Here is a 55,150-nt window from a genome sequence, read left to right as displayed (position 1 = left end):
ATATCCAGCGCCGACCGAGTGGTCGACCACCCAAGCTGGCCCCTGCTCAAGAACGCCGTCGAGGAGATCCGTCCCTGGCAGTCCAAGGACGGCTCGATCGACTTCGAGGCGGAGGGCGCGCCCGACCGCTCCGCGGCCGAGGCCGCGGTGGACCGGGTGATCGGCGCGGTCAACGACCTCTCTCCGCTGCTGCCGCACGACGCGGCCTACCACCGGGCCCTGACGGCCGACCTGCGCAAGTGGGCGGACGCAGGCTTCGAGGTGCCCGACTTCCTGGACTCGCTGCTCGCCTTCCAGCCGGCCGCCGGCCGCGCCGACGGACTGCAGCACCTGGCCGTCTTCCCGATGTACACGCAGAACGGGAACCCGGACCGCAATCTGGAGGCGGTCGTCCTCAAGATGGTGTGGCCCGAGTGGCTCTCCGAGCTCGAGCGCACCCGGTACGACAACCCGCTGTTCTGCGGCATCACCTTCGAGGACTTCACCGCCGGGTACGACACCCACTCCGCGGTGCTCTTCCCCGAGACCATCGCCGTGCGCGAGGCACCCGAGCGCTTCACCTGGGGCGGCATCTTCTGCGACCGCGAGGCGGCCCGCTTCCGCGCCGTCACCGAGGAGGCCGTGAGCGTCCTCGGCCTGGAGCTGCCCGACGACATCCGCGAGATGGTCGCCGACCAGAAGCGCTGCGAGCAGGCGTTCGTCCTGTGGGACATGGTCCACGACCGCACCCACAGCCACGGCGACCTGCCCTTCGACCCGTTCATGATCAAGCAGCGCCAGCCGTTCTGGATGTACGGCCTGGAGGAGCTGCGCTGCGACCTCACCGCCTTCAAGGAGGCCGTGAAGCTGGAGGCCGAGGGCAACCCGCACGGCCGTGACGTGCAGTACGCGGTGCTCTTCGACCGGATGTTCCGCTTCCCCGTCTCGGGCGACCGGGTCCGCAACTACGACGGCCTCGGCGGCCAGCTGCTCTTCGCGTACCTGCACAAGCACGACGTGGTCCGCTGGACCGACAACACCCTGAAGATCGACTGGGACCGTGCCCCGCAGGTCACCAACCAGCTCTGCGGCGAGATCGAGCAGCTCTACCGCGACGGCATCGACCGCCCCAAGCTGGTCCACTGGTTCGCCGCGTACGAACTGGTCTCCACCTACCTCGCCCCGCACCCGGGGTCGCGCTGGGCCAAGGGCCCCGACGCCCTCGACCTGACCCAGCCGCCGCGCAAACTCGTGGACGATGTGCTTCCGGACGAATTTCCGCTGAGCATGTTCTATGAGGCGCTCTCCAAGAAGCTGAAGAACGTGATCGCCTCGACCAAGGGGATCACCGCCGCTTCCGCTCCCGGAGCTGCCGCGTGAGCTCTCGCATCCAGGAGGCTACGACCATGAAGAGCAACGGCAGCGGCGCCCTGGAGGGCGCAGTGATCGCGGTCGCCGGCGCGGCCGGCCCGGCCGGCCGCGCCACCCTGCTCAGGCTGGCGGAGGCGGGTGCCGTCGTGGTCGCCTCCGACGCGGACCCGCAGCGGCTCGCAGAGGCCGTGGACGCCGCCCGGTACGCGCACGGCGGGGCCACGGTCACCGGCGACACCGTCGACCTGCTCGACCTGGGCGCGGCCCGCGAGTGGGCCGACAAGACGGAGAAGGAGTTCGGCCGGATCGACGGGCTGGTCCACCTGGTGGGCGGCTGGCGCGGCAGCGCCTCGTTCGCCGAGACCGACCCCGCCGACTGGACCCTGCTGGAGAAGCTGCTGATCCGTACCGTCCAGCACACCTCGCTGGCCTTCTACGAGGGGCTGCAGCGCAGCGACAAGGGCCGGTACCTGCTGATCAGCGCCGCCGGCGCCAGCAAGCCGACCGCGGGCAACGCCGCGTACTCCGCCTCGAAGGCCGCCGCGGAGGCATGGACCCTCGCGATGGCCGACGCCTTCCGCAAGGCGGGGAGCGAGCAGGGCCCGACGAGCGCGGCTGCCATCCTGGTCGTCAAGGCACTGGTGCACGACGCCATGCGCGCCGAGCGCCCCAATGCGAAGTTCGCGGGTTTCACCGACGTGACGGAACTGGCCGAGGCCATCGCCGGAGTCTGGGACCGGCCCGCCCCGGAAGTGAATGGACAGCGTCTGTGGCTGACCCCCAAACCGTGAAGACCGACGCCCGGCGCCACCACGACCCGTCCGTGCGCGGGTTCGCCAGCGACAACTACGCGGGAGCCCACCCGGAGGTCCTCGCGGCGCTCGCCCTCGCCAACGGCGGCCACCAGGTCGCCTACGGCGAGGACGAGTACACCGACCACCTCCAGCGCCTCATGCACAGCCACTTCGGCCCCACGGCGGAGGCGTTCCCGGTCTTCAACGGCACCGGCGCCAACGTGACCGCGCTCCAGGCGCTCACCGACCGCTGGGGCGCCGTGATCTGCGCGGAGTCGGCGCACATCAACGTCGACGAGGGCGGCGCCCCGGAGCGGATGGGCGGGCTCAAGCTGCTCACCGTGCCGACGCCGGACGGAAAGCTCACCCCCGAGCTCATCGACCGGCAGGCGTTCGGCTGGGACGACGAGCACCGGGCCATGCCGCAGGTCGTGTCGATCACCCAGAACACCGAACTCGGCACCGTGTACACCGTGGACGAGGTCCGTGCCATCACCGAGCACGCACACTCCCACGGGATGAAGGTTCACCTCGACGGCGCCCGGATAGCCAACGCCGCGGCCTCGCTGAACGTCCCGATGCGGGCCTTCACCAACGCCGTCGGCGTCGATCTGATCACCTTCGGCGGCACGAAGAACGGCATGCTCTTCGGCGAGGCGGTCGTCGTCCTGAACCCGGACGCCGTCAGCCACATGAAGCATCTGCGCAAGCTCTCGATGCAGCTCGCGTCCAAGATGCGTTTCGTCTCCGTGCAGTTGGAGGCGCTGCTCGCCAAGGACCTGTGGCTGCGCAACGCCCGTCACTCCAACGCGATGGCCCAGCGCCTCGCGGACGGTGTGCGCACGGTCGACGGCGTCGAGATCCTGTATCCCGTACAGGCCAACGCCATCTTCGCCCGGTTGCCGCACGACGTGACCGAGCGGCTGCAGAAGCGGTTCCGGTTCTACTTCTGGGACGAGGCGGCCGGCGACGTGCGCTGGATGTGCGCGTTCGACACCACGGAGGAGGACGTGGACTCCTTCGTCCAGGCGCTCAAGGAGGAGATGGCGCGCTAGCCGTTCCTGTATAGGTATGCGATCGACCGTAAAGTCATTGACCGGCGGCCGGTCGCATTCCTATGCTCGCGACTCATGGAGCTCATCCAGCAGAACCCTGACCTGTCCGCCTACCTGGCGGCCGACGAAGCCGTGGACCACCGGCATCCACTGGTGCGCGAGGTGGCGCGCGAGCTGGCCCGGCGGTCCTCGGATTCATATGTATACGCCCGGACCGCCTACGAGTTCGTCCGCGACGCAGTCCCGCACTCGCACGACACGGGCGAGTCGCGGGTGACCTGGCGCGCCTCCGACGTGCTCGAACACCGCACCGGGATCTGCTACGCCAAGTCCCACGCCCTCGCCGCCCTGCTGCGCGCCGAGGACATCCCGACCGCTCTCTGCTACCAGCGGCTGGGTGGAGTGGTGCACGGCCTGGTCGCCGTACGCCTCCGCGGCGCCTGGCACCGGCAGGACCCGAGGGGCGGCGAACCCGGCGTCGACGCGCGGTTCTCCCTCGACGGCGAACGCCTGGCATGGGTGCCCGATCCGGAGTCCAGTGAGATGGACTATCCGGTACTCTATGATGCACCTCACCCCGTGGTTCTACGGGCCCTTCGACAGGCCCCCGACCGCGCGCGCCTGTGGGAGACGCTTCCGACCGCACTCTGAACAGTTCGAGGCAAGAAGACGATGACTCTTCAGCTCACCGTGTCCGACGAGGTGCGAGCCCTCGCGCCCGGCTTCAGCCATGTCGCCGTGGAGGCGCACGGGCTCGTCAACGGCCCCAGCACCGAGGACAGTTCCGTGCTGCTCGACGACGCCGCCCGCCGGCTCGCGGCCCGCCTCGGCGGACGCGCGCCGCACGAGGACCCCCACATGGTCGCCTGGCGCGAGGCGTACACCGCCTTCGGCGCCAAGCCGTCCCGTACCCGCAACTCGGCGGAGGCGCTCGCCCGCCGCGCGCTCGCCGACGGCGGACTGCCCCGGATCAACCTCCTGGTCGACCTCTACAACGCCGTGAGCGTGGCGCAACTGATCCCCGTCGGCGGCGAGGACACCGACCGCATCAAGGGCGGTATGCGGCTGGTACGGGCCACGGGCGACGAGCCGTTCGCCACCATGGCGGGCGGCGAGGAGGCCGTCGAGCATCCGGAGGCCGGTGAGGTCGTCTGGCGCGACGACGAAGGCGTCACCTGCCGGCGCTGGAACTGGCGCCAGGGCGTACGCACCCGGCTCACCGAGGCGTCCGTGAACGCCCTGTTCCTGCTGGAGGGCATGGGCCCGACAGCGGACGGCGAGCTCGGGGCCGCAGCCGCCGAACTCGCCGAAACGCTGGAGAAGCTGAGCCCCGGGGCGCGGATCACCGTCCACGACCCGCGGTAGACGTCAGTGTGCTTTGCGCACCTCGGCCGGCGTGGGCGCCGTGCCGCCGAGGTGGGCGGGCACCCACCAGGTGTCGGCCGCGTCCTTGGGGCGCACCGGATAGGCGCGCTGCGCCGCTTCCAGCAGCTCCTGCACCCGCTCGCGCAGCCGCCGGGTGATCGCGCCGGCGAACTGGTCGGCGGGCGCCTCGACGGGCTCGCCGACGCGGATCGTCACCGGGATGTGCGAGCGCTTGAAGTTGCGCGGCCGGCCCTTGGTCCACAGCCGCTGCGTCCCCCACAGCGCCATCGGGATCAGGGGCACGCCGGCCTCCTGGGCGAGCCGCGCCGCACCCGACTTGAACGACTTCAGGGTGAAGGACTCGGAGATCGTCGCCTCCGGGAAGACCCCGATGATCTCACCCGAGCGCAGCGACTCCAGCGCGTGCGCATACGCCGCCTCGCCCTGCTTGCGGTCCACCGGAATGTGCTTCATGCCCCGCATCAGCGGGCCCGAGATCTTGTGGCGGAAGACCGAGTCCTTGGCCATGAACCTGACCAGGCGCTTCTGCGGCAGCGCGCCGAGGCCGGTGAAGATGAAGTCCAGGTAGCTGATGTGGTTGCTGACCAGCACCGCTCCACCGGTACGCGGAATGTTCTCCGACCCCTGCGTGTCGATCTTCAGGTCGAGCGCCTTGAACATCGTGAGAGCGGCGCCGATGACCGGCCGATAGACGAGTTCTGCCATGGGGGGAGGGCCCTTTCCTCATGCCCGGGGAGGGGTTCTCCCGGTGGAAGTTACGCAGCCGTAGGTTTTTGGCTTTGGGCCGATCGTGCCCCATGTGCGCCGTGCTGACCAGCCCTGGCGGGTCGCGGGCGCGAGATTCTCGTCACGTCGCCGGCGGGAACCCGGCGGCGGGCCGGCCCTGCGGGAATCCTTGCCGGGCCATGAACGCTGCACGTCAGGGAAGTGGACCCGCGGCGGGGCGCGAGCCCCGGACGCGACGAGGAGAGGACAGCAGGGTGCGCGCTGACAACGCCCACGGCCCGCGGCCGCGGCTCGGCGAGCCGGATCTGGGCACTGCGCTCGGCGAGCGGGCCACTCTGGTCCAGTTCTCCACCGCCTTCTGCCAGCCCTGCCGGGCCACCCGGCGGACCCTCGCCGACGTGGCCGCCATGGTCGACGGCGTCGTCCATGTCGAGATCGACGCGGAGGACCGCCTCGCCCTCGTGCGCCGGCTCGGCATCGTGAAGACCCCCACCGTGCTGGTGCTCGACGCCGGCGGGCGGATCGTCACCAGGGCCGCCGGGGCGCCCCGCAAGGCCGACGTGATCGGCGCGCTGGGCCGGGCGCTGTGAAGCCCGTGACCCTGGTCGCACCTCGCCGGGCGCACTTGACTGTGTACGCCAGGTATCGAGAGGCTGATCTCTGTGCCTCCAGTCCTCCTTCTCCACGGGCGGGTCCATGTCGACCTCGCCCGTCACGCGAGCGCGCGCTGTCCGGCTGCCCGTGCAGCCGCAGCCGCCTAGTTCGCAGACCCAGAAGGACATCCCGATGACGGCCTCGCCCGACCTCGCCACCACCCGCCTCGCCTCGCCCGAGCTGCTGCGCTCCGTCTTCCGGCAGCACGCCGCGGGCGTCGCGGTGATCACCGCGCGGGGTTCCCGCCCGGTCGGTTTCACCGCCACCTCGCTCACCTCCGTCGCCGCGGAGCCGCCGCTGATCTCCTTCGGGGTGGGCACCGGCTCCTCCAGCTGGCCCGTCGTCGCGGAGGCAGAATACGTCGGCGTCCACATACTCGGCGAGCACCAGCAGGAGCTCGCGGCCACGTTCGCGCGCAGCGGCGCCGACCGGTTCGCGGCGCCCACCAGTTGGCGACAGGGCCCGGAGGGCGTCCCGGTGCTCGACGGGGTGGTGGCCTGGATGGTGTGCCGTGTCGTGGCCAGGGTGCCCGCGGGCGATCACCGGCTGGTGATCGCAGAGGTCGTGGCCGGAGACCCCGAGGGCGGCGGCCGGCCGCTCGTGTACCACCAGGGGCGCTTCACGGCGCTGCGTGACTGACCTGTGCGGGGGCGGCCGCCGTGCCGTTGTCAAGGTCACAGTTCAAAGCGCTTGCTTAGCGGGAACGCAATGGGTGTACTGACGAGTAATATTTCGTTCGGAGCGCGGCCCGCCCCGACCGGGATCCGCCCCATCGGACGCCTATGCTGCGTTCAACAAGGCAGTCCAGTAGAGACGATGCAGTAGGAGAGCCGGCGTGAGCCTGAGGATCGTTGTCTGTGTGAAGTACGTGCCCGACGCCACCGGCGACCGGCACTTCGCCGATGACCTGACCGTCGACCGCGACGACGTCGACGGCCTGCTGTCGGAGCTGGATGAGTACGCGGTCGAGCAGGCACTGCAGATCGCGGACGAGGCCGACGACGCGGAGGTCACCGTGCTGACCGTCGGCCCCGAGGACGCCAAGGACGCGCTGCGCAAGGCGCTGTCGATGGGCGCCGACAAGGCCGTCCACGTCGAGGACGACGACCTGCACGGCACCGACGTCATGGGCACCTCGCTGGTGCTGGCCAAGGCGATCGAGAAGACCGGCTACGACCTGGTCATCGCCGGTATGGCCTCCACCGACGGCACCATGGGCGTGCTGCCGGCGATCCTGGCCGAGCGCCTGGGCGTCCCGCAGGTCACGCTGCTGTCCGAGGTCTCCGTCGAGGACGGCACCGTCAAGGGCCGCCGTGACGGCGACACCGCGAGCGAGCAGCTCGAGGCGTCGCTGCCGGCCGTCGTGTCGGTGACGGACCAGTCGGGCGAGGCCCGCTACCCGTCGTTCAAGGGCATCATGGCCGCCAAGAAGAAGCCGGTGGAGTCCCTGGACCTCGAGGACCTGGAGATCGAGGCGGACGAGGTCGGCCTCGAGGGTTCCTGGACCAAGGTCGACTCGGCCGCGCAGCGTCCGGCCCGTACCGCCGGCACGATCGTCAAGGACGAGGGCGAGGGCGGCAAGCAGCTCGCGGAGTTCCTCGCGAGCCAGAAGTTCATCTAAGGCTTCGGCCACCCACCGCCCCCTTCGTACTTCGCAAGCAGGAGAGAAGAAGTCCCATGGCTGAAGTTCTCGTCTACGTCGACCACGTGGACGGCGCCGTCCGCAAGCCCACCCTGGAGCTGCTGACGCTGGCCCGCCGCATCGGCGAGCCCGTCGCGGTCGCCCTCGGCTCGGGTGCCGAGAACACCGCTGCCGCGCTCGCCGAGCACGGCGCGGTGAAGGTGCTCACCGCCGACGCCCCCGAGTTCGCCGAGTACCTCGTCGTCCCGAAGGTCGACGCGCTGCAGGCCGCGTACGAGGCCGTCTCCCCGGCCGCCGTGCTCGTCCCGTCCTCCGCGGAGGGCAAGGAGATCGCCGCGCGCCTGGCGGTCCGGATCGGCTCGGGCATCATCACCGACGCCGTCGACCTCGAGGCCGGCGACGAGGGCCCGGTCGCGACGCAGTCCGCGTTCGCCGCCTCCTTCACCACCAAGTCCCGTGTCTCCAAGGGCACCCCCGTCATCACGGTCAAGCCGAACTCGGCCGCCGTGGAGGCCGCCCCGGCCGCGGGCACCGTCGAGGCGCTGTCCGTGTCGTTCTCCGAGAAGGCGACCGGCACCAAGGTCGTCTCCCGCACCCCGCGCGAGTCGACCGGCCGCCCCGAGCTGACCGAGGCCGCGATCGTCGTCTCCGGCGGCCGTGGCGTCAACGGCGCGGAGAACTTCGCGATCATCGAGGCGCTCGCCGACTCCCTCGGCGGCGCCGTGGGCGCCTCGCGTGCCGCGGTCGACGCCGGCTGGTACCCGCACACCAACCAGGTCGGCCAGACCGGCAAGTCGGTCTCCCCGCAGCTCTACATCGCCTCCGGCATCTCCGGCGCGATCCAGCACCGCGCGGGCATGCAGACCTCGAAGACCATCGTGGCCATCAACAAGGACGCCGAGGCCCCGATCTTCGACCTCGTCGACTACGGCGTCGTCGGCGACCTCTTCGAGGTCGTCCCGCAGCTGACCGAAGAGGTCAAGACCCGCAAGGGCTGATCTGCGGTTCTTCACGGCCCGGGGCCGCGCGGTGATCTTCACCGCGCGGCCCCGGCGTGTTTCGGGCGACCATTGACGTGACTCGGCACGGGCCGTTAATTTCATTCAACAGAATGTTGATTCCGCTGGTCGGAAAACAGCAGACGACGCGAAGTTGACGGAGGGTGTGGGACATGGGTCAGCAGGAGAAGGTGGCGACGAGCCTCGCCGGTGCGGTCAGCGAGGGCATCAGCGCCTCCCTCGCACCGGTGGACGCCGAGCTCGCCCGCCGGTACCCGGGAGACCCCGGCACCCGCCAGCCCGTCCACACCGTCTACGTGCCGGGCGACGCCTTCGCCGCCGACACCGTCCGCTCCTGGGGCGACCGGGCGCTCGCCGCGCTCGACGAGCACGCCCCGGACGCCGCCTCCCTGGCCCGCGTCCTCGGCCTCGCCGACGACCTCGCGGAGCCGGTGTACGCACGGGTACGGGCCAAGCTGGAGCGTGAGCCGGTCGAGGACCTGCGGATCGACTTCGAGGACGGCTACGGCGGGACCGACGAGGACGCGGACGCCGCCCGCGCCGCCCGCCTCGTCTCGGAGGCGTACGAACAGGGCACCGCCGCCCCGTACATGGGCATCCGGATGAAGTGCATGGAGGCCGCCGTACGCGACCGGGGCATCCGCACGCTCGACATCTTCCTCACCGGTCTGATGGAGCACGGTGGCCTGCCCGACGGGCTCGTCCTGACCCTGCCCAAGGTGACCTATCCCGAGCAGGTCACCGCGATGGTGCGGCTGGTGGAGGAGTTCGAGAAGGCCCGCGGACTCGAGCCCGGCCGCATCGGCTTCGAGATCCAGATCGAGACCAGCCAGTCCATCCTCGCCCCCGACGGCACCGCCACCGTCGCCCGCATGATCGACGCGGCCGAGGGACGGGCCACCGGACTCCACTACGGCACCTTCGACTACAGCGCCTGCCTCGGCGTCAGCGCCGCCTACCAGGCCAGCGACCACCCGGCCGCCGACCACGCCAAGGCCGTCATGCAGGTCGCCGCCGCCGGCACCGGCGTACGCGTGTCCGACGGCTCCACCAACGTGCTGCCCGTCGGCACCACCGAGAACGTCCACGACGCCTGGCGGCTCCACTACGGCCTCACCCGCCGCGCCCTGGCCCGCGCCTACTACCAGGGCTGGGACATGCACCCGGGCCACCTGCCCACCCGTTACGCCGCCGTCTTCGCCTTCTACCGCGAGGGGTTCGAGCAGGCCGCCGCCCGGCTCGCCGCCTACGCCAACCACGCCGGCGGCGACGTCATGGACGAGCCCGCCACCGCCAAGGCGCTCAGCTCGTACCTGCTGCGCGGCATCGACTGCGGCGCCCTGGACACGGCCGAGGTCGCCCGTCTCACCGGCCTCGCCCGCGCCGACCTCGACGGTTTCGCCCGGCCCCGGCGCGGCGACCTGACGACCTCGGCGACCTGACGACCTCCGCGACCTGAGCGCCCCGGCCGGGTGCGGGCCCGGAGGCGGGCCCGCACCCGGCCGGTCACGCCGCCGGTGCTGTCGCCGCTGAGGGCGATGGCCGACACACAGCCGTTCTGCCTCGGCCAGGTCCGGTCGATCAGGACCCACTTGCTGCAAGATGTTCGGTGCGGCGCGGACGTTCACCCGCAGCCACGCGTGCACCTGGGTTTGCACCACCCGGGGCGCTTCCGGTGTGGCGCCACCTCTGGAGGCCGGCGGGGTCGGGCTGCCCGGGTTCAGCCCGACGGCGGGATCTCGCCCGAGCCGCGCGGGATCAGCACCGTCTTCAGCGTCACCTGGGCCGGGTCGTCGTTCGCGCCGTCGAGCCTGCGGAACAGCCGCTCGGCCGCCGTGCGGCCCAGCGCCGCCGCGTCCTGGGCAATGACCGTGATGCCGAGCAGGTCCGCGAGCTCGATGTCGTCGAAGCCGACGAGCGCGACGCGCCGGTCGTGGCCGGCGAGGGCCCGTACCGCCGTCACCGCCACGCGGTTGTTGCCGGCGAATATCGCGGTGACCGGTTCGGGCCCCGACAGTACGCTCCGCACGGCCTCCTGCACCCGCTCGGGGGCCGTCGGGCCGAGGGCCACCCACGCGTCGTCGACCTCCAGCCCGGCGTCCGCCATGGCCGCCCGGTAGCCCCGCAGCCGCTCCACGGCGGTGTGGATGCGCGGCTGGTCGCCGATGAACGCGATACGGCGATGGCCGTGCGCGATCAGATGCGCCACGCCGGCCCGGGCGCCGCCGAAGCTGTCCGAGAGCACCACGTCCGCGTCGATCCGGCCCGGCGGCCGGTCGACGAAGACGGTGGCGACGCCCGCCTTGATCTCCGGTTCCAGATAGCGGTGGTCGTGCCCGGCGGGGATCACGATCAGACCGTCCACCCGGCGGGCGCACAGCGCGAGCGCCAACTCCTGCTCCCGGTCCGGGTCCTCGGCGCTCGAGCCGTTGATCAGCAGCGCCCCGTGCGCCCGGGCGACCTCTTCGACGGCGCGGCTCAGCGGACCGTAGAACGGGTCGGCGAGGTCTTCCAGTACGAGGCCGATGGAGGCGGTGCGGCCCTTGCGCAGCACCCGGGCGCTGTCGTTGCGGCGGAAGCCGAGGGACTCGATCGCCTCCTGCACCCGGCGCTCGGTGTCGGTCGTGACGCCCGGTTCGCCGTTCACGACCCGCGACACCGTCTTCAGGCCGACCCCGGCGCGCGCCGCGACGTCCTTCATCGTGGGCCGGTTCCCGTAGCGGGGCTCTTGGCCGCGAGGGCGGCCGGGAGGCGTCAGGGGACGGGTCGAATCGGCCACAGTGTGCTGTCCTGTCATGGTGTCGGCGATCGTGTTCTTCGTATCGGTACGGTGTGGCGTCGAGCATAGGGCCTGGACAACGTTGTCAGGGCAATGGAGACTGTTATCGAAACCGCAGGTCCGACTGCTCCCGGGGGATCCCGTACCGATGCATAACAGCCTCGTCGCCGCTCTCGACATCGGTGGCACCAAGATCGCCGGCGCGCTGGTGGACGGCAATGGCGCGATTCTTCACCGCGCCCAGCGCCCGACACCGGCCCATGACGACGGCGACACGGTGATGCACGCGGTCGAGCAGGTCCTCGCCGAGTTGACGTCCTCCCCGCTGTGGCCGCGGGCCACCGCCCTCGGCATCGGCAGCGCGGGCCCCGTCGACGCGTCCGCCGGTACGGTCAGCCCGGTCAACGTGCCCGGCTGGCGGGGCTTCCCGCTGGTGGAGCGGGTGTCACGGGCCGTCGGCGGACTGCCGGTCACCCTCGTCGGCGACGGCGTCGCCATGACCGCCGCGGAGCACTGGCAGGGCGCGGCCCGCGGCCACGACAACGCGCTGTGCATGGTCGTCTCCACCGGCGTCGGCGGCGGCCTGGTCCTGGGCGGCAAGCCGCACGCGGGGTCCACGGGCAACGCAGGCCACATCGGGCACATCAGCGTCGACCTCGACGGCGACCTCTGCCCGTGCGGCGGCCGTGGCTGCATCGAGCGCATCGCCAGCGGGCCCAACATCGCCCGCCGGGCGCTGGAGAACGGCTGGCGTCCGGGCCCCTCCGGGGACACCTCGGCCGCGGCCGTCGCCACGGCGGCGCGCGCGGGCGACCCGGTCGCGGCCGCCTCGTACGAGCGGGCGGCGCAGGCGCTCGCCGCGGGGATCGCGGCCACGGCGACGCTCGTCGAGATCGAGATCGCCGTCATCGGCGGGGGAGTGGCCGGCGCGGGAGAGGTCCTGTTCGCCCCGCTGCGGCGCTCCCTGCGCGACTACGCGACGCTCTCGTTCGTCCAACGGCTCACCGTCGCGCCCGCGATGACCGGTACGGACGCCGGGCTGGTGGGCGCGGCCGCCGCGGCGACGCTCGGCCGCGGCGAGAGGCCGGTGCCGGCGGGACGGGGCTGACGACGGGGGCGCGCCGTCGCGCCCGCGGCCGGGTCGGCATTCAGCCGGATCTGCGCACGGCCGTCCTGCCCGGGTGCTCACCAGCCGCGCTCCCCGTTCTGCTGCTGCGGCACCACGACCAGGAACGCGTCCGACTCCAGATCCATCACGACCTCCACCGCCAGGCCCTCGTTCCTGCGGTGGCGGGCGTACTCCTCCGCCTGCCGACTTCCCCGCGGGTCACCTGCGGGGAACTTCTCCAACACCGTGCGGCGCATGCCCCACTCCCTCGTCTCTTCCGCTCCAACGACGGTCCCCGGCCGGTGTCACGGCCCGGCCACAGTTGAAGACGCCTGATCGGCCAACCGCTTCCGGTCCCGCGTTTGCGTGGCAGGGTGTTGCGGGCAATCCACTGTGGGCTACGGAAGAGGGGGACCCGTGATCGTCTGGATCAACGGTGCGTTCGGAGCGGGCAAGACGAGTACCGCGCGCGAACTGATCGATCTGATCCCGAGCAGCACGCTCTTCGACCCGGAGTTGATCGGTGCGAACCTGCGCCACCTGCTGCCGGCCAAGCGGCTGGCCGAGGTCGGCGACTACCAGGATCTGCCCATCTGGCGGCGGCTCGTCGTGGACACGGCGGCGGCGCTCCTCGCCGAGCTGGGCGGTGTGCTGGTGGCGCCCATGACCGTCCTGCGCCAGGAGTACCGCGACGAGATCTTCGGCGGCCTCGCCGCCCGCCGGATAGCGGTTCGGCATGTGCTGCTGGCACCTGGTGAAACGATTTTGCGCGAACGGATAGCGGCCCGTGAGGAGTTCCCCGACGACCCGGAGGAGAGCGAGCGCGTCCGACAGTGGGCGTTCGGCAGCATCGAGCGCTACCGGGCGGCCCTCGGCTGGCTCTCCGGCGACGCGCACGTGATAGACAACAGCCGCCTGGACCCCCGCGCGGCGGCGCTGGCCGTCGCGGACGCCGTACGCACGGGCGCGGCCCCCGTCAGCGACATCGTCCAGACCCCGGAGCCGGCCGCGGAGACCGTCGCCGCGGGAGTGCTGCTCTTCGACGAACACGACAGGGTGCTGCTCGTCGACCCGACCTACAAGCCCGGCTGGGAGTTCCCCGGCGGTGTCGTGGAGAGCGGGGAGGCGCCCGCCCGCGCCGGAATGCGGGAGGTCGAGGAGGAGCTGGGCATCGAACTGGCCGACGTGCCCAGGCTGCTGGTCGTCGACTGGGAGCCGCCGAAGCCGCCCGGCTTCGGCGGACTGCGGCTGATCTTCGACGGCGGCCGGCTCTCCGGCGGCGCCGCCGGACGGGTGCTACTGCCCGGCTCCGAACTGCGCGGCTGGAAGTTCGCCGGCGAGGAGGAGGCGGCGGAACTGCTGCCGCCCGCCCGCTACGAGCGGCTGCGGTGGGCCCTGCGGGCCCGCGAGCGGGGGGCGGTCCTCAACCTGGAGGGCGGAGTTCCGGTCGGCGGCTCCTAGCTAGGCGGCGTCCGCGGATCGGGAAGAGGCGCCCTCCCGTCACCGAGTTCGCCGGTCACGCCCCTGCGGCCCGGCAGCCGATGCCGCGGCCCCGCTGACCCCGGCCGCTGCGGCGGCCGCGCCCGAGCGGCCCGCGCCTGCGCCCGCCGAGCCCCGTCCGGGAAGCGATGACGAACCGGCCCGGGTCCGGGAGAGGCGCGGCGCGGGCGGGGTGCTGCGCCGGGAGCGATGGGCCAGGGCCTGAGAGACTGATGATATGGACGTCGATCGCAGGAACAACGTCACTGTCACCGGCAATCCGCTGGGACGCACCGTGGTGCTGGCTCACGGGTTCGGCTGTGACCAGAACATGTGGCGGCTGACTGTGCCTGCCCTGGTCGAGAAGTATCGGGTGGTGCTGTTCGACTACGTGGGGTCGGGGCGCTCGGACCTTTCCGCGTTCTCCGAGGGGCGATACGCCTCTCTGCGAGGTTATGCCCGCGATGTCGTGGAGGTCTGCGAAGCCCTCGACCTGCGCGATGCGGTGTTCGTGGGGCATTCGGTCAGCGCGATGATCGGAGTCCTGGCCTCGGGCATGGCTCCGGAGCGCATCGGGGCCCTGGTGATGGTCGCTCCGTCTCCCCGGTACATCGACGACGACGGCTACCGGGGCGGCTTCAGCACGCAGGACATCGACGAGCTGCTGGAGTCCCTGGAATCGAACTATCTTGGCTGGTCGGCGGCGATGGCGCCGCTGATCATGGGGAACCCGGAGCGGCCCGAGCTCGGCGAAGAGCTGAAGAACAGTTTCTGTGCCACCGATCCGGAGATGGCGCGCGTCTTCGCCCGGACCACGTTCCTGTCGGATTCCAGGGGCGATCTGAGAAACGTGAGGGTGCCGACGCTGGTGCTCGAATGCACACAGGACGCCATCGCCCCCCGGGAGGTCGGCGCCTTCGTCCACGAGGCGATTGCCGGCTCGTCGCTGGTCACCCTGGACGCCACCGGACACTGCCCACACCTGTCCGCGCCGGAGGCGACCAACGAGGCGATCACCGGCTTCCTGGCGGGACTGCGGTGATGTGCCACGCCGGGCAGCAGCCCGACCCGCATGACGCCGGGGACGAGAGCACACCGGACGCGGGGTTCGCCGCGCTGCTGGAGGACAGTGCCGAGGAGTTGTACGAGAGCGCGCCGTGCGGATTCCTGTCCACCCTGATGGACGGCACCATCGCCAAGATCAACGCGACTCTGCTGGGCTGGCTCGGTCTGGAGCGGGAGGCGGTGGTCGGCAGGATGCGGTTCACCGACCTGCTGACCGTGGGCGGGAGGCTGTATCACGAGACGCATTTCGCGCCGCTGCTGCGGATGCAGGGCGAGATCGGCGGCATAGCCCTGGAGATCAGACAGGCCGACGGCCGAATGCCGGTCCTGGTCTCTTCCGTGGTCAAGCACGGCGAGGCCGGCGAACCGCTGTTGATCCGCACCACCGTCTTCGACGCCCGGGACCGCCGCACGTACGAGGAAGAACTCCTGCGCCGCCGGGCGGAGGCCGAAGATGCGCGCAGACAGGCGGACGCCGACCGCTCCCGGCTCGAGGAGACGATCGCGGTGCTCCGGCAGTCGCTGCTGCCCGCCACCCTGCCGCAGGTACCCGGAGTGGAGACCGCCGCCCACTACCACACCGCCTCCGCCGACCAGCTCGGCGGCGATTTCTACGATGTCTTCCCCATCGACGCCGAACGCTTCGCATTCTTCCTCGGCGACGTGTGCGGAAAGGGCCCCGAGGCCGCCGTACTCACCTCGCTGACCCGCCACACCCTGCGCGCCGCCGCCCTGTACGGCCCCGACCCGGTCTCCGCTCTGTCGACCCTCAACACGGTGCTCCTGGAGCGCTACACCGGCGGCGATCCGCGCTACTGCACCGCCGTCTTCGGCACCCTCGAACCCGACCCCACGACCGGACATGTCGCCGTCCACCTCGCCTCGGGCGGCCACCCCCCGGCCCTCGTCCTGCGCGCCGACGGCACGGCGGACTTCCTGCACACCCCTGGCGGCCTCCTGGTGGGCATCCTGCCCGACGCGCACTTCACCACCGCCGATACCACTCTCGCCCCCGGCGACACCCTCCTGCTCTACACCGACGGCCTCACCGAAGCCCGTACCGGCGAGGATCGCAGCGCGCTGTACGGGGACGATGCCCTGCTGGCCTTCGCCGCCGGTCATGCCGGCCGGCCCGCGCAGGCCGTCGTCCAGGCACTGAAGGACCTGCTGGACGGCTTCGGCGACGGCCTCGACGACGACACCGCCCTGCTCGCCCTCCGTGTCCCCGCCCCGAACCACTGACGAAGAGGACACGATGAGCCCGCTGCAGATCACTACCCGGGACGCCACGACCGGCCCGGTCCTCGAGGTCATCGGCGAGCTCGACCACGCCAACGCCGATCAGCTGCGTGAGCGCCTCACCGCACTCACCCTCCAGCCGGGCCAGCGCCTCGTCCTGGATCTCGCCGGCATGGCATTCTGTGACTCCAGCGGCATCACCGCCCTGATCGCCGCCCGCAACCACGCCCAGGACGCCCACGCGGCCGTCGCCCTCGCGGCTGTCCCCGCCGGTACTCTGCGCATCCTGCGCGTGGCCGGCCTGGACCTCGTCTTCCCTCTCTACACCGACAGTGAGGCCGCCACCCGGCCCTGACGTGTCCGCTTCTCCGGCGGGGCCCACGCGCGGCTGCCGGACCACTCCCGCGTCCGGGCGGGGCGCCGACGGCGGCCGGGGCGGGCGACGCGGCGACCGATACGCTGGGGCCATGCCCGCCGCACGCCGCACCGCACGTCAGAACGATCTGCTCCAGCGACTGGTGGCATTGATGGCGGCGGAGGGCTTCGCGTCGTTCACCCTCGACGACTTGGCGGAGCACCTGCACTGCTCGAAGACGACGCTCTACCAACTCGCGGGAAGCAAGCAGGAGTTGGTCCGTGAGGCGGTGAAGCACTACTTCCGTGAGGCGACCGCCGCCGTCGAGCAGCAGGTCACGGCCACCGCTGCCCCGGCGGACCGGATCGAGGCGTACCTCAATGCGGTCGCCGAGCAGCTCAGGCCGCTCTCCCGGCAGTTCCTCGAGGACATGGCCCACTTCGCCCCAGCCCTCGAGGTGTACGAGGCGAACACACGCCTGGCGGCCGACCGGGTCCGGCAGCTGATCACGGAGGGCGTGGCGGCCGGGGTCTTCCGCGACGTCCACGCCGCGTTCGTGGGGGAGGTCGTCGCCGCCACGATGCAGGAGATCCAGCGTGGCGAGGTCACCGCGCGCACCGGGCTGAACGACGCGGACGCGTACGCCGAACTCGCGTCGCTCATCGTCCACGCGCTTTCCTCCTGAGGGGCGCGACCTGCTGAGGGGCACTGGCTGCTGCCGTGAGCCGAGGCGGACCTCCGGGTGTCGTGGGTGCCCACGGGGTACCTCGGCCGGGACCCTTCGTATGCCGCAGCCTCACTCCGAGGCTCCGTGCATGTCCGGGCATGCCGAGCATCCTGACGCGGGCCGAGCCGTCCGTCCCCGCATCTTTTCGCGCGCGGTTGAGACGCCCGGGGGCGAGTTCGTGGCACTGGCGTACTCACAATGATACTTTCGTACCGTCCTCAGTATCATCACTCGCGCGCCGCGGAGATTGCCATGCCCGCCACTCGCACCCTGCCCACCCAGGAAGCTGCCGACCTGATCGGACTCACCCGGGAACTGGCAGCAAAGGTGCTCGCACCCCACGCCGCCGAGGCCGAGGCACAGGAGGCGTTCCCCCGCGAGATCTTCCGCACCCTGGGCCGCGCCGGCCTGCTCGGTCTGCCCTACCCCGAGGAGTACGGCGGTGGCGGCCAGGGCTACGAGGTCTACCTGCAGGTCCTCGAGGAGATCGCGGCGGTGTGGTCCAGCATCGGAGTCGGAGTCTCGGTACACGCCCTGTCCTGCTACGCCCTCGCCGCCTTCGGCACCGAGGAGCAGAAGCAGCGGTGGCTGCCGGACATGCTGGGCGGGGAACTGCTCGGTGCCTACTGCCTGTCCGAACCACACGCCGGCTCCGACCCCGCCGCCATGCGGACCAGGGCCGTGCGCGACGCCGACCACTACGTGCTCAACGGCACGAAGGCGTGGACCACTCACGGCGGACACGCCGACTTCTACACCGTCATGGCCCGCACCTCCGACGACCGGTCGCGCGGGATCTCCTGCTTCCTCGTCCCCGCAGGCACTCCCGGCCTGGTCGCCGAGCCGCCCGAGCGCAAGATGGGCCTGACCGGCTCGGCCACCGCCACGATGCGCCTTCAGGACGTGCGGATCCCCGTGGACCACCGGCTCGGCGCCGAGGGCCAGGGACTGCGGATCGCCCTGGCCGCACTCGACTCCGGGCGGCTGGGCATCGCCGCGGTGGCCACCGGTCTCTCTCAGGGAGCGCTGGACCACGCCGTCCGCTACGCCCATGAGCGGGAGACCTTCGGCAAGCCCATCATCGAGCACCAGGGCCTGGCCTTCGTCCTGGCCGACATGGCCGCCGCGACCGGGTCGAGCCGTGCCACCACCCTCGCAGCTGCGCGGCTGAAGGACCAGGGGCTGCCCTTCGGGTCGGAGGCATCCGTGGCCAAGCTGGTCGCCACCGACAACGCCATGAAGGTCACCACCGACGCGGTCCAGGTTCTCGGCGGCGCCGGTTACACCCGTGACTTTCCCGTCGAGCGCTACATGCGCGAGGCCAAGGTCATGCAGATCTTCGAGGGCACCAACCAGATCCAGCGTCTGGTGATCAGCCGGTCGTTCGACAAGGACGACCGGGGCGGCCTCACCGTCCTGCCCGCCACGGCGGAGTGACGCGCCGCACCGCGCACCCGTGGGCGCCGCCACCCGTTGACGGTTTTCGGCCGGGGGGCGGCACCTCAGCCGCCGGGCGCGGTCGGGGGCGCCGCGCCGGTGAGAGCCGCGGCGGCGCCGTCGGTGAGCGGGTCGCCGTGTCCGAAGCAGACCGTTGGCGGCGCGAGCGCCGCCAGGCGGCGCATCGAGGCCTCGGCAGCAGCCCGGTCGACGTTGAACACCCCGAGCATCACCTCTCCGACGCCGGCGACGCAGTCACCGGTGAACAGCACGCCGTGTTCCGGCAGATGGAGACCGATCGACCCGTCCGTGTGACCGGGCGAGTGAACCACCAGAGCACCTCCGCCGAAGTCCAGGACGTCGCCGTCCTCCACCTCACGGTCCACACGGGTGGGCGGCGCGGGCGGCACGGTCAGCCCGTGCTCGTACAACGGGATCTCCCAGTCCAGCAGCACGGGCTCGGGGACCGGCCGTTCGCCTCTGATCACCGGGGCGTCCAGGCGGTGCGCCAGCACCTCGGCGCCGTACCGCCGGGCCAGCTCACCGGCCGCTCCGACATGGTCGCGATGGCAGTGGGTCAGCACGATCCGGCGCAACCGGGCCAGGTGGAGCCCGGCGTCAGTCAGCGCCTGCTCCATCAGCGGCGCGGCGTCCGCGTGCCCGGCGTCGACGAGCGTCAGCTCACCGCCGTCGCTCCACATGTACGCCTGGCCGATCGGGAAGCGGAGCATGTGCAATCGGGGTGTCACCCGCACGAGATCCATGCGGCGAACCTACGACGGCGCGCGGGTCCGCCACACGGCTCTCTGCTCTCGGCAGACACGACGGAACGATGCGGCGGACCCGTACGGTCGCGACGGCGGAGGCCCCGGACAGATCCCGGGCGCGGAGGGCTCAGGCGCGCCGGGACGCCGCGTAGTTGACCAGGAACAGCGCCTCGGCCACGGACATCCGCTCCAGCTCCTCGGGCGACACGCTCTCGTTCACCGCGTGGATCTGCGCCTCCGGGTCGCTCAGCCCGATCAGCAGGATCTCGGCCCGCGGGTACAGCGCCGCGAGCGTGTTGCACAGCGGGATCGAGCCGCCCATGCCGGCGGACTGCATCTCCTCGCCCGGGTACGCCACGCGCATCGCCTCGGCCATCGACGTGTACGCGGGGCTGGTGATGTCCGCCCGGAACGCCTGGCCCTGGCCGACCTGTTCCACCGCCACCCGCGCGCCCCACGGCGTGTGCGCCTCCAGGTGCGCGGCGAGCAGCTTGTGCGCCTCCGCCGCGTCCTGGCCCGGCGGGACCCGCAGGCTGAGCAGGGCCCGCGCGGACGCGTGCACGGACGGGGTCGCGCCGACCACCGGCGGGCAGTCGATGCCCAGCACGGTGACGGCCGGCCGGGCCCAGATGCGGTCCGCGACCGAGCCCTCGCCGATCAGCTCCACACCGTCGAGGACTCTGGCGTCCTTGCGGAAGTCCTCCTCCGGGTACGCGAGCCCCTCCCACGTCGCGTCCGCCGCCAGCCCGTCCACGGTCGTCGAACCGTCCTCGGCGCGCAGCGAGTCAAGTACACGCACGAGCGCGGCGAGCGCGTCGGGGGCCGCCCCGCCGAACTGCCCGGAGTGCAGGTTCCCCTCCAGGGTGTCGATCTGCACCCGCACCAGCGTCATCCCGCGCAGGCTCGCCGTGACCGTCGGCAGGCCGGCACGGAAGTTGCCCGTGTCGCCGATGACGACGGCGTCCGCGGCCAGCAGTTCGGGGTGGGCCTCCGCGTACTGCTCCAGGCCGCCCGTGCCCTGCTCCTCCGAACCCTCCACGATCACCTTGATGTTCACCGGCACACCGCCGTCGGCCTTGAGGGCGCGCAGCGCGAGCAGATGCATGATGAAGCCGCCCTTGCAGTCCGCGGCCCCGCGTCCGTACCAGCGGCCGTCGCGCTCCGTCAACTCGAACGGCGGCGAGACCCAGGCCGCCGTGTCGAGCGGCGGCTGCACGTCGTAGTGCGCGTACAACAGCACGGTCGGGGCGCCGGCCGGGCCGGGGAGGAAGCCGTAGACGGACTGGGTGCCGTCGGGGGTGTCCAGGAGGGCCACGTCCGTGAAGCCCTCCGCGCTCAGCGCGTCCACCACCCACGCGGCGGCGGCCTCGCACTCGCTCTTCGGGAACTGCGCGGGATCCGCGACCGACCTGAACGCCACCAGTTCCCTGAGCTCCGCCTCGGCGCGGGGCATCAGCGAAGCGACGGTCTCTGCGATCGGTACGGCGGTCATGGGCACGCTCCTCGGGGGCACGGCGTTGTGCGATGTGTGTACGGCGAAATGTGTGGTCGATCCTCCCACAACGGGTGGTGGGCGACCGCGCCGTAGGATGCCGTCGAGAGCCATGGCCACAGGTCGGATCGGGAGCAGAAGTACATCGTGAGCAGCGAGAACGATGCCACCGGAGCAGAGGCGGCAAATGAGCTTGATGATCCCGTGTGGGACGTCGTCGTGGTCGGCGGGGGCCCCGCGGGGGCGTCGGCCGCGTACGCGGCGGCGGTGACCGGCCGCAGGGTACTGCTGCTGGAGAAGGCCGAACTGCCCCGGTACAAGACCTGCGGCGGGGGAATCATCGGACCGTCGCGCGACAGTCTGCCGCCGGGTTTCGAACTACCGCTGCGCGACCGGGTGCACGCCGTGACCTTCTCGCTCAACGGCAAGCTGGCGCGCACCCGCCGCTCCAAGCGGATGCTCTTCGGACTCATCAACCGCCCGGAGTTCGACGCCGGTCTCGTCGAGCAGGCGCAGAAGGCGGGCGCCGTGCTGCGCACCGGAGCGTCCGTGTCCCGGGTGGAGCAGCACGGACCGGCGGTGCCGGACCGGCGCACGGTCGCCGTGGTGCTGTCGGACGGCGAGACGATCCTGACCCGTGCGGTCGTCGGCGCGGACGGCAGTGCCGGCCGGATGGGAGCCCATGTCGGGGTGAAGCTCGACCAGGTGGACCTCGGGCTGGAGGCGGAGATCCCCGTCCCGGCGACCGTCGCGGAGGACTGGGCGGGCCGGGTGCTCATCGACTGGGGCCCCATGCCCGGCAGTTACGGCTGGGTGTTCCCCAAGGGGGAGACGCTGACGGTCGGTGTGATCTCCGCCCGCGGCGAGGGCGCCGCGACCAAGCGGTATCTGGAGGACTTCATCGCCCGGCTCGGGCTCGCCGGCTTCGAGCCCGAGGTCTCCTCCGGCCATCTCACGCGTTGCCGCAGCGACGACTCGCCGCTGTCGCGCGGCCGGGTGCTGGTGTGCGGCGACGCGGCGGGGCTGCTGGAACCGTGGACCAGGGAGGGCATCTCCTTCGCGCTGCGCTCGGGACGGCTCGCGGGGGAGTGGGCGGTCCGGATCGCTGAGGCCCATGACGCCGTCGACGCGCGCAGACAGGCGCTGAACTACGCCTTCGCCGTGAAGTCGGGGCTCGGGGTCGAGATGGCCGTCGGGCGGCGGATGCTCGCCGTCTTCGAGCGGCGGCCGGGGCTGCTGCACGCCGTCATCACCGGGTTCCGGCCGGCCTGGAAGGCCTTCGCCGACATCACCCGAGGGGCGACGACGCTGGCGGGCGTGGTGCGTACGCACGGGCTGGCGCGGCGGGCGCTGGACGTACTGGACAAGCGGGCGTCACAGCCCGCGCCGTGACGCGCCGGCCGGGCGCCGCCTCGGGGCGCGGCGCCCGGCCCCCTCACGCGCTCCGGGGCGGCGGCGGTGCGTGCGGTGCGGCGGTGCGTGGCCACGGGTGCGGCGCTTCTCCTTGCCGTTTCGCTTGTCATCCGCCCACGGTGATCCGGAAGACGGGGTGCTTGTGGGCGGCCGCCAGCAGCTCCTCGTCCGTGGACTCGGCGTCGACGTCGCCGAAGAACCGGCCGACCTCCCAGCCCCAGCGCTCCAGGTAGCGGCGCAGCAGCACGGGCTTCTCCTCGTCGGGCAGTTCCACGGCCGTGAACGGCTGTGTTCTGCGGCCGACCTGGAGCTGACCGCCTCCCGCGGCGCGGAGGTTGCGGACCCACTGGGAGTGGCCCCTGGCGGAGATCAGATACGGGCCGCCGTCGTAGGGCAGCGGGTTGACGGGGATACGCCGCCATTCGCCGCTGGTGCGGCCGCGTACGGAGAGCTCCGCTGTGCCCATGAGGCTGATGCCGCGACGGGCGAGCCAGCCGACCGTCGCGTTCAGGATCGAGTCGAACCGGTTGGGCTTGATGTAGTGCGGCTGCGACATGGCCTGGCTCCTGGCTGCTGTGTGCTGCGACTGCCGTGGACTGATCTTTGCCGGGTCCGTTCGAGTGCTCTGATATGTGACCGGCGCTTCGTTCTGAGAGCACTGCTCTCGCTCGACATCAGTGTGCACGCGCTGCCACTCCAAATCAAGAGCAGTGCTCTCGTTATTGGTCAGTGCTCCGAAACGTGAAAGACTTCTCCACCATGAGCACCATCCGAGGGGCCAGGGAACGGGCCCGCACCGAGATCACCGCAGCCATCAAGAACGAGGCCCGCGAGCAGCTCGCCGCCGAAGGCGCGGCAAAACTGTCGCTCCGCGCCGTCGCCCGCGAACTGGGCATGGTGTCCTCCGCCCTCTACCGCTACTTCCCCAGCCGCGACGACCTGCTGACCGCCCTCATCGTCGACGCCTACGACGCGGTCGGCACCGCCGCCGAGTCCGCCCTGGCCGCGACCCCGCCGTCCGCCGGCCACTGCGCCCGCTGGACCGCCGTCTGCTCGGCCGTACGGGCCTGGGCCCTCGCCCACCCGCACGAGTACGCCCTCATCTACGGCTCGCCCGTGCCCGGCTACACCGCGCCCAAGGACACCGTCGCCCCGGCCTCCCGCGTCGCTCTCGCGCTGATCGCCGTCATCCGGGACGCCCACCGCACGAACGGGCTCGCGCTCCCGCCACTGCCGGACCGGCTGCGCCCCGAAGCGGAGCGCATGGCCGCCGACTTCGCCCCGGACCTGCCGCCGTCCGTCGCCGCCGCGATGGTCGCCGCCTGGTCGCAGGTCTTCGGCACGATCTCGTTCGAGCTCTTCGGCCACTTCCACCACGTCGTCGAGGACCGGGACGCCTTCTTCGAGCACGCCGCCACCCGCCTCGCCCTCGAGGTGGGCCTGCGGCCCGAGGCCGCCGGCACGTCCCGCGGCAGCGGCGCCGGCTCCTGACGCAGCGCCCGCGCCCCGGCCTGCACCACAGGAGACCTCCGTACTCCCCCGGGAGTACGCGCGACCGCCACGCCCGGCTGACGCCCGGGGCCACCGCGCCGGTCTAGCGTGGGCCGCATGGAACAGCAGCGCACCGGCACCTGCGGCGGTCCGCCCCGGTCAAGAGGCGGACCGCACAGGCCGAGGGGCGGGCCGCCGTGGCTGCGCCGCCTCGCGGACCAGCAGGACAGCGCGCGCATCCCGTGGCTGTCGACGCTGGCCCTCGCCGTCTTCGTCATGGTCGGCACGAGCGTCGCCGCCGAGAACCAGCAGGACGTCCGCGAACCACTCGACGCCCTCGCCCGCGTACTGCTGCTCGCGGGACCGGCGCTGCTCCTGCTGCGCAAGAAGTACCCGGTGGCCACCGTCTTCGGCGTCTGCGCCGTCACACTCGGGTACTTCGCCGCCGGCTATCCGTACGGGCCGGTGTTCCTCACCGCCGCGGTCGCCGTGTTCGCCGCCATCGTCGCGGGCCACCGGCGCGCCGCCTGGTGGGCCGTCGGGCTGCTCTGGGCGGCGCACCTGCTGATCGCGCACTGGCTGTACGCGTATCTGCCGCCGCCCGGTGACCAGGCCGCGCCCTGGGGCCAGGAAGTGTTCGTCACGGCCTGGGTGATCGCGATCGTCGCGGCGTCCGAGCTGGTACGGGTGCGGCGGGAGGTCTGGGCCCGCGAGCGCGCCGCGCGGGCCGCGGCCGCGAAGCGCCGCGCGGACGAAGAACGGCTGCGCATCGCCCGTGAACTCCACGACGTCCTCGCCCACTCGATCTCCGTCATCAACGTCCAGGCGGGCGTCGGCCTCGCGCTGCTCGACTCCGACCCGGAACAGGCACGCACGGCCCTGACCACCATCAAGGCGGCGAGCAAGGAGGCGCTGGGCGAGGTGCGGCAGGTCCTCGACACCCTGCGTGCCCCCGGCGCCGCGCCCCGCGCCCCGGCCCCCGGCCTGGACCGCCTCCCGGAGCTGGTCGAACAGGCCGCGAGCACCGGCCTCACCGTCGACGTCGAGACGGTCGGAGAGGCGGCGCCACTCCCGCCCGGCGCCGACCTGGCCGCCTTCCGGATCGTCCAGGAGGCGCTCACCAACGTCGTACGGCATTCCGGCTCGCGCACCGCGCGCGTGCGCATCACGTACACGCCCGGCAAGCTCGCCCTCCGGATCGACGACGACGGACCGGCGACCGGCTCGGACGCCGGCGGCAGCGGCAACGGGCTGGCGGGCATGCGGGAGCGGGCCGGTGCGCTGGGTGGCACCATCGAGGCGGGCCCCCGGCCGGACGGCGGATTCCGGGTGCTGGCCGAACTGCCCGTGCGGACAGAGGAGAACAAGTGATCCGCGTAGTGCTCGCCGACGATCAGATGCTGGTCAGGGCAGGCTTCCGGGCCCTGCTCTCGGCCCAGCACGACATCGAGGTCGCGGGGGAGGCGTCCGACGGCGAGGAGGCGGTGCGCCTGGTCGGCGAACTGCGCCCGGACGTGGTCCTGATGGACATCAGGATGCCGGTTCTCGACGGTCTGGCCGCCACCCGCCGGATCACCGGGGACGAGCGCCTGGCGGACGTGAAGGTGGTCATGCTGACCACGTTCGAGCTGGACGAGTACGTCTTCGAGGCCATCCGCTCCGGTGCCTCCGGGTTCCTGGTGAAGGACACCGAACCGGACGAACTGCTGCGCGCGGTAAGGGCGGTCGTCGAGGGCGACGCGCTGCTCTCGCCCGGTGTGACACGCCGTCTGATCGCCGAGTTCGCGGCCCGCTCCAAGGGCCCCGCGCAGGCCGAGGGGCTCGGGGAACTGACGGAACGGGAACGGGAGGTGATGGCCCTGGTCGGCATCGGCCTGTCCAACGAGGAGATCGCCCGGCGGCTGGTCGTCAGCCCGCTCACCGCCAAGACGCACGTCAGCCGCACCATGGTGAAGCTCGGCGCCCGCGACCGGGCGCAACTGGTCGTCCTGGCCTACGAGTCGGGGCTCGTGCGGCCCGGCTGGCTGGGCTGAGCGGCCCGGCGCCCGAACCGCCACAACACGGTCACGACCCGCACGACGAAGACGAGCACGCCCGCCGCGGCGCCCGCGACGAGCAGGCCGCGCTCGACGGCGTACCCCATCGTGAACATGAACGTGGGTCCGGCGACCGCCCCGAAGACCAGCGCCCCGGCCACCGCCGCGCTGAGCAGCGCATAGCCGATCTCGATCGTCACGGCGTCCCGGTCGGCCTGCGTGCGTAGCTGCCCCATGGAGGAAGTGTCACAAGCCCGCGGCCCGACCGGCAAGTGCCCTGATGGCGACGGCTCCTGGTGACGGCCACGCCCCGGCCCCGCCACGCGCGCCACAGCCAGGTGATGCCCCGACCGCTCCCGCCACAGCCGCGCCGGCCGGCGTCCCCGGTAACGGACACGGCCGTCGGCGGCAGCCGGTTCCAGAGCGTCGGACACAGCCGCTCCGCCGTCCCGCTCGACTCCCAGTCGGTGCGCCGCCGTACCCGAGGACATTCAGGCCCTGTGCGGCCGGGCGCCGTGTCCGTGGCCGGTCAGCAGCCGGGTGAACAGCCCGAGCGCGAGGGCCTGGAGCAGCACCGACAGGACGAGCGCCGGGTACAGGAAGGCGGCGGACTCGGCGAACGAGTCACCGAACAGCGTGCCGAGGAACATGAAGCCGAAGATCGTCGGCGCGGCGAGCAGCAGCAGCCAGACCCCCGCGAGCGACGCGTCCTCGTGGTGGACGAACGTGGTGTCGATCGCGACGAAGACGGCCGCGGCGGCGACCAGCGCCAGATACACCTGGGCCGGCCGGTTGCCGAACGTCAGTCGTGCGAGCGCGGTCAGTCGTGCGCGCATGGCCTCTCCCCTGGTTCGTGGTGGTTCCATGCTGCGACGCCCGGCGCGGCGGCGCCTGAGTACGGCTACTCAACCGCCCTGGGGGCGGCGGCTCCCCGTGCGGCGTACGCGATCACCGCGGCGCCGCCGGCCAGCGCCGCGACCGTGGTCAGGGCCACGGGCAGCGAGAACCACTCGGCGAGGAACCCGATCGCCGGCGGGCCGAGCAGCATGCCGCCGTAGCCGAGGGTGGACGCGGCGGCGACGCCGCCGGGGCCGGCGAGTTCGCCCGCGCGCCCGACCGCCACGGGGAAGATGTTCGCCAGGCCCAGCCCCGCGACGGCGAAGCCGGCCAGCGCGGCCCACACCGAGGGTGCGAGCGCGCCGAGCAGCATGCCCGCCGCCGCGGTCGCCCCGCCGAGGACGAGGGTGCGGGTCTGGCCCAGCCGCTCCAGCAGCAGCGTTCCGCTGAGCCGGCCGGCGGTCATCGTGAGCGCGAACAGCGAGTAGCCGGCGGCGGCGAGCCCCGGGTGGGCGTGCAGGTCCTGCTCCAGGTGCAGCGCGCTCCAGTCGGCCATCGCGCCCTCGCCGTACGCGGTGCACAGCGCGATCACGCCGAAGAGCAGCACGAGCCTGCGCGTGCGGCCCTTCAGACGGCGCGGCGCCGCGGCGGCGTCGCCGGTGCGGGCCGCCGGGACGTGGTGGCGAAGCAGTACGGGCCCGGCCACCGCGGTGACCAGGAGGCCGATGCCGGTCAGGGCCAGCAGGTGGGCAGTGGGGGAGAGGCCGCCCGCGACCAGGCCGCCGAGTCCCGCGCCGAGCATTCCGCCGAGGCTGAAGGCCGCGTGGAACGCGGGCATGACGGGCCGTCGCAGGGCGCTCACCAGGTCGACGGCGGCGCTGTTCATCGCGACGTTGATGCTGCCGTACGCGGCGCCGAAGACGAGCAGGACCAGACCGAGGGCCGACGCAGAGTGCGTCAGCGGCGGCAGTGCCATGCTCAGTGCGAGCAGCACGGCACTGGCCACGGTGACCGGGTGGCTGCCGAAGCGGCGGCAGAGCCGTCCGGTGAGCGTCATGGTGACCACGGCCCCGGCCGACACCCCGAGCAGCGCGAGGCCGAGGTCGCTCGCCGAGGAGCCGGTCTGCTGCTTGATGGCGGGGATGCGGACGACCCAGCCGGCGAAGAGGAAGCCGTCGAGGGCGAAGAAGACGGTGAGCGCGATGCGGAGGCGGGACAGGGAGCCGGCGGCGGGATCTTCGTCCGGTGCACCCGGTACGGTCGGGGCGAGTTTGTTTAGTAGCGGCACAAACTCAGAATAGAGGCTCCGGCCCGTTCTTCCAAGACGGCCGGATCCCCGCCCGGCAGCGCTCGGACCTCCGGGATCATGGGAGACTCGCCTCCATGAACGGCAAGGCGACGACCACCCGGACGAGACTGGAGAGGGGCCGCAGTGCGCTCGGCCCCGCCCTGGAACTGGTTCACACCGGGCGTGCGCCCACGCGTGCCGTACTGACGGCCGAACTCGGCGTCACCCGCGCCACCGCGGGAGCGGTCGCCGCGGAACTGGAAGCCCTCGGACTGATCCGCGTCGACTCCCGCCCCGGCGCGGCCGCCGGCTCCCAGGGCCGCCCCTCCCACCGGCTCTCCGTCGACGACACCGGCCCCGTCGTCCTCGCCGCCCAGGTCCACGCCGACGGCTTCCGCGCCGCGCTCGTCGGCCTCGGCGGCCGGATCGTGGCCACCGCGCCGGGCTGCGTCACCGTCCAGGCCGACCCCGCCCAGGTGCTCGGCGAGGTCGTCGACGCGGGCGCGGAACTGCTGCGCCGCAGTGGCCGCCGCTGCGCGGGCGCCGGCCTCGCCGTCCCCTCCGCCGTCGCGGAACCCGAGGGCACCGCGCTCAACCCGCTGCACCTGGCCTGGCCGGCCGGGGCGCCGGTACGCGACATCTTCGCCGAGCGGGTGAGCACGGCCGGGATCACCGGCCCCGCCTTCGCCGGCAACGACGTCAACCTCGCCGCGCTCGCCGAGCACCGCCACGGCGCCGGCCGGGGCGCCCAGCACCTGCTGTGCGTCGCCACCGGACACCGCGGCGTCGGCGGGGCGCTCGTCCTCGACGGGCGCCTGCACAGCGGGAGTTCCGGTCTCGCCCTCGAAGTCGGCCACCTCACGGTCAACCCCGAGGGACGCCCCTGCCACTGCGGCAGCCGCGGCTGCCTCGACGTCGAGACCGACCCGCTCGCCTTCCTGACGGCCGCCGGCCGGGCCCCCGGCCCCGAGGTGTCCCTGCTCCAGCGCGCCAGAGACCTGCTCCGCGAGGAGCACGACGACCCCGACGTGCGGGGCGCGGCGGAGGAACTCGTCGACCGCCTCGGCCTCGGGCTCGCCGGGCTCGTCAACATCCTGAACCCGGACCGCATCATCCTGGGCGGCCTCCACCGCGAACTGCTCGACGCCGCCCCGGACCGGCTGCGGGCCGTGGTCGCCGACCGCAGCCTGTGGGGCCGCAGCGGGGGCGTCCCCATCCTGGCGTGCACCCTCGACTACAACAGCCTGGTCGGCGCGGCCGAGCTCGCCTGGCAGCCGGTCCTCGACGACCCCCTCGGCGCGCTCGCCTGAACTCAGGGCCCCGCACCACCCGTCCGGGGGCATCACGGGCGCGCCGCGGGCGCTTCCGGGTAGGCCACGAGATGTGAGCAACGAGTCCGGCCGCCGGCACCGTCTCCTGCGCCTGTGGCGCCGGGTGGCGCAGTCGCCCGTCGGGGTGGGCTGGGGCCACGGCCGTGACCTGGAGCTGATGCACCGGGCCATGGGCTTCGCCGCCCTCGGGTTCGTGACGCTGGTGCCGCTGCTCATCGTCGTCGCGGCCGCCGACCCGGGCAGTGGGCAGGGGTTCGCCCGCTGGATGAGCCAGGCGCTCGGCCTCGCGGAGTCCTCGCAGGACGAGGTCGAGCGGCTGTTCGGCATGCCGGGCCAGGCGCTGCAGCGCACCACCGCCTTCGGTCTCGCCGCGCTCGTCGTCTTCGGACTCACCTTCGGCTCCGCCGTGCAGACCGCCTACGAGCGGATCTGGGACCTCCCGGCCGCCCGCTGGCACACGATGTGGCGGCACGTCGTGTGGCTCGGGATGCTGATCGTCTACCTCCTGGTCTTCGTGAGCACCCCGCTGCCCGGCGATTCCGTGGTGTCGTCCGTGGTGGGCGCGGTGGGAGACCTGGCCGGCACGATCCTCTTCTTCTGGACCTCGCAGCGGCTGCTGCTCTGCGGCCGGGTCCGCTGGTGGGCCCTGCTGCCGGGCGCCCTGGCGACGGCGATCTCCCTGCTCGGGCTACGGGTCTTCTCCCAGCTCGTCTTCTCCCCGCTGATCGCCTCGAGCGCGGTGACCTACGGCCCCTTCGGCACGGTGCTGGTCGTCCAGTCCTGGCTCGTCGGGGTCGGCGTGGTCGTCTACGGCGGGGCGATCGCCGGGCGCGTCGCCCACGAGGTGTGGACCGAGCGCCGGCTGGCGGGCCGGGAGGAGCGGCCGCCGCCGGAGCGCTGACACCGGATGTGACGGCCGCTCACCAGTGCCGGCCCCGGCGCAGCGCGGCGCGCTCCGGCTGCGACAGGTGCAGCACCTGGTAGCGGTCGCCCGGCACTCCCGGGGAGTCGTGCTCCCACAGCGTGGCGTACAGCAGCTCCCAGTGGCGCGGATCGACGGCGAGCGCCGCGCAGACCACGCCGTCGAGCGCCGCGAGCCGCCGCACCTCCGCCAGCGCCTCCTCGACGACCGGGCCCGGCCGTACGCCGGCGGGGACGCGCTGCCGGCGCCGGACGGCGGTGCGCGCGGAGGCGGACGCGGACGGACCCTCGTGGTACGCCAGTCCTGTCCAGTGCTGCACTTCCGGCCGCCCGAAGTCGTCCACGATCCCCTGGAAGCCCGGCCCCCACAGGAAGCTGTTCATGCCCTCGGGCGCCGACCACAGATACAGCGGCGCGTACTGGTTGACGGGCGAGTGCGCGCCCCGCTCCCGCATCAGATAGGCCTTGAGGCCGAGGCCGGGGAAGGCGTCGAGCAGATGTCCGCGGGTGGCGACCCGCTCGCGGATGACGCCCATGTCGTAGTCGGCGGGCAGGGTGATCTCGTACTGCATCGCGTGCATCAGGTCATCGGCTCCTGCGGTCGGTGGACGGCCCGGTCGACGGGTCGAGCAGTGCGAGCAGCCCCCTGACGGCCGCGTCGAAGGCGGCCGTCGAGCCCGACGCGCGGGCCAGCACATAGCCACCCTGGAGGGTGGCGACGATCGTCGCGGCGACGTCGCCCGGTACGAGCGTCCCGCGCAGCTCGCCCCGTTCCCGGCCCTGCTCGACGATCCCGGCCAGCCGGCCGCGCAGCCAGCCGAGCGTCTCGTCCACCGGGGCGCGCAGCCGGTCGTCGGAGACGACCTCCGGGTCCATGGTCAGCCGGCCGACGGGGCAGCCCCGCAGCACGTCCCGCTCGCGCAGCAGATAGCCGGCGATCCGCTCGTACGCCGTGCCCGGCCCGTCGAGCGACGCCTCGGCCGACGCCCGCAGTTCCTCGGCCGTGCGCCGGACGGCGGCCAGCGCGAGGTCGGGCTTCCCGGCGAAGTGGTGGTACATGCTGCCCTGGCCCGCGCTCGCGCGCTGCTGGATCGCCCGGGGGCTGGTGCCCACGTAACCGCGCTCCCACAGCAGCTCGCGGGTGGCCTCGACCAGTCGCTCCGGAGTGCTCATGACTCCACTGTACATACCAGTAGGTACAGACGCGCGGCGGCGTCCCGCAGCAGCCGTGGACGCCCCGCGTACTCCCCGGGAGGTACCCGCACTGCCGCTGGCCGTACGACGACGCGGACCCCCTGCCGGCGGGAGTCTCGGAGCAGCAAGGCAGTGGAGCAGCACAACGCAGTACCGATGCCACCGAGGAGCTGAACCGAGATGAACACACTCGCCCACGACGGGCCCGGCCCGTGGATCCCGTTCTTCCCGCTGATCTGGGCGGCCGTCGTCGTCGGGGTCGTCACCGTCCTGCGCCGTACCGGTATCTGGCGCTCGTGCCCCGCCCGCCGGCAGGGCGGCCGGCCGGTCGCCGAGAGCTCGCCGATCGCCGTCCTGGGGCGCCGCTTCGCGGCGGGCGAGATCGACGAGGAGGAGTACTGGCGGCGACTGTCCGTCCTGGACGAGCAGTTCGGCCCCTTCACCAAGGACGCCGCGGCATGACCCCGTGAAGGTCTACGGCGACACCCAGGACATGGGCCCCGCCCCCCGGTCAGCCGGCGACGGCCGACCGGGCGCCGGTGGTCTCCGTCGTCGGCACGGCCGGCACGACCTCCGTCTTCGGCGCCCCGGCGAACGGGCCGATGGTCGTCGCCCCGTACACCGCCGGGTACTCCGGCAGGGCAACGGCGGGGGACGAGGCCGGGAGGGTGAACCAGACGACCTTGCCCGTGTCGCCCTGCGGCTTCGCGCCCCAGCTCTCGCTCATGGCCGCCACCAGCGCGAGACCGCGCCCGGAGGTGGCGGCCGTGCCGGCGTCGCGTACGGCCGGGAGCCGGGGGTCGTGGTCGTGGACGGAGACCGTGAGCCGGTCGAGCAGCAGCTCGACGTCCACGGTGCACGTCTTGTCCGGCTGTGCGTGCCGGAGGACATTGGTCAGCAACTCGGTGACGCCGAGCGCGGCCTGGTCGATCAGAGGATCGAGATGCCAGTAGCGCAGTTGCGCCGAGATGATTCTGCGGACCTGACCGATCCGCGACGGCAGGGCCTGGAGCTCCACCGTGCAGTGCCTGCTGGGCTGGCTGATCACGGCTGCGACTCCCCGAAATAGTCCGGAAGAAGACGAGAATTGCGATCCAGCGGTCGGCCGACCTGCTGATCTGACCGGCGGGGCCGGATCACAGCGTGACCGCCGGTGCACCCTGAGTAAGGTGGTATCAGCGTGAACCATCGCCCACAGGGCCGCAACCGGGCGGCTCAGCGCTCGGAGCCGCCCGCCCCGCGCACCGCTTCCAGGAAACGCCCCGCCAGGACGCGGGCGTCCGCCCGCCTGCTGCGCTGCCCCATCGTCAGGCGGTACCGCTTGCCGTTCAGTGTCGCCACGGTGCTGTCGTCGCCGGCGAACCACGGCCGTCCGGCGCTGACCGCGCGCACCGGGGCGCTCTCGATCACCTTGCCGTAACTGGTCATCAGCGCCAGTCTGCCGTCCTTGATCAGCACCTGTCCGGCCCGGGTGAGCGAGCGGGGCCAGCGCTCGATCCGCACTCCGGTGGCGCTGAACTCCGGTTCTGCCACGGCCATCTGTCCGCCCCCTTCGCAGTGACTCCTCTGAAGTGTGCACAACTCGCGCCGCCGACACCAGTACGCCCGCCGCCGCCCGGCCACAAGCGACTCCTATGGATCCCCAAAGCAATCGTTTGCGCAGGTGAGGGGCTTACTGTTGCCAGTGGTACGGAACGGCCGCAGCAGTCGGCCGCAGACGAAGGGCGACGCGATGAACAGCACGGCGCAGCAGCCGGCACCGGGCAGGGCGGCCGCGACCGTCGACGTCGACCGCAGCGACCCGCGGTACCGGGCCTGGCTCAAAGAGGCCGTACGCAAGGTCCAGGCGGACGCCAACCGCTCCGCCGACACCCATCTGCTGCGCTTCCCGCTGCCCGAGGAGTGGGGCATCGACCTCTACCTCAAGGACGAGTCCACCCACCCCACCGGCAGCCTCAAACACCGCCTCGCCCGCTCCCTGTTCCTGTACGCGCTCTGCAACGGCTGGATCAGGCCCGGCAGGCCGGTCATCGAGGCGTCCAGCGGCTCGACCGCCGTCTCCGAGGCGTACTTCGCCAAGCTGATCGGAGTGCCCTTCGTCGCCGTCATGCCGCGCACCACCAGCGCGGAGAAGATCCGGCTGATCGAGTTCCACGGCGGGCGGTGCCACTTCGTCGACGACTCCCGGAAGATGTACGAGGAGTCCGCCGCGCTCGCCGAGCGGACCGGCGGGCACTACATGGACCAGTTCACCTATGCGGAGCGCGCCACCGACTGGCGCGGCAACAACAACATCGCCGAGTCCATCTACCAACAGCTGCGTCTCGAGCGGTACCCGGAGCCCGCCTGGATCGTCGCCACGGCCGGCACCGGCGGCACCTCGGCGACCATCGCCCGCTATGTGCACTACATGCAGCACGACACGCGCATCTGCGTCCCCGACCCGGAGAACTCCTGCTTCTTCGACGGCTGGACGCACGGCGACCCAGGGGCGAGCAGCGACTGCGGCTCGCGGATCGAGGGCATCGGCCGGCCCCGGATGGAGCCCAGCTTCGTGCCGGGCGCCATCGACCGGATGATGAAGGTCCCCGACGCCGCCAGCATCGCCGCCGTACGGGCCCTGGAGGGCGCCATCGGGCGCAAGGCGGGCGGCTCCACCGGCACCGGACTGTGGAGCGCGCTGAAGATCGTCTCGGAGATGGTGGCCGCGGAGGAGAGGGGCAGCGTCGTCACCCTGATCTGCGACCCGGGCGACCGCTACCTCGACAAGTACTACTCCGACGCCTGGCTCGCCGAGCAGGGGCTGGACGTCCGGCCGTACGCGCTGGTGATCGAGCGGTTCCTCGCCCAGGGCGTCTGGAGCTGCTGACGGCCGCCGCCGGGCCGGTCAGGCGCCGGGGGAGTGGGCCAGCCGGCGGTCCAGATTGCGCACGGCGTCCCGGAAGGCGCGGCCGAGTCCCGGGCGGCCGATCCGCAGCGCGATCCGCAGCGGCGCGGGACCGTCGGCCGCGAACGTCCACCGCAGCCGCGCGCCGTGCGCCGTCGGGGTGATCCGCCACTCCTCCAACAGGGCCCGCAGGCCGGGTGCGTTGGTCTGGTCGACGCGGTACGCGTAGCGGGAGTCGGGCTCCCTGGCGAGCACCGTCTCCGTGAACACCGTGCCGCCCTTCAGCCTGATCTCACGGCCCGCGCCGTCGTCCACGGGCCGGGCGGCGGTCACCGCGGTGAACCAGTCCGGCCAGCCGGCGACATCGTCGGCGAGCGCCGCGTACAGCGCCTCCGGTGACGCGGAGAGCTGTGCGGAGAACACCAGGCGCAGGGGCGCGCTCTCCACGAACTCCAGGCCGACCGAACGGAGTTGACGTGCCATGGGGGGGTACCTCCAGCGGCGAAGGGGGGACCGCACACCCTAGCCGCGGCACGGTCCGATGTCCGCCCCCTCAGCCCCCGCGGGCAACTCCCGTACTGCTTCCCCCGTTTCCGCCGCCAAGGATGCCGTCGAGCGCCCGGCCGAACACCCGTCGGCCCACCCGCGCCACCAGGGGGTCCAGCGCCGACGGCAGCAGCGGGAACCGCAGCTCCTCCACCCACAGCACCACAGAGCCCGAGTCCGTCGCGTGCACCTCGATCTCGGCCCAGCCGGTGATCACCCTGCCGCGTTTCTCCAGGCGGCAGCGGCCCGGCCGGCCGGGCGACGGCGGCCGCCAGTCGACGACCTCCATCGGGTCGTCGAAACCGAGGCGGCCGAGCGCACTGCGCACGACGAACACGGCGCCCACACCGGTGGCCGGCCCGCTCACCGTCTCGACGGCCGTCAAGGGCATCTGCGCGGCGTGCGCCGGCCAGTCGGTGACCCGCAGCCAGCACTCGCGGGCGGTCAGCCCCGTCGTCCGGCCGAGACGGAACACGGCCACGCCCGGCTCAGCCTTCCCGGCCGTCGTACCGCTCGGCGGGCCGCGGGGCGTCGTCCCCGTCCGGCTCGCCCGCCACCACGAGCCCGGGCAGATGCTCCGCGATCTCCTCCCGCGCCGCGGCCGGCAGCCCGGCGTCGGTCACCAGGGTGTCCACGTCCGCGAGGTCGGCGAAAGAACTCAGGCCCACCGTCCCCCACTTGGTGTGGTCCGCGACCACCACCACGCGGCGCGCCGCCCGCACCAGACGGCGGTTCGTCTCCGCCTCCGCCAGATTCGGTGTGGACAGGCCCGCCTCCACCGAGATGCCGTGCACCCCGAGGAAGAGCATGTCGAAGTGGAGCGAGCGGATCGCCCGGTCCGCCACCGGCCCCACCAGCGAGTCCGACGGCGTCCGCACGCCGCCCGTGAGCACCACCGTCGCGGCCCCGGGACGCCGGCCGTTCGTCGTGCCGGACTGCTGCGCCGAGTGGAACACGTCGGCCACCCGCACCGAGTTGGTGACGACCGTCAGCTCAGGCACCTCCAGCAGATGGTGCGCCAGCGCGTACGTCGTCGTGCCGCCCGACAGGGCGATCGCGCTGCCCGGCGCCACCAGCCGCGCCGCGGCCCGCGCGATGTCCTCCTTCGCGCGCAGCTCGAGCGCCGACTTCGCCTCGAACCCCGGCTCGTGCGTGCTCGGCTCGGCCACCGGCACCGCACCGCCGTGCACCTTCTCGACGACGCCCTGCCGCGCCAGGGCGTCAAGGTCCCGGCGCACCGTCATGTCGGAGACGCTGAGCCTGCGGGTGAGTTCGTTGACCCGCACCCCGCCGCGCCTGCGCACCTCGTCGAGGATCAGAGCACGCCGCTGCTCCGCGAGGAGGTTCTGGTTGTCGCTCACCGCCGGGGCCGGTCCTTCCCGTTCGTGTCGGATGCCGGCCACGCCGTCCGCCGGAGCGTGGCCAAGGCTTCTCATCCTCGCACGCGTATTGCCCCCCGGGCTCGGGGAGATTCCGTGAGAGCGGTGCGGCGAGCTGCCTCGATCCGCGATTCTGTCGCCATCGTTGCCGAGAGAGGAAGTCACCGCAGTGTCCCCTGCGACCCGGGCCCCGCACAGCGGCGGACCCGCACTCGAGCTGCTCGTCCACGGCGTCGGCGGCGCCACCCCGCAGGACATGCTCGGCGATCCCCGTACGGTGCGGATGACCGGCGACGACAAGGCCGCCGTGTACCGCCGCACCGACGACGCGCAGGCGGAGGACGACCCCGCCGCGTACCGGGACCGGCCCATCCCCGAGGCGTACTGCTGGTCCAACCTCACCTCCGGCAACGGCGCCCGAGCGCTGTGGCTGCTGCTGCTCCCGTTCATGGTCGTCAACCTGGCGCACTGGATGAGGCCCCGGGCCGCCGGGATGCGGCGGACCACCCGGCTCTACGGGGTGCTGGTGCGCCTGGTCGCCCTGAGCCTGACCGTGCTGCTGACGGCCGCCGCCTGCGAGGTCGCGCTCGACCTGCTGGCCTGGCAGTGCGCCGGGTCGGCCGCGTGCGGCGGCGACCGGTCCTGGCTGGGCTTCATGTCCGCCGCGCAGGGCGGCTGGTGGTCACAGCCGGGACGCCGCCTGGCGCTCGCCGCCGTGGTGCCCGCCGCGCTGGTGGGGCTGCTCTGGTACCTGTCCAACCGCACCTGGAGCGCGTACGAGTCACAGCGCCCGCCGACCGGAGACGTGTCGAGCGACCCGGAGACGGACGAGGACGACGAGGGCGACGTCGCGCACGGAGAGGCGGTGGCGCCGGCCGTGCGGCCCGCGCTGGGCCGGCCCGGCTTCTGGTACGGCCGACGGCTCGTCGCCCGGCTGCGCGCCGCCCACACGGCCGCCGGGCTGCTCACCGTCGCCGCCGCGGTCGCCGGAGCCGCCGCCCGCCACGACCGCGCCGCGCAGCACACGCTGCTGAAGATCTGCGGCGTGCTGCTGGAGGGCGCGCTCGTCGTCGGCGCGGTCGCCGTGCTGTGGGTGGTCTGCCACCGGGGACGCAGCGAGCGGCGCGTCGACGCCCGACTGGACCGGGCCGCCGTCCGCGCTCTGCCGGGCGCGGGCCTGGTGCTGCTCGCCCTGTCGCTGCTCTACGCCTCCTGGTCGCGCCCCGGCTGGGCGTCGAGCGCCACCCTGCCGGGCGAAGTCGCCTTCCGTGTCATCGTCCTGGCCCAGGGCGGGCTCGTCGTCGCGCTCGCCGTCGCCGCCTGGCTCCTGCACCGCAGGGCGCGCCATCCGCGGACCGTGCTGCACGGGCTCGGCGGGCCGGCCGTCGCCATGCTCGCCTGCGCCCTCGGCGGGGTGATGACCGGCGGGGTGGCGCAGCGGGTCGCGGACTGGATCGACGGGCCGGGCACTCCGGGGATGGACGGCGAGGGCGCCATCCCCGGGCCGCCGGTGCTGCTGAGCTGGCAGGCGTCCGTCATTCCGGTGCTGCTGGTGGTGCTGCTGGTCCCCGCACTGCTGCTCCTCGTCCGCACCTGGCTCGCCGCCCGCCGGCTCGCGCCGAGGGTCGAGGCGGAGTACTTCGACGGCAGCCCCGGCGAGGGCCGCCGCGACGCGGTGCGCACCCGCCGGATCGCGAACACCCGCGCCCGCGCCGCGCTCACCGACGTCGCACCGCTGATGGCCGGCGTCGTCTCCGGCGCGACGCTGCTGCTGGGCGCCGGGGCCCTCTGCGGCGCCTGGCTCACCGGTGAGGTGCCGGGCCGCTCCTTCGCGGACGGCGGCATCGCCGAACCGGCGGCCCGCGCCGCGCAGGCGCTTGGGTCCTGGCTGGTCGGCTTCGGCTTCATACTGTTCGTGACCATGGGCCGCCGCGCCTACCGCGACGCCTCCGCCCGGCGCACCATCGGCATCCTGTGGGACGTGGGCACCTTCTGGCCGCGTGCCGCGCACCCCTTCGCGCCGCCCTGCTACGCCGAGCGGGCCGTTCCCGATCTGACCTGGCGGATGTGCACCTGGACCGCGCGGACCGGCGGCCGGCTGGTGATCTCCGGCCACTCGCAGGGCAGCGTGCTCGCCGCGGCCGCCGTGTGGCAGCTGCCGATGGCCACCCGGCGGCGGGTGGCGCTCCTGACGTACGGATCGCCGCTGGAGCGGCTCTACGGGCGGTGGTTCCCCGCGTACTTCGGACCGAAGGCGCTCCTCGGACTCAGTACAGAGCTCGACTGCTGGCGCAACCTGTGGCGGCACACCGACCCGATCGGCGGACCGATGCTGATCGCCGGCGAGGACGTCCACACCGCTGCCGGCCGTGAGGACCCGCACCCGGGCGCCGCCTGCGAGCAGGCGCACCCCGGCGCCGTCTGCGAGGACCCGACGGACGTCGACCGCGCGGCCCTCAAGGACCCCGTCGTCTACGGGCGTTCGGAGCGCCATCCGCTGCCCGAGCCGATCCTCGGACACTCCGACTACCAGGCCGACCCGATGTTCGCCGAGGAACGGGCGGCGCTGCTCGACCGGCTCGTGCCGGTCGTGCCCCGGCAGACTCAGGGCAGTTCGGGCAGGTCGTCGGCGTAGAGCAGGGTCAGGTCGTCGGTGCTCATCTCCGCGAGCGCGGCGACCCGCCCCGCGTGCCGCTCCACCATCGACTCGAACGTCTGGCGCGCGGTACGGCCGTTGCCGAAGGCGGGCCCCTTGGGCAGGGCCGTGAAGTACTTCAGCAGCGCCTCGCCGGTGCCCGGGGCGAGCCGGTACTCGTGGTCCTCCGCCTGCTGCTCGACGATCCGCAGCAGTTCCTCCGGCTCGTAGTCGCTGAAGGTGATGGTCCGTGAGAAGCGGGAGGCAACACCGGGGTTGACGGCGAGGAAGCGCTCCATCTCCGCCGTGTAGCCGGCGACGATGACGACCACGGACTCCCGGTGGTCCTCCATCAGCTTCACCAGGGTGTCGATGGCCTCCTTGCCGAAGTCCCGGCCGGAGTCCTCGGGTGACAGGGCGTACGCCTCGTCGATGAAGAGCACCCCGCCGCGCGCCCGGTCGAACGCCTCCTGGGTGCGGATCGCGGTGGAGCCGATGTGCTCGCCGACCAGGTCCACCCGGGAGACCTCGACCAGGTGCCCGCGCTCCAGCACACCGAGGGAGGCGAGGATCTCGCCGTACAGCCGGGCGACCGTCGTCTTGCCGGTGCCGGGGGAGCCGGTGAAGACCAGGTGGCGGCGGACGGAGGCCGCCTTCAGCCCGGCCTCCTGGCGCCGCCGGCCGACCTCGATCATGTTGGTGAGGGTGCGGACCTCGCGCTTGACGCTGTCCAGGCCCACCAGGGCGTCCAGTTCGCCGAGGACCGCCACGGAGTCGCGGGCCGGCTCGCTCTCGGGGACGGGCGGCGCGGCCGGGCTCTGCACGGGGATGGCGGTCAGCAGCCCGGGGGTGGCGGTCCGGGTCGCCGTCAAGGTGGCCGTGGCCGGCTCCGCGCCGGGCCGCGGGACCCCGCTCTCGTCGCTGGTGCAGTCCTCCACGACCGGGCCGTCCTCCTCGCCCAGCTCGTAACCGCCGCGGGCGCACCGCTCGGTGCGGCAGTTGCTCAGCGCCGTACGGCAGCCGTCCATCACGTGGAAGCCGTAGCCGCCGCTGCCCGTGACCCGGCAGCCGCGGAAGGTGCCACGGCCCTCTGCCGACACATAGAAACCGGCCTCGGCCGGCGAGGTGACCGTGCAGCGCTCGATCAGCGGGTCGGCGCCCTTGGTGACGATCACACCGGTCTGCGCGCCGTCCACGGTGCAGCCGTTGAGGGTGCCGCCGCTGCCGTGGTCGCGGAACCAGGCGCCGGTGGAGACCTCGCGGATACGGCAGTCGTCGAGCTGCGCCGTGGCGCCGTCGCTCACCGAGACCGCGGTGTTGCGGACCTGCGACAGGTCGCTGTCGACGACGTCGACCCGCGAACCGCGGTCCAGCACGAAGAGCGCGTCGGGCACGTCGTGGACCCGGCAGGAGTCGAGGACGGCCGTCGCGCCGTCGCTGACCCAGACCGCCGGGTAGTCGCCCGTACTGTCGTGGATCTCGCACTGGTTGGCGTCCACCCGGGTCCCCGGGTCCCACACCGACAGGCCGTTGCGGCCGAAGCGGCGCACCGTGGAGCGGGTGAGGGTCAGGACGGAGCGGGACCGCAGATCGATCGCGTTCTCCGGGATGTCGTGGATGTCGCAGTCGGAGAGCGTGAGGACCGCGTCGGTGTCGAGCGTGACACCGTCGGCCGTGGTGCGGTGCACGGACGAGTCGGTCAGATGGGCGCCGGCGCGGGACGCGATCTGGACGCCCGTGCCCTTGATCTCGTACACCTCGCAGCCGATCGCCTCCAGGCCGCTGCCCTCGCCGGTCACGCTCAGGCCCGCGCCGGAGGCGTGGTGCACCCGGCAGTGCTCGAGCCGCGGATGCGCCCCCGAGTGCACCGACACGCCGGACTGACCGGCGCACACCACCTCGCACTCCTCGAACACACCGCCCGCGCCGTCCAGTACGCCGATGCCGACGCCCGCCGGATTGTCGATCGTGCAGCGGCGGACCGTGGGCCGGGCGGCGCCGCGCACCTCGAGGCCGACCGCGGAGCGGGTGACGATCCGCAGGTCCATCAGCTCAGGGGTGCCGTCCTCGACGAGCAGCGCCGGAGCGGCCGTGTCCTGGCCCTCCACATGGAGGTCCCGCACGGTGGCGGAGGCGCGCACGGTCAGTGGCACTCCGTCGGCGGGCGCGATGCGCACCGAGCCGGCCGAGCCCTCGGGACCGCGCAGCGTGACGGCGCGCCGGACGACGAGATTCTCGCGGTACGTGCCGGGGGCCACGGTGAGGACGTCGCCGTCACCGGCGGCCTCCAGGGCAGCGGCGAGTGAGGGGTACTCGCCTGTGCGGCGCCGCCACCGCGAGGTACCGGTGTGCGTCACCTGGACCGTGCCCTGTGCCATCGTGCTGCTCTGCCCCCACCTCGTGATCCGTACAACGCCGCGCCTCTGAGGGGGACGCGTCCCGAACCCCGAACGGGGTCGCACCACCGTAGCGCGCGAGGCGTGCGCGAGTTGACGGGACGTGGCAGGTCAGCTTCCGGCCCCGGCCCGCCCCCAGTCCGGACCCACGGCGGCCCAGGCCCGGTCCAGGTCCGCGTGTCTGCGGCGCACGAGCCGCCACAGGGCCAGCCTCCTGGCGCATTCGAGGAGCAGACCCCAGACCACTGCGGCGCCGACGCCGGCGAGCGCGGCATGCACCTGGGCGGTGGCGGGGTCCATCGGGCGGGGCACACTTCGGCCGGAACTGTCCGTCCACACGCGGAAGGTGTCGCCGGGGCGCGGCGCGGGCAGGGGGGCCGGGAGGTTGCCGGTGTGCCGACTGCCGTCGGGGGCGGTCCACTTCGCCCTGACCACGGTGCGCCGTTCGTCCGCCGCGACGGTCTCCGGGTCGAAGGCGGCGGGCCGGGGCCGTGTCACCGGGCCGAGGACCGTGGCCGTCGTGACATGGCGCTGCATCCGCTGGACCCGGATCGCCTGGCGCAGCGACTCCTCGGCCAGCGCGCCGGCGACCCAGCCGGCGACCGGGGCGGTCAGGACGATGAGCAGGGCGGCCGCGAGCGCGAGCCATGCCTCGTGGAGATCCGTCGCACGCCGCAGGGGGTTGCGGCGCCAGCGCCAGATGCCGACCGCTGCCCGCACGTGACCGAACCCCCTTCCCGCTTCTGTGGCCGCCCGGTTCGGGACGCGCAGCCACGAATGCCGCGAAGAGGGAGGAGCGTCACCCCTGCGAGCCGTCTCCGCGCACTGTCCAACGAGCCTGCCACCACGGTGGGTTCCCTCGTGTCGGGGGAACTTCTCCGACGGGTGGGCACGCCGTTGCGCGTACGGGACGGGCGGAAGCGTTCAGCCGCGAGCGCTCAGGACGGCGCGCGGCCGGAAAGTTGTACGGGTGGGGCGGCGGCCGGTCCGTACCTCCGCGCCGGAGCACTCTCCGGACGGGCCGCCGTCATCGGTGGTCGTCGCGGCTCAGTACCCCCGCCCCTGGTACGGGCGGTTGTACGGGTCCTCGTAGGGGGCCGGAGCCGGAGCGGGGCGCGCCGCCGCCGGCCGCATGGCCTCGTACCCGGCGGGCGCCGGGCGCTGCGGCTGGGACTGGTACTGCTGCGGTCCGGGGTAGCCCCGGGGAGGGGCCGGCTGCTGCGGGATGTACGGTGCCGGCGCCTGCTGCAGCGGCATTGGCTGATGCTGCATCGGCTGCGGATAACCGTACGACTGGGCGGACGGAGCCGCCGGGAGGGCGGGGAGGGCCGCGGGGAGCGCCGGCAGATAGCTGTTGCCGGTGTCGTATGCGGCGGGCACTCGGATCGGGGCGATCTGAGGCGTGCCCCGCTCCGCGACCAGGGAGTCGTAGATCGGGGTGTCGGGAAACGCCGGCGCGGAGTAGTAACCGCCGCCGTAAGTGGCGCGGGGGGAGGTCATGGCACATAAGTTAAGCCCACGATGTGCTGGATGGGGAGTCCGATAAGAGGGTTGTTTCAGCAGCTGTGAGTGGTCACGGTTCACTAATGTGAGCGAACTTGATGAAATCGGGCCTCGTGACGTCTCATGATCGTGTAAAGGGCAAGCTGGGAGGGGGTTACCCACGGGTCGGCCCCTCCGCGGGGGATGAATGCGGAATAGGTTGACGATGAATGAACTTCCGGTCGCACCGAACCTCGATGGGGGCGAGCATGTCCATGCTTAAGGGAGCGAACACTCCGGTATCCGCGCGGAGCGTCCGCGTGGAGCTCGGCTGGCGCTCCGGACCGGGGGTGCCGGACGTCGACGCGTCGGCCCTCCTGCTGGCGGCGGGGAAGGTCCGCTCCGACAGCGACTTCGTCTTCTACAACCAGCCGTCGCACGCCTCCGGGGCGGTCCGGCACGAAGGCAAGCGGACGGCGGACGGCGCCGTGACCGACGTCGTCGCGGTCGACCTCGAACGGGTCGAGGGCGCGATCGAGCGGATCGTGCTGGCGGCTTCCGTCGACGCGAACACCTTCGGGCAGGTGCCCGGACTGCACATCAGGGTGCTCGACGCCGGCTCCGGTGCCGAGATCGCCCGGTACGACAGCCAGGACGCCACGGTGGAGACGGCCTTCGTGCTCGGTGAGCTCTACCGGCGGCAGGGTGCCTGGAAGTTCCGCGCCGTCGGCCAGGGCTACGGGACCGGACTCGAGGGCCTCGCCACCGACTTCGGCATCTCGGTCGACGAACCGCAGCAGGCGCCCGCGGCCCCCGCCCCGGCAGCGGCCCCGGTGGCTCCGGCCGCCGCCCCGCCCCCGCCGGCGGCACCGCCCGCCGCGCCGCCGACGCCGGTCCGCCTCACCAAGGTGACGCTGACCAAAGAGGCGCCCACCGTCTCCCTGGCCAAGCAGGGCGGCACGTCCGGCGCCCTGCGGGTCAACCTCAGCTGGCAGGTGCGCAAGCAGTTCCAGGGCTGGGGCGCCAAGCTGGGCCGCGCGGTGGCCATGCACGGCGACCTCGACCTCGACCTGTGCGCGCTGTACGAACTCTCCGACGGGCGCAAGGGCGTGGTGCAGGCCCTCGGCAACGCCTTCGGCGCGCTGAACCAGCCGCCGTTCATCCACCTCGACGGGGACGACCGCACGGGCGGCACCCCGGGCGAGAACCTCACCGTCAACCTCGACCACCTGCAGCACATCCGCCGCGTCGTCATCTTCGTGACCATCTACGAAGGCGCCCGCAGCTTCGCCGACCTCGACGCGACCGTGACCCTGCAGCCGCAGCACGGCGCGGCGATCGACTTCTCCCTCGGCGAGTGCACCGTTCCCTCCACGGTCTGCGCCCTGGCACTGATCACCAACACCGGCTCCGACCTCGTCGTGCAGCGCGAGGCCAGCTTCCTCGTCCCGCAGCGCGGTGTCAGCCCGCAGCGCACCGTCGACCAGGCCTACGGCTGGGGCATGAACTGGACCCCCGGGCGTAAGTGACGCCTGGGCGTATGTGACACCCGGGCGGTCACGCTCGCGGTGGCCCGCGCCTGCCAGCCGCCCCGGCGGCCCCCGCCGTCCTCGCGCGGCGCGGGCCGCCGGCGCGTCAGGCGTCGCCCGCGACCTCCGGCGCCGCATACGTCCGGCCCTTCCACGCCGCGCCCCGCCCCCGGTGGTGCCGCACCGCGGAGTCGACCGTCATCAGCAGATACAGCACCGCCGTGAAGGGCAGGGTGAGGGCCGGCAACGGCGGCTGCCGGTAGTAGCGCAGCATCGGCAGGTACGTGCCCGCCATCACCGCCCACGCCGCCGCCCCGGCCCAGGCGGCCGCCGGGTCGTGCGTGAGCAGCCCGGCCACGAGCGCCACCGGCGGCACGAGATACACCAGCGCCAGCCCCGCGACGGTGGCCACGAGCAGCGGTGGGCTGTGGCGCAGCTGGGCGTAGGCGCTGCGCGACACCATCTGCCACAGGTCCGCCAGCCGCGGATACGGACGCACACTGTCGACCCGGTCGGCGAGCCCGAGCCAGATCGTGCCCCCGGCCCGGCGCACCGCGCGCGCCAGGGAGACGTCGTCGATCACCGCCTGGCGGATCGAGTCCGGGATCCGGGCCCGCGCGGCGGCCTCGGTACGCAGCAGCACACAGCCGCCGGCCGCCGCAGCGGTCCTGGAACCGGCCTTGTTGATCCGGCGGAACGGATACAGCTGGGAGAAGAAGTAGACGAAGGCCGGCACGACCAGCCGTTCCCAGCCGCTCGCCACCCGCAGCCGCGCCATCTGGGACACGAGGTCGAGGCCGCCGGTCCGCGCGGCGGCCACGAGCTCCCGCAGGCTGTCGGGCGCGTGCGCGATGTCGGCGTCGGTCAGCAGCAGGTACTCGGGGTCGCGTTCCCGCGCGGCGGCGATGCCGTGCCGCAGGGCCCACAGCTTCCCCGTCCAGCCCGGCTCCGGCTCCCCGGGGGTCACCAGCCGCAGCGGCAAACCTCCGTGGCGCGCGGCGAGCGACCGGGCGAGCTCCCCGGTCCCGTCGCCGCTGCTGTCGTCGACGAGGACGATCTCGGCCCGCCCCGGATAGTCCTGGGCGAGCAGGGTCGGCAGACTCAGCGGCAGCACCTCCGCCTCGTCCCGGGCGGGGACGACGACGGCCACATCCGGCCAGCGGTCCGGGCTCGCACGGTGCGGCAGCCGCTGGTCGGTCCGCCAGAAGAAACCCTGTCCGAGCAGCAGCCATCCCCAGGCGGTCAGCGATCCCACGGCGATCCAGGCAAGGGCGCTCATCCGCCGCAGTCTGCCGCACCGAAGCCGGGCCGTGGCGGTGGTCGACTATGGTGACCGGGTGAAGATCGCGCTCATGGATTCCGGTATCGGCCTGCTTCCGGCGGCCGCCGCTGTGCGCACGCTGCGCCCCGACGCGGATCTGGTGCTGTCCTGCGACCCCGACGGGATGCCCTGGGGTCCGCGGACGCCGGACGACCTGGCGCAGCGCGCCCTCACTGTGGCACGCGCCGCCGCCGGCCACCGCCCCGACGCGCTGATCGTCGCCTGCAACACCGCCTCCGTGCACGCCCTGCCCGCGATCAGGGCGGCGCTGGAACCGGCGCTCCCCGTGATCGGCACGGTCCCGGCGATCAAGCCCGCCGCGGCGGGTGGCGGCCGGGTGGCGATCTGGGCGACCCCGGCGACCACCGGCAGCCCGTACCAGCGCGGCCTCATCGAGGAGTTCGGCGGGGCGGCCGACGTGACCGAGGTGCCCTGCCCGGGCCTCGCCGACGCCGTGGAGCAGGCCGACGAGGGCGCCATCGACCGGGCCGTGGCCGCGGCGGCCGCGCTCACCCCCCGCGACGTAAGGGCCGTCGTCCTGGGCTGCACCCATTACGAACTGGTCTCCGAGCGCATCCGGGCCGCCGTCCAGCAGCCCGACCGGCCGCCTCTGGTGCTGCACGGCTCCGCAGGCGCGGTCGCCGCGCAGGCGCTGCGCCGGATGGGAGTGCGGCCCGCGCCCGACGCGGCGCCGAGCAGCCTGCTCACGGTGCTGCTCAGCGGGACGGAGGCGACCCTGCCGGCCGAGGCGCTGAACTACGCGGAAGGCCGTCTGCTGCCGTCCGTCACCCCCGCGCGCTGACGCCGGACGCGCGGGCTCCTGACCGTTTCGACCGCTTTCGCCGCCGCGGTACTCGTTGTCCGGTTGGTGGGTAGTGTCCTAGTCATGAGGCACCACTTCGGCCACGAGGAGCGCGGCTCGGAACCCCCTCCGGAGGTCTGGACCGGCCGGGCGACCAACCGTATGCAGTGGCTGCTCGCGGTGGCGGGCGCCGGGTGTCTGGCCCTCGGCGCCAAGCTCGCGGCCGACGCCAACTGGACCACGGGCATCGCCGCGCTGCTGATGGCCGTCATCGGCTGCTTCGCGGCCGGCATCATGATTCTCTACGGCACACTCGCGTTCGTGCACGTGGTGGTCAGGATCGACAGGTACGCGCTGGACGTGCGCTGCGGCCACGTCGGCGTGCCGCGCCGGCACATCCCCCTCTCCCATGTGGTGAGCGCCGACTACACGTCCCGGGTGACCCCGCGTCAGTGGGGCGGCTGGGGCTGCCGCTGGCGCCCCGAGCGGGGCACCGCGGTGGTCGTGCGGCGCGGGGAGGGCCTGGTCGTCACCCTGAACGACGGCGGCATGTTCACGGTGACCGTCGACGACGCGGCGGACGCGGTGCGTGTCCTGCGCGCCCGGCTGACCCAGATGGAGCGGAAGACGGGACACGCGGACGGGGCCACCCAGCTCTGAGAACGGCGCCGGGCCCTGACTGCCGTACGGTCCGGCTGCGTACCGCTCCTGCCGGTCCCTGGCAGCGCGTCGGCTACGCGCCGCTCCTGCCGGTCCCCGAGCTCGCCGTGGCCAGCCCCGCGAGCAGTCCCGCCCCGGCCGTCACCGGCGCGAAACTCAGCGCGTTGCCGACGCAGGCGAGCATCGCCAGTGCCGTCAGCGCGCCCGCCGCGCTCAGCACCACGGACGGCGGGCGGGGTGAGCGCCACATCCCGTAGAGGATCCAGGCGAAGGCCGCCGCGAGCAGCGTGCCGCCGACCGCGCCCTGTTCCGACGCCTGCTGGAGCAGGGCCGAGTGCGGCTTGCCGTGCGAGTGCGCCGACCCGGCGGACGTGGGACTCAGCCGGCCGAAGCGCGCCGGGCCGACACCCCGAACCGGGTCCTGCGCCGCCAGGGTGGCCGCGTCCCGCCACAGGGCCACCCTGTCGGGCGTGAGCGGCGCCTCCACAGAGGCGGCGAGTCCGGTGGGGAGGGCGTCCTCGGCCACGGCCCATGAGGCGCCCGCGACGACGCCCGTGGCGAGGGCCAGGGTCACGAGCCACGAGGTGCGCCGGTGCGTCCGGACCGTGGCGAGCGACCAGAGGAGCACCGCCAGGCACGCGACGAAGGCCGGCAGGGAGCCGAGAACGAGGGCCGCGCAGGTCACGGCGAGCGCGAGGAGCCGTGCCGCCGACCGCCCGGACGCGGAACGGGCGGCGGACGCCGCGCAGCACGCCGCACCGGCGGCGAGCACCAGCAGCGCGGCCACGGCGCCCGCGTGACCCGGCGGTGTGCCCGCGCCGGCGAAGGTCCCCGGCACACCGTCGCGGGACGCGACCGCCAGGGCGAGGGCGCCCAGCGCGGCCGCCGCGAAGGCCCCCGCCGGGAGCACGGACCCGCACAGCCGCCCGCAGGCGTACCCCGCCGTGACGGCGAACACGGCGAGCAGCACACCCTCCGGCCTGCCGTCCCGGCCGGCAGCGCTGACCAGTGACCAGACGGCACAGCCGGCCAGCACGACGACACCCGTCACGTCGGGACCGTTTCCGCGTTGCCCGCCCGTGGGCGGTCCGCCCGCTGGATCCATCCCGTGGCCCCCCGACCGTGACGGGCCCCGCGCGTGGACGCGGCGGGCACAGGCCGACCGCCGACCGCTCCGCGGTAGCCGGAACCGACCTGAAACGGCTCCGGGCGCGCAGGACTGGCGCACACGTTAACGGTCGCTCCGCCGGTGTGCGGGGGAATCACGAAGAAACGTTGCTGCTCGGCGGGGCCGGCGGGGCTGTGCCACTCTGCCGATCCCACTGTGACCCTGGGCCGACGCGACTGCGCCCTCCACAGATCTCCGCCGTAGACTCCGCCAGGTGAGCGCCACCATGACCTCCGTCGACACCCCAGGACCCGCGGCCGCCGCCGGCCGACCGCTGCTGCGCCGGTTCGTACGTCCCGGCGCGGCCGCGCTCAGCGGCGTACTCCTCTTCGCGAGTTTCCCGCCGCGCCCGCTGTGGTGGCTGGCTTTTCCGGCGTTCGCCCTGCTCGGCTGGACGCTGCGCGGCCGCCGGCCGCGGTCCGCGTTCGGGCTCGGCTACCTCGCCGGACTCGGTTTCCTGCTCCCGTTGCTCATCTGGACGGGCGAGGAGGTCGGCCCCGGGCCGTGGCTGGCCCTGGTCGCGGCAGAGGCCCTGTTCGTCGCGCTCGCCTGCACGGGCATCGCAGCCGTCTCACGGCTGCCCGCCTGGCCGGTGTGGGGCGCCGCCGTCTGGATCGCCGGAGAGGCGGCCCGCGCCCGGGTGCCGTTCGGCGGGTTCCCCTGGGGCAAGATCGCGTTCGGACAGGCGGACGGGTTCCTCCTGCCGCTCGCGGCCCTCGGCGGCACCCCCGTGCTCAGCTTCGCGGTCGTGCTCTGCGGCTTCGGCCTCTACGAGACCGCACGCCAGGTGGCCGCCCACCGCCGCGGCGCCGCGGTCCGGCGCACCGCCGCCACGGCCGCGCTGCTCTCCCTGCTCGTGCCCGTCGCCGCCGCCCTCGCCTCCCGGCCCCTGGTCGACGCCTCCGCACAGGACGGCACGGCGACGGTCGCCGCGATCCAGGGCAACGTGCCCCGGCTCGGCCTCGACTTCAACGCCCAGCGCCGCGCCGTCCTCGACAACCACGCCGCGCGGACCGAGCAGCTCGCCGCGGACGTCGAGGCAGGCAAGGAGCCCCGGCCCGACTTCGTGCTGTGGCCGGAGAACTCCTCCGACCTCGACCCGTACCGCAACGCGGACGCCCGGCGGGTCATCGACGAGGCGGTGCGGGCCATCGGCGTGCCGACCGTCGTCGGCGCCGTGCTCACGCCCGAGACCGGCAAGCTCCGCAACACCCTGATCGAGTGGGACCCGGAGCGCGGGCCGGTCGACACCTACGACAAGCGGCACGTCCAGCCGTTCGGCGAGTACATCCCCATGCGCTCCGTCGTACGGATCTTCAACGACGACGTCGACCGGGTCAGCCGCGACTTCGGGCCCGGCCACGAGGTCGGCGTCTTCGACCTGGCCGGTACGAAGGTCGGACTCGTCACCTGCTTCGAGGCCGCCTTCGACGACGCGGCGCGCGACACCGTCACGCACGGCGCGCAGCTCATCTCGGTGCCGAGCAACAACGCCACGTTCGGGCGGAGCGAGATGACCTACCAGCAGCTCGCCATGTCCCGGGTGCGGGCCGTGGAGCACAGCCGCTCCGTGGTCGTGCCGGTCACCAGCGGCGTCAGCGCCGTCATCCTGCCCGACGGCGAGATCGTCGAGCGGACGGGGATGTTCACGCCCGGCGCCCTGGTCGCCGAGGTGCCGCTGCGCTCCTCGTTGACGCCCGCGACCCGGCTGGGCGCCGCGCCCGAGCTGGCGCTGGTGCTGCTCGCCGCGGGCGGCCTGGGCGCGGTCGCGTTCGGCGCGGTGCGGGAGCGGCGGCGCACGGCGGACGCGGAGCCGGCGGGCGACGCGGCGTAGGTCAGGCCCTCGACACCGGGGGCGGGTCCGGGGCGGGGACGCGGTGTAGGTAGGCCCTCGACACCCGGGCCGGGGCCGGGCCGGGGACGCGCTGGCGGGCGGTTCGGCCGCCGGGCCGGGGCCGGTTAAGGTCCGGGGCATGGCAACTCCCGAATTCATCCGCGCCATCCGGGCGAGCGCCGGCCATCAGCTGCTGTTCCTGCCCGGTGTCAGTGCCGTCGTCTTCGACGATTGGGGGCGCGTGCTGCTCGGCATGCGCGCCGACACCGGCAACTGGTCGATCATCGGCGGCATCCCGGAACCGGGGGAGGAGCCCGCGGCGACCGCGGAACGCGAGGTGTACGAGGAGACCGCCGTGCGCTGCGTCGCCGAGCGGGTCGTCCTCGTCCAGGCGCTGCCGAGGCCCGTGACCTATCCCAACGGCGACATCTGCCAGTACATGGACATCACCATGCGGTGCCGCGCCATGAGCGGCGCCGCCGAGGCGCGGGTCAACGACGACGAGTCCCTCGAGGTGGGCTGGTTCCCCGTCGACGCGCTGCCCGAGCTCCAGGACTTCGCGATCTTCCGGATCAAACATGCGCTCACCGAGGGACCAGCATGGTTCCAACCCACCATGAGGTAGCGAAGTATGGGTCGGGACCACATCGGTCGTCGGGTGATCGCTGCCTAGGGTGCCCGTATGACCGCGCCCACCACACCCCCCGGCACCGCAGCTCCCGCACTCGCGGCCTCGTCCGTGTCCGTCGACCTCAGCGGCCGTACCGCACTCGTCACCGGCGCCGCGGGCGGCATCGGCCGTGCCTGCGCGCTCCGGCTCGCGGCCGCCGGAGCCAAGGTCAGAGCCGTCGACCGGGACGCGGAAGGGCTGGCCGCACTCGCCGGTCTCTGCGACGGCCTCGCCGGAGCCCTGGAGCCGCGGCTGCTCGACCTCACCGACCTGGACGCCGCGGAGGCGGCCGCCGCCGGCACGGACATCCTCGTCAACAACGCCGGACTCCAGCTCGTACGCCCCATCGAGGACTTTCCGCCCGACGTCTTCCACACCGTCCTGACCGTGATGCTGGAGGCGCCGTTCCGGCTGATCAGGGGCGCGCTGCCGCACATGTACGCCCAGGGCTGGGGCCGTATCGTCAACATCTCGTCGGTGCACGGACTGCGCGCCTCCCCCTACAAGTCCGCCTATGTGGCCGCCAAACACGGCCTCGAAGGGCTCTCCAAGACGGCCGCGCTCGAAGGCGCGCCGCACGGGGTGACCTCCGTGTGCGTCAACCCCGGGTACGTCCGCACCCCGCTCGTCGAGAAGCAGATCGCCGACCAGGCCGCCGCCCACGCGCTGCCCGAGGAGCGCGTCCTCACCGACGTACTGCTCAAGGACTCGGCGATCAAGCGGCTTGTCGAGCCGGAGGAGGTGGCCGACGCCGCCCTGTACCTGTGCTCGCCGCAGGCATCGTTCATCACCGGCACCTCGCTGGTCCTCGACGGCGGCTGGACCGCGCACTGAGGCCCGCCGCCGGACCGGTTTGTCCACAGGGGTGGTGCGACCACCCGTACGGCAGGTAATCCTGTGTCCATGTCCCACGATCAAGCCCCCTACCTGGAGCTCCTCGCCCGAGGCGCCGCTGCGGAGGCGTACGACAGGCCGCTGCTCCTCGCCCGCGCGGACGGCGCGGGGCCCGAGGAGCTGGCCTCGCTCGAGCACGCCAAGCAGCTGGCACTGCGGGTGCGCGCCGAGCTGGAGGGCCGCCGGCGCCGGGAGGCGGAGCTCTCCGCCCTCTTCGAGACCGCGCACGACCTCGCGGGACTGCGCGACCTCGATGCGGTGCTCCGGGCGATCGTGCAGCGCGCCCGCTCGCTGCTCGGCACCGAGGTCGCCTACCTCAGCCTGAACGACCCGGCGGCCGGCGACACCTACATGCGGGTCACCGAAGGGTCCGTCTCGGCGCGCTTCCAGCAGGTCAGGCTCGGCATGGGGGAAGGGCTCGGCGGACTCGTCGCCCAGACCGCCCGGCCGTACGTGACCGACAGCTACTTCGACGACGCCCGCTTCGAGCACACCGGGACCATCGACGCCGCCGTCAGGGACGAAGGGCTCGTCGCCATCCTCGGTGTGCCGCTCATGCTCGGCAGCCAGGTCATCGGCGTGCTGTTCGCCGCCGACCGCCGCGCCAGGGTCTTCGGACGGGAGCAGGTCGCGCTGCTCGCCTCCTTCGCCGCGCACGCCGCCGTGGCCATCGACACCGCGAACCTCCTCGCGGAGACCCGCTCGGCCCTCGCCGACCTGGAGCGGGCCAACGCGATCATCCAGGACCACAGCGGCGTCCTCGAACGTGCCTCCGACGTCCACGACCGCCTGACCGAGCTGGTCCTGCGCGGCGGGGGCGTCGACGACGTGGCCGCGGCGCTCTCCGAAGTCCTGGACGGTACGGTCGAGTTCACCGGAAGCGGCCCGGACACCACCGGCGCGGGCGGGCACGCGACACGGCACGGCGACGACTGGGTCGCCGCCGTCGCCGCCGGCGGCGAGGTCTTCGGCTCCCTCGTTCTGCACGGGCACCCCGACCTCGACCCCGTCGACCGCCGCACCCTGGAGCGTGCCGCGATGGTCACCTCCCTGCTGCTGCTCGCCGAACGGTCCGCCCACGACGCGGAACAGCGGGTGCGCGGCGAACTGCTCGACGACCTGCTCGACGCCCCGGACCGCGACCCCCGGCTGCTGCGGGAGCGGGCCGCCCGCCTGCGGGCCGACCTCGACGCCCCTCACGTGGTACTCGCCGCCCGCATCGACGCTCCGGCCGGCGCCGTCGCCCACGCCGACGCGGCAGGAGGCGCCGACCCCGCGACCCGGCGAAGACCGCCGGTCCGCGCCGACGCCCCTTCCCGGCACGGCACTTCCACGCGCCACGAGCCGCCCGCGCGCCGTGACACCGCCATGCGGCGGGACACCTCGACGCACCGTGACAGCGCCGGGAGCGGTGACGTGTCCGCGCGGGAGACCGCCGACCGGCGGCGCCTGTGGTCCGCCGCCTCCCACCTGGCCGCGACCCGCTCCGGCCTCGCCGCCGCCCGCGACGGCGGCGCCGTCCTGCTGCTGCCCCTCGGCCCCGCCGAGACCGCCGCCGACCTGGCCCGTCAGACCGCCCGTCAACTGGGCGGCGCGCTGCGCGAACCGGTGACCGTCGGCGCCTCCTCCCCGGTCGCCTCCCCGGCCGGGGACCCCGGCCCGGTGGCCGACGCGTACGCCCAGGCGTGCCGCTGTCTCGACGCGCTGCGGCTCCTCGGCCGCACCGGGGAGGGCGCGGCGGCACAGGACCTGGGTTTCCTCGGGATGCTGCTCGCCGACCCCGGCGACATCGACGGCTTCGTGCACCGCACCATCGGCGAGATCGTCGAGTACGACCGGCGGCGCGGCACCGACCTCGTCGGCACCCTGAGCGCCTACTTCGCGAGCGGCATGAGCCCGGCCCGTACCAAGGACGACCTGCACGTCCATGTGAACACGGTGGCCCAACGGCTCGAGCGCATCGGCCGGTTGCTCGGCCCCGACTGGCAGTCCCCGGCCAGGTCGCTCGAGATCCAGCTCGCGCTGCGGCTCCACGCCATGTCGTATCCGGACGCCGCCTCCTGACCGCCGGGGCCGCCATTGGACACGCAGCCGCGCGGACCCCCTCCTCGGAGTCCGCGCGGCTGCGTTTCGTGGGACGGCTCTCGGCCGTGCCGCCTCAGGCGGTACGCGCGTCCGCCTTGCTGTCGGCCGGCGCGTCGTCCGGGGCCCCGTCCGTCTTCGGGTCCATCGCCGTCAGGTCGCTGTCCCGGGTCTCGCGCGCACAGAGGATGGCGACCACGGTGAGCAGCGCCGCGGCGATGACGTACAGGGAGATCGGCGTCGACGAGCCGAAGTCCGCCAGCAGCGCCGTGGCGATCAGCGGAGCCGGCGCCCCAGCCGCCACGGAGGAGAACTGCGCGCCGATGGAGGCGCCCGAGTAGCGCATCCGCGTCGCGAACATCTCGGAGAAGAACGCCGCCTGCGGCGCGTACATCGCACCGTGCAGCACCAGGCCGACGGTGACGGCCAGCAGCAGGGAGCCGAAGGTCGCCGTGTCGATGAGCGCGAAGAACGGGAACATCCAGGCCCCGACGCCGATCGCACCGATCAGATACACCGGCCGCCGCCCGATCCGGTCGGACAACGCGCCCCACGCCGGGATCACGACGAAGTGCACGGCGGAGGCGATGAGGACCGCGTTGAGCGCCGTCTGCTTGCTCAGCTCCACCGCGGTCGTCGCGTAGACGAGGATGAACGCGGTGATCACGTAGTAGCTGATGTTCTCCGCCATCCGCGCGCCCATGGCGATCAGCACATCGCGCCAGTGGTGACGCAGCACGGCGACGACGGGCATCTTCTCCACCTGCCCGGCCTGCGCCTTGCGCTCCTCGGCCTTCGCCAGCGCGGCCTTGAAGACCGGGGATTCATCGACAGAGAGACGAATCCACAGGCCGACGATCACGAGTACGCCGGAGAGCAGGAACGGTATGCGCCAGCCCCACGAGAGGAAGGCGGCGTCCGACATCAGCGCGGTGAGCGCAGCCAGCACACCGGTGGCCAGCAACTGCCCGGCCGGCGCGCCGGTCTGCGGCCAGGAGGCCCAGAAACCGCGCCGCTTGGCGTCCCCGTGCTCCGAGACCAGCAGCACCGCGCCGCCCCACTCGCCGCCGAGCGCGAAGCCCTGCACGAGGCGCAGCACGGTCAGCAGGACCGGAGCGGCGGAGCCGATGGTCGCGTGCGTCGGCATCAGACCGATCGCGAAGGTCGCGCCGCCCATCAGCAGCAGACTGAGCACCAGCAGCTTCTTGCGCCCGAGCCGGTCCCCGTAGTGCCCGAACACGAGCGCACCGATCGGCCTGGCGGCGAATCCGACGGCATAG

Annotated in this window: 55 protein-coding genes (2 of these 55 running past the window's edge); 33 read left to right on the top strand and 22 right to left on the bottom strand. The window is 73.0% G+C overall.

Going from position 1 to position 55,150, the window contains the following annotated elements; genetic code table 11:
- The 5 genes from ACWD01_RS09150 to ACWD01_RS09130 all read left to right on the top strand — a co-directional run.
- Window positions 1–1,359, top strand: the 3' portion of a protein-coding gene (locus ACWD01_RS09150; RefSeq protein WP_451159687.1) for a DUF6421 family protein. Its footprint begins 39 nt before the window's first position; the window shows 1,359 of its 1,398 coding nt (coding positions 40–1,398); its start codon lies beyond the left edge, outside the window; it ends in the stop codon at window positions 1,357–1,359.
- Between the two features lie 26 nt (window positions 1,360–1,385).
- Window positions 1,386–2,141, top strand: coding sequence for an SDR family NAD(P)-dependent oxidoreductase (locus tag ACWD01_RS09145; protein ID WP_451159685.1), 756 nt, complete (start codon window positions 1,386–1,388; stop codon window positions 2,139–2,141).
- Window positions 2,138–3,199, top strand: coding sequence for a threonine aldolase family protein (locus ACWD01_RS09140; RefSeq protein WP_451159870.1), 1,062 nt, complete (start codon window positions 2,138–2,140; stop codon window positions 3,197–3,199). The genes ACWD01_RS09145 and ACWD01_RS09140 overlap by 4 nt, the downstream gene beginning before the upstream one ends.
- Window positions 3,200–3,274: 75 nt before the next feature.
- Window positions 3,275–3,850 (top strand): transglutaminase-like domain-containing protein, encoded by a 576-nt coding sequence (locus tag ACWD01_RS09135; RefSeq protein ID WP_451159683.1) that lies wholly within the window; start codon window positions 3,275–3,277, stop codon window positions 3,848–3,850.
- A 21-nt stretch (window positions 3,851–3,871) separates the two neighbouring features.
- On the top strand, window positions 3,872–4,564 hold the full coding sequence (locus ACWD01_RS09130; RefSeq protein ID WP_451159681.1) for a B3/B4 domain-containing protein: 693 nt from the start codon (window positions 3,872–3,874) through the stop codon (window positions 4,562–4,564).
- Between the two features lie 3 nt (window positions 4,565–4,567).
- On the opposite strand, the gene ACWD01_RS09125 is transcribed toward ACWD01_RS09130, so the two are convergent.
- Window positions 4,568–5,290, bottom strand: coding sequence for a lysophospholipid acyltransferase family protein (locus ACWD01_RS09125; RefSeq protein WP_451159679.1), 723 nt, complete (start codon window positions 5,288–5,290; stop codon window positions 4,568–4,570).
- A gap of 275 nt (window positions 5,291–5,565) precedes the next feature.
- Here ACWD01_RS09125 and ACWD01_RS09120 point away from each other — a divergent pair, with 275 nt between their 5' ends.
- The 5 genes from ACWD01_RS09120 (at window position 5,566) to ACWD01_RS09100 (ending at window position 10,068) form a co-directional block, all read left to right on the top strand.
- Window positions 5,566–5,901, top strand: a complete 336-nt coding sequence (locus ACWD01_RS09120) for a TlpA family protein disulfide reductase (RefSeq protein WP_451159677.1) — start codon at window positions 5,566–5,568, stop codon at window positions 5,899–5,901.
- A 196-nt stretch (window positions 5,902–6,097) separates the two neighbouring features.
- Window positions 6,098–6,604, top strand: coding sequence for a flavin reductase family protein (locus ACWD01_RS09115; RefSeq protein ID WP_451159675.1), 507 nt, complete (start codon window positions 6,098–6,100; stop codon window positions 6,602–6,604).
- A gap of 196 nt (window positions 6,605–6,800) precedes the next feature.
- Complete coding sequence (locus ACWD01_RS09110) at window positions 6,801–7,586, top strand: electron transfer flavoprotein subunit beta/FixA family protein (protein WP_451159673.1); 786 nt, start codon at window positions 6,801–6,803, stop codon at window positions 7,584–7,586.
- Window positions 7,587–7,642: 56 nt separating this feature from the next.
- Window positions 7,643–8,605, top strand: a complete 963-nt coding sequence (locus ACWD01_RS09105; protein WP_451159671.1) for an electron transfer flavoprotein subunit alpha/FixB family protein — start codon at window positions 7,643–7,645, stop codon at window positions 8,603–8,605.
- A 173-nt stretch (window positions 8,606–8,778) separates the two neighbouring features.
- Window positions 8,779–10,068 (top strand): DUF6986 family protein, encoded by a 1,290-nt coding sequence (locus tag ACWD01_RS09100; RefSeq protein ID WP_451159669.1) that lies wholly within the window; start codon window positions 8,779–8,781, stop codon window positions 10,066–10,068.
- A 278-nt stretch (window positions 10,069–10,346) separates the two neighbouring features.
- On the opposite strand, the gene ACWD01_RS09095 is transcribed toward ACWD01_RS09100, so the two are convergent.
- Entirely contained in the window at window positions 10,347–11,423 is a 1,077-nt protein-coding gene (locus tag ACWD01_RS09095; protein ID WP_451159667.1) for a LacI family DNA-binding transcriptional regulator, read from the bottom strand.
- Between the two features lie 130 nt (window positions 11,424–11,553).
- Here ACWD01_RS09095 and ACWD01_RS09090 point away from each other — a divergent pair, with 130 nt between their 5' ends.
- Complete coding sequence (locus ACWD01_RS09090; protein WP_451159665.1) at window positions 11,554–12,513, top strand: ROK family protein; 960 nt, start codon at window positions 11,554–11,556, stop codon at window positions 12,511–12,513.
- A 77-nt stretch (window positions 12,514–12,590) separates the two neighbouring features.
- Here ACWD01_RS09090 and ACWD01_RS09085 read toward each other — a convergent pair whose 3' ends face one another.
- Entirely contained in the window at window positions 12,591–12,770 is a 180-nt protein-coding gene (locus tag ACWD01_RS09085; protein ID WP_451159663.1) for a hypothetical protein, read from the bottom strand.
- A gap of 160 nt (window positions 12,771–12,930) precedes the next feature.
- On the opposite strand from ACWD01_RS09085, the gene ACWD01_RS09080 reads away from it, so the two are divergent.
- The 6 genes from ACWD01_RS09080 (at window position 12,931) to ACWD01_RS09055 (ending at window position 18,815) form a co-directional block, all read left to right on the top strand.
- On the top strand, window positions 12,931–13,974 hold the full coding sequence (locus ACWD01_RS09080) for an NUDIX domain-containing protein (RefSeq protein WP_451159661.1): 1,044 nt from the start codon (window positions 12,931–12,933) through the stop codon (window positions 13,972–13,974).
- Between the two features lie 256 nt (window positions 13,975–14,230).
- The gene (locus ACWD01_RS09075) at window positions 14,231–15,034 is read left to right on the top strand and encodes an alpha/beta fold hydrolase (protein ID WP_451159659.1); all 804 of its coding nucleotides are present in this window, start codon (window positions 14,231–14,233) and stop codon (window positions 15,032–15,034) included.
- Complete coding sequence (locus tag ACWD01_RS09070) at window positions 15,034–16,299, top strand: PP2C family protein-serine/threonine phosphatase (protein WP_451159657.1); 1,266 nt, start codon at window positions 15,034–15,036, stop codon at window positions 16,297–16,299. The genes ACWD01_RS09075 and ACWD01_RS09070 overlap by 1 nt, the downstream gene beginning before the upstream one ends.
- A 13-nt stretch (window positions 16,300–16,312) precedes the next feature.
- On the top strand, window positions 16,313–16,651 hold the full coding sequence (locus ACWD01_RS09065) for an STAS domain-containing protein (protein WP_451159655.1): 339 nt from the start codon (window positions 16,313–16,315) through the stop codon (window positions 16,649–16,651).
- Between the two features lie 112 nt (window positions 16,652–16,763).
- Entirely contained in the window at window positions 16,764–17,336 is a 573-nt protein-coding gene (locus ACWD01_RS09060) for a TetR/AcrR family transcriptional regulator (RefSeq protein ID WP_451159653.1), read from the top strand.
- Between the two features lie 294 nt (window positions 17,337–17,630).
- A complete protein-coding gene (locus tag ACWD01_RS09055) occupies window positions 17,631–18,815 on the top strand; it encodes an acyl-CoA dehydrogenase family protein (RefSeq protein ID WP_451159651.1) in 1,185 nt (394 codons plus the stop codon).
- A gap of 65 nt (window positions 18,816–18,880) precedes the next feature.
- On the opposite strand, the gene ACWD01_RS09050 is transcribed toward ACWD01_RS09055, so the two are convergent.
- Together ACWD01_RS09050 and ACWD01_RS09045 are read right to left on the bottom strand one after the other, a co-directional pair.
- Window positions 18,881–19,579 carry an MBL fold metallo-hydrolase gene (locus tag ACWD01_RS09050; protein ID WP_451159649.1) on the bottom strand — a complete coding sequence of 233 codons (699 nt, stop codon included), beginning with the start codon at window positions 19,577–19,579 and terminating at the stop codon, window positions 18,881–18,883.
- Window positions 19,580–19,709: 130 nt separating this feature from the next.
- The gene (locus tag ACWD01_RS09045) at window positions 19,710–21,074 is read right to left on the bottom strand and encodes a M20/M25/M40 family metallo-hydrolase (RefSeq protein WP_451159647.1); all 1,365 of its coding nucleotides are present in this window, start codon (window positions 21,072–21,074) and stop codon (window positions 19,710–19,712) included.
- Window positions 21,075–21,221: 147 nt separating this feature from the next.
- On the opposite strand from ACWD01_RS09045, the gene ACWD01_RS09040 reads away from it, so the two are divergent.
- Window positions 21,222–22,466 carry a geranylgeranyl reductase family protein gene (locus tag ACWD01_RS09040; protein ID WP_451159645.1) on the top strand — a complete coding sequence of 415 codons (1,245 nt, stop codon included), beginning with the start codon at window positions 21,222–21,224 and terminating at the stop codon, window positions 22,464–22,466.
- Between the two features lie 127 nt (window positions 22,467–22,593).
- Here ACWD01_RS09040 and ACWD01_RS09035 read toward each other — a convergent pair whose 3' ends face one another.
- Window positions 22,594–23,043 carry a nitroreductase family deazaflavin-dependent oxidoreductase gene (locus ACWD01_RS09035; RefSeq protein WP_451159643.1) on the bottom strand — a complete coding sequence of 150 codons (450 nt, stop codon included), beginning with the start codon at window positions 23,041–23,043 and terminating at the stop codon, window positions 22,594–22,596.
- 203 nt (window positions 23,044–23,246) lie between these two features.
- Between ACWD01_RS09035 and ACWD01_RS09030 the strand changes: the two genes are divergently transcribed.
- The 3 genes from ACWD01_RS09030 to ACWD01_RS09020 all read left to right on the top strand — a co-directional run bounded on the left by ACWD01_RS09030 (window position 23,247) and on the right by ACWD01_RS09020 (window position 26,011).
- Window positions 23,247–23,978, top strand: coding sequence for a TetR/AcrR family transcriptional regulator (locus ACWD01_RS09030; protein ID WP_451159641.1), 732 nt, complete (start codon window positions 23,247–23,249; stop codon window positions 23,976–23,978).
- Window positions 23,979–24,095: 117 nt separating this feature from the next.
- On the top strand, window positions 24,096–25,349 hold the full coding sequence (locus ACWD01_RS09025; RefSeq protein ID WP_451159639.1) for a sensor histidine kinase: 1,254 nt from the start codon (window positions 24,096–24,098) through the stop codon (window positions 25,347–25,349).
- Window positions 25,346–26,011: a response regulator transcription factor gene (locus ACWD01_RS09020; RefSeq protein ID WP_356898193.1), complete on the top strand. Its 666-nt coding sequence runs from the start codon at window positions 25,346–25,348 to the stop codon at window positions 26,009–26,011. Before ACWD01_RS09025 ends, ACWD01_RS09020 begins: the two co-directional genes overlap by 4 nt.
- On the opposite strand, the gene ACWD01_RS09015 is transcribed toward ACWD01_RS09020, so the two are convergent.
- From ACWD01_RS09015 to ACWD01_RS09005, 3 genes are all read right to left on the bottom strand, one after another.
- The gene (locus ACWD01_RS09015; RefSeq protein ID WP_451159637.1) at window positions 25,972–26,250 is read right to left on the bottom strand and encodes a DUF6332 family protein; all 279 of its coding nucleotides are present in this window, start codon (window positions 26,248–26,250) and stop codon (window positions 25,972–25,974) included. The genes ACWD01_RS09020 and ACWD01_RS09015 overlap by 40 nt on opposite strands.
- A 255-nt stretch (window positions 26,251–26,505) precedes the next feature.
- Entirely contained in the window at window positions 26,506–26,850 is a 345-nt protein-coding gene (locus ACWD01_RS09010; protein ID WP_451159635.1) for an SCO4225 family membrane protein, read from the bottom strand.
- Between the two features lie 65 nt (window positions 26,851–26,915).
- Entirely contained in the window at window positions 26,916–28,139 is a 1,224-nt protein-coding gene (locus ACWD01_RS09005) for an MFS transporter (RefSeq protein WP_451159633.1), read from the bottom strand.
- Window positions 28,140–28,234: 95 nt separating this feature from the next.
- Here ACWD01_RS09005 and ACWD01_RS09000 point away from each other — a divergent pair, with 95 nt between their 5' ends.
- Together ACWD01_RS09000 and ACWD01_RS08995 are read left to right on the top strand one after the other, a co-directional pair.
- Window positions 28,235–29,449 carry an ROK family protein gene (locus ACWD01_RS09000; RefSeq protein WP_451159631.1) on the top strand — a complete coding sequence of 405 codons (1,215 nt, stop codon included), beginning with the start codon at window positions 28,235–28,237 and terminating at the stop codon, window positions 29,447–29,449.
- Between the two features lie 73 nt (window positions 29,450–29,522).
- Window positions 29,523–30,371 carry a YhjD/YihY/BrkB family envelope integrity protein gene (locus tag ACWD01_RS08995; protein WP_451159629.1) on the top strand — a complete coding sequence of 283 codons (849 nt, stop codon included), beginning with the start codon at window positions 29,523–29,525 and terminating at the stop codon, window positions 30,369–30,371.
- A 19-nt stretch (window positions 30,372–30,390) separates the two neighbouring features.
- Here the strand turns inward: ACWD01_RS08995 and ACWD01_RS08990 are convergent, their stop codons facing one another.
- Window positions 30,391–30,972, bottom strand: coding sequence for a DUF4865 family protein (locus ACWD01_RS08990; protein WP_451159627.1), 582 nt, complete (start codon window positions 30,970–30,972; stop codon window positions 30,391–30,393).
- Between the two features lie 4 nt (window positions 30,973–30,976).
- Window positions 30,977–31,564, bottom strand: a complete 588-nt coding sequence (locus ACWD01_RS08985) for a TetR/AcrR family transcriptional regulator (RefSeq protein ID WP_451159625.1) — start codon at window positions 31,562–31,564, stop codon at window positions 30,977–30,979.
- A 201-nt stretch (window positions 31,565–31,765) separates the two neighbouring features.
- Here ACWD01_RS08985 and ACWD01_RS08980 point away from each other — a divergent pair, with 201 nt between their 5' ends.
- Window positions 31,766–32,047: an SHOCT domain-containing protein gene (locus ACWD01_RS08980; RefSeq protein WP_451159623.1), complete on the top strand. Its 282-nt coding sequence runs from the start codon at window positions 31,766–31,768 to the stop codon at window positions 32,045–32,047.
- Between the two features lie 49 nt (window positions 32,048–32,096).
- Here ACWD01_RS08980 and ACWD01_RS08975 read toward each other — a convergent pair whose 3' ends face one another.
- Complete coding sequence (locus ACWD01_RS08975; protein WP_451159621.1) at window positions 32,097–32,633, bottom strand: ATP-binding protein; 537 nt, start codon at window positions 32,631–32,633, stop codon at window positions 32,097–32,099.
- A 167-nt stretch (window positions 32,634–32,800) separates the two neighbouring features.
- A complete protein-coding gene (locus ACWD01_RS08970; protein ID WP_451159619.1) occupies window positions 32,801–33,124 on the bottom strand; it encodes a hypothetical protein in 324 nt (107 codons plus the stop codon).
- A 193-nt stretch (window positions 33,125–33,317) separates the two neighbouring features.
- Here ACWD01_RS08970 and ACWD01_RS08965 point away from each other — a divergent pair, with 193 nt between their 5' ends.
- A complete protein-coding gene (locus tag ACWD01_RS08965; protein WP_451159617.1) occupies window positions 33,318–34,454 on the top strand; it encodes a PLP-dependent cysteine synthase family protein in 1,137 nt (378 codons plus the stop codon).
- Window positions 34,455–34,472: 18 nt separating this feature from the next.
- On the opposite strand, the gene ACWD01_RS08960 is transcribed toward ACWD01_RS08965, so the two are convergent.
- From ACWD01_RS08960 to ACWD01_RS08950, 3 genes are all read right to left on the bottom strand, one after another.
- Window positions 34,473–34,955, bottom strand: a complete 483-nt coding sequence (locus ACWD01_RS08960) for an SRPBCC family protein (protein WP_451159615.1) — start codon at window positions 34,953–34,955, stop codon at window positions 34,473–34,475.
- A gap of 70 nt (window positions 34,956–35,025) precedes the next feature.
- Window positions 35,026–35,499 (bottom strand): SRPBCC family protein, encoded by a 474-nt coding sequence (locus ACWD01_RS08955; RefSeq protein ID WP_451159613.1) that lies wholly within the window; start codon window positions 35,497–35,499, stop codon window positions 35,026–35,028.
- Between the two features lie 7 nt (window positions 35,500–35,506).
- Window positions 35,507–36,379 (bottom strand): DeoR/GlpR family DNA-binding transcription regulator, encoded by an 873-nt coding sequence (locus ACWD01_RS08950; RefSeq protein ID WP_451159611.1) that lies wholly within the window; start codon window positions 36,377–36,379, stop codon window positions 35,507–35,509.
- Window positions 36,380–36,566: 187 nt separating this feature from the next.
- On the opposite strand from ACWD01_RS08950, the gene ACWD01_RS08945 reads away from it, so the two are divergent.
- The gene (locus ACWD01_RS08945; protein WP_451159609.1) at window positions 36,567–39,032 is read left to right on the top strand and encodes a hypothetical protein; all 2,466 of its coding nucleotides are present in this window, start codon (window positions 36,567–36,569) and stop codon (window positions 39,030–39,032) included.
- On the opposite strand, the gene ACWD01_RS08940 is transcribed toward ACWD01_RS08945, so the two are convergent.
- The 3 genes from ACWD01_RS08940 to ACWD01_RS08930 form a co-directional block, all read right to left on the bottom strand.
- Window positions 39,002–41,410, bottom strand: a complete 2,409-nt coding sequence (locus ACWD01_RS08940; RefSeq protein WP_451159607.1) for a right-handed parallel beta-helix repeat-containing protein — start codon at window positions 41,408–41,410, stop codon at window positions 39,002–39,004. The genes ACWD01_RS08945 and ACWD01_RS08940 overlap by 31 nt on opposite strands.
- Before the next feature lie 129 nt (window positions 41,411–41,539).
- A complete protein-coding gene (locus ACWD01_RS08935; protein WP_451159605.1) occupies window positions 41,540–42,148 on the bottom strand; it encodes an Rv1733c family protein in 609 nt (202 codons plus the stop codon).
- Between the two features lie 327 nt (window positions 42,149–42,475).
- On the bottom strand, window positions 42,476–42,928 hold the full coding sequence (locus ACWD01_RS08930; protein WP_451159603.1) for a DUF6643 family protein: 453 nt from the start codon (window positions 42,926–42,928) through the stop codon (window positions 42,476–42,478).
- Between the two features lie 251 nt (window positions 42,929–43,179).
- Between ACWD01_RS08930 and ACWD01_RS08925 the strand changes: the two genes are divergently transcribed.
- On the top strand, window positions 43,180–44,439 hold the full coding sequence (locus ACWD01_RS08925; RefSeq protein WP_451159601.1) for a TerD family protein: 1,260 nt from the start codon (window positions 43,180–43,182) through the stop codon (window positions 44,437–44,439).
- Between the two features lie 106 nt (window positions 44,440–44,545).
- On the opposite strand, the gene ACWD01_RS08920 is transcribed toward ACWD01_RS08925, so the two are convergent.
- Window positions 44,546–45,718, bottom strand: coding sequence for a glycosyltransferase (locus ACWD01_RS08920; protein WP_451159599.1), 1,173 nt, complete (start codon window positions 45,716–45,718; stop codon window positions 44,546–44,548).
- A 58-nt stretch (window positions 45,719–45,776) separates the two neighbouring features.
- Here ACWD01_RS08920 and ACWD01_RS08915 point away from each other — a divergent pair, with 58 nt between their 5' ends.
- Together ACWD01_RS08915 and ACWD01_RS08910 are read left to right on the top strand one after the other, a co-directional pair.
- The gene (locus ACWD01_RS08915; protein ID WP_451159597.1) at window positions 45,777–46,562 is read left to right on the top strand and encodes a glutamate racemase; all 786 of its coding nucleotides are present in this window, start codon (window positions 45,777–45,779) and stop codon (window positions 46,560–46,562) included.
- 84 nt (window positions 46,563–46,646) lie between these two features.
- Window positions 46,647–47,222 (top strand): hypothetical protein, encoded by a 576-nt coding sequence (locus ACWD01_RS08910; RefSeq protein ID WP_451159595.1) that lies wholly within the window; start codon window positions 46,647–46,649, stop codon window positions 47,220–47,222.
- Window positions 47,223–47,295: 73 nt separating this feature from the next.
- Here ACWD01_RS08910 and ACWD01_RS08905 read toward each other — a convergent pair whose 3' ends face one another.
- Complete coding sequence (locus ACWD01_RS08905; protein WP_451159593.1) at window positions 47,296–48,273, bottom strand: O-antigen ligase family protein; 978 nt, start codon at window positions 48,271–48,273, stop codon at window positions 47,296–47,298.
- Between the two features lie 331 nt (window positions 48,274–48,604).
- Between ACWD01_RS08905 and lnt the strand changes: the two genes are divergently transcribed.
- The 4 genes from lnt (at window position 48,605) to ACWD01_RS08885 (ending at window position 53,852) form a co-directional block, all read left to right on the top strand.
- Window positions 48,605–50,224 carry an apolipoprotein N-acyltransferase gene (gene lnt, locus ACWD01_RS08900; RefSeq protein WP_451159591.1) on the top strand — a complete coding sequence of 540 codons (1,620 nt, stop codon included), beginning with the start codon at window positions 48,605–48,607 and terminating at the stop codon, window positions 50,222–50,224.
- Window positions 50,225–50,363: 139 nt separating this feature from the next.
- Window positions 50,364–50,849, top strand: coding sequence for an NUDIX hydrolase (locus tag ACWD01_RS08895; protein ID WP_451159589.1), 486 nt, complete (start codon window positions 50,364–50,366; stop codon window positions 50,847–50,849).
- A gap of 57 nt (window positions 50,850–50,906) precedes the next feature.
- Window positions 50,907–51,728 (top strand): 3-hydroxybutyrate dehydrogenase, encoded by an 822-nt coding sequence (locus ACWD01_RS08890; RefSeq protein ID WP_451159587.1) that lies wholly within the window; start codon window positions 50,907–50,909, stop codon window positions 51,726–51,728.
- A gap of 69 nt (window positions 51,729–51,797) precedes the next feature.
- Window positions 51,798–53,852 (top strand): helix-turn-helix domain-containing protein, encoded by a 2,055-nt coding sequence (locus ACWD01_RS08885; protein WP_451159585.1) that lies wholly within the window; start codon window positions 51,798–51,800, stop codon window positions 53,850–53,852.
- A gap of 94 nt (window positions 53,853–53,946) precedes the next feature.
- On the opposite strand, the gene ACWD01_RS08880 is transcribed toward ACWD01_RS08885, so the two are convergent.
- On the bottom strand, window positions 53,947–55,150 hold the 3' portion of the coding sequence (locus ACWD01_RS08880) for an MFS transporter (RefSeq protein ID WP_451159583.1). The gene runs 188 nt beyond the window's last position; the window shows 1,204 of its 1,392 coding nt (coding positions 189–1,392); its start codon lies off the right edge, out of view — the gene reads right to left on this strand; the stop codon is at window positions 53,947–53,949.

The organism is Streptomyces sp. NPDC002835 (assembly GCF_053591995.1).
The sequence above is the reverse complement of the archived record's forward strand: the minus strand, read 5'-3'. Positions and strand labels throughout refer to the sequence as shown.

Bases quoted from the DNA above. Each gene is read 5' to 3' on its own strand.
- ACWD01_RS08885 (WP_451159585.1), top strand. From the start codon at position 51,798: ATGTCCCACGATCAAGCCCCCTACCTGGAGCTCCTCGCCCGAGGCGCC.
- ACWD01_RS08965 (WP_451159617.1), top strand. From the start codon at position 33,318: ATGAACAGCACGGCGCAGCAGCCGGCACCGGGCAGGGCGGCCGCGACC.
- ACWD01_RS08990 (WP_451159627.1), bottom strand. From the start codon at position 30,972: ATGCACGCGATGCAGTACGAGATCACCCTGCCCGCCGACTACGACATG.
- ACWD01_RS08960 (WP_451159615.1), bottom strand. From the start codon at position 34,955: ATGGCACGTCAACTCCGTTCGGTCGGCCTGGAGTTCGTGGAGAGCGCG.
- ACWD01_RS08940 (WP_451159607.1), bottom strand. From the start codon at position 41,410: ATGGCACAGGGCACGGTCCAGGTGACGCACACCGGTACCTCGCGGTGG.
- ACWD01_RS09035 (WP_451159643.1), bottom strand. From the start codon at position 23,043: ATGTCGCAGCCGCACTACATCAAGCCCAACCGGTTCGACTCGATCCTG.
- ACWD01_RS09125 (WP_451159679.1), bottom strand. From the start codon at position 5,290: ATGGCAGAACTCGTCTATCGGCCGGTCATCGGCGCCGCTCTCACGATG.
- ACWD01_RS09045 (WP_451159647.1), bottom strand. From the start codon at position 21,074: ATGACCGCCGTACCGATCGCAGAGACCGTCGCTTCGCTGATGCCCCGC.
- ACWD01_RS08890 (WP_451159587.1), top strand. From the start codon at position 50,907: ATGACCGCGCCCACCACACCCCCCGGCACCGCAGCTCCCGCACTCGCG.
- ACWD01_RS09105 (WP_451159671.1), top strand. From the start codon at position 7,643: ATGGCTGAAGTTCTCGTCTACGTCGACCACGTGGACGGCGCCGTCCGC.
- ACWD01_RS09010 (WP_451159635.1), bottom strand. From the start codon at position 26,850: ATGCGCGCACGACTGACCGCGCTCGCACGACTGACGTTCGGCAACCGG.
- ACWD01_RS08895 (WP_451159589.1), top strand. From the start codon at position 50,364: ATGGCAACTCCCGAATTCATCCGCGCCATCCGGGCGAGCGCCGGCCAT.
- ACWD01_RS09115 (WP_451159675.1), top strand. From the start codon at position 6,098: ATGACGGCCTCGCCCGACCTCGCCACCACCCGCCTCGCCTCGCCCGAG.
- ACWD01_RS09145 (WP_451159685.1), top strand. From the start codon at position 1,386: ATGAAGAGCAACGGCAGCGGCGCCCTGGAGGGCGCAGTGATCGCGGTC.
- ACWD01_RS08930 (WP_451159603.1), bottom strand. From the start codon at position 42,928: ATGACCTCCCCCCGCGCCACTTACGGCGGCGGTTACTACTCCGCGCCG.
- ACWD01_RS09060 (WP_451159653.1), top strand. From the start codon at position 16,764: ATGCCCGCCGCACGCCGCACCGCACGTCAGAACGATCTGCTCCAGCGA.
- ACWD01_RS08970 (WP_451159619.1), bottom strand. From the start codon at position 33,124: ATGGCCGTGGCAGAACCGGAGTTCAGCGCCACCGGAGTGCGGATCGAG.
- ACWD01_RS08910 (WP_451159595.1), top strand. From the start codon at position 46,647: ATGAGGCACCACTTCGGCCACGAGGAGCGCGGCTCGGAACCCCCTCCG.
- ACWD01_RS09030 (WP_451159641.1), top strand. From the start codon at position 23,247: ATGAGCACCATCCGAGGGGCCAGGGAACGGGCCCGCACCGAGATCACC.
- ACWD01_RS09095 (WP_451159667.1), bottom strand. From the start codon at position 11,423: ATGACAGGACAGCACACTGTGGCCGATTCGACCCGTCCCCTGACGCCT.
- ACWD01_RS09025 (WP_451159639.1), top strand. From the start codon at position 24,096: ATGGAACAGCAGCGCACCGGCACCTGCGGCGGTCCGCCCCGGTCAAGA.
- ACWD01_RS09070 (WP_451159657.1), top strand. From the start codon at position 15,034: ATGTGCCACGCCGGGCAGCAGCCCGACCCGCATGACGCCGGGGACGAG.
- ACWD01_RS08980 (WP_451159623.1), top strand. From the start codon at position 31,766: ATGAACACACTCGCCCACGACGGGCCCGGCCCGTGGATCCCGTTCTTC.
- ACWD01_RS09050 (WP_451159649.1), bottom strand. From the start codon at position 19,579: ATGGATCTCGTGCGGGTGACACCCCGATTGCACATGCTCCGCTTCCCG.
- ACWD01_RS09055 (WP_451159651.1), top strand. From the start codon at position 17,631: ATGCCCGCCACTCGCACCCTGCCCACCCAGGAAGCTGCCGACCTGATC.
- ACWD01_RS08920 (WP_451159599.1), bottom strand. From the start codon at position 45,718: ATGAGCGCCCTTGCCTGGATCGCCGTGGGATCGCTGACCGCCTGGGGA.
- ACWD01_RS09000 (WP_451159631.1), top strand. From the start codon at position 28,235: ATGAACGGCAAGGCGACGACCACCCGGACGAGACTGGAGAGGGGCCGC.
- ACWD01_RS08925 (WP_451159601.1), top strand. From the start codon at position 43,180: ATGTCCATGCTTAAGGGAGCGAACACTCCGGTATCCGCGCGGAGCGTC.
- ACWD01_RS09085 (WP_451159663.1), bottom strand. From the start codon at position 12,770: ATGCGCCGCACGGTGTTGGAGAAGTTCCCCGCAGGTGACCCGCGGGGA.
- ACWD01_RS09065 (WP_451159655.1), top strand. From the start codon at position 16,313: ATGAGCCCGCTGCAGATCACTACCCGGGACGCCACGACCGGCCCGGTC.
- ACWD01_RS09015 (WP_451159637.1), bottom strand. From the start codon at position 26,250: ATGGGGCAGCTACGCACGCAGGCCGACCGGGACGCCGTGACGATCGAG.
- ACWD01_RS09130 (WP_451159681.1), top strand. From the start codon at position 3,872: ATGACTCTTCAGCTCACCGTGTCCGACGAGGTGCGAGCCCTCGCGCCC.
- ACWD01_RS08985 (WP_451159625.1), bottom strand. From the start codon at position 31,564: ATGAGCACTCCGGAGCGACTGGTCGAGGCCACCCGCGAGCTGCTGTGG.
- ACWD01_RS09100 (WP_451159669.1), top strand. From the start codon at position 8,779: ATGGGTCAGCAGGAGAAGGTGGCGACGAGCCTCGCCGGTGCGGTCAGC.
- ACWD01_RS09075 (WP_451159659.1), top strand. From the start codon at position 14,231: ATGGACGTCGATCGCAGGAACAACGTCACTGTCACCGGCAATCCGCTG.
- ACWD01_RS09090 (WP_451159665.1), top strand. From the start codon at position 11,554: ATGCATAACAGCCTCGTCGCCGCTCTCGACATCGGTGGCACCAAGATC.
- ACWD01_RS09135 (WP_451159683.1), top strand. From the start codon at position 3,275: ATGGAGCTCATCCAGCAGAACCCTGACCTGTCCGCCTACCTGGCGGCC.